General features: G+C 70.5%; 47 protein-coding genes and 1 tRNA gene (1 of these 48 running past the window's edge). 14 read left to right on the top strand and 34 right to left on the bottom strand.

Translation table 11 applies throughout. The annotated features are described in order from the left end of the window. Positions 1-31: 31 nt before the first annotated feature. The 3 genes from JWR33_RS07790 to JWR33_RS07800 all read right to left on the bottom strand — a co-directional run bounded on the left by JWR33_RS07790 (position 32) and on the right by JWR33_RS07800 (position 3,556). A complete protein-coding gene (locus tag JWR33_RS07790) occupies positions 32-973 on the bottom strand; it encodes a 5'-3' exonuclease (RefSeq protein ID WP_297410793.1) in 942 nt (313 codons plus the stop codon). A gap of 85 nt (positions 974-1,058) precedes the next feature. Continuing rightward, positions 1,059-2,351 carry an FUSC family protein gene (locus JWR33_RS07795; RefSeq protein WP_297410794.1) on the bottom strand — a complete coding sequence of 431 codons (1,293 nt, stop codon included), beginning with the start codon at positions 2,349-2,351 and terminating at the stop codon, positions 1,059-1,061. Between the two features lie 353 nt (positions 2,352-2,704). Further along, positions 2,705-3,556 (bottom strand): pentapeptide repeat-containing protein, encoded by an 852-nt coding sequence (locus JWR33_RS07800; protein WP_297410796.1) that lies wholly within the window; start codon positions 3,554-3,556, stop codon positions 2,705-2,707. Between the two features lie 169 nt (positions 3,557-3,725). Here JWR33_RS07800 and JWR33_RS07805 point away from each other — a divergent pair, with 169 nt between their 5' ends. Further along, a complete protein-coding gene (locus tag JWR33_RS07805) occupies positions 3,726-5,051 on the top strand; it encodes an MFS transporter (protein ID WP_297410799.1) in 1,326 nt (441 codons plus the stop codon). 217 nt (positions 5,052-5,268) lie between these two features. Here the strand turns inward: JWR33_RS07805 and JWR33_RS07810 are convergent, their stop codons facing one another. After that, on the bottom strand, positions 5,269-6,186 hold the full coding sequence (locus JWR33_RS07810; protein WP_297410801.1) for a universal stress protein: 918 nt from the start codon (positions 6,184-6,186) through the stop codon (positions 5,269-5,271). Between the two features lie 180 nt (positions 6,187-6,366). On the opposite strand from JWR33_RS07810, the gene JWR33_RS07815 reads away from it, so the two are divergent. The 3 genes from JWR33_RS07815 (at position 6,367) to ligD (ending at position 10,301) form a co-directional block, all read left to right on the top strand. After that, the gene (locus JWR33_RS07815; RefSeq protein WP_297410803.1) at positions 6,367-6,768 is read left to right on the top strand and encodes a DUF1003 domain-containing protein; all 402 of its coding nucleotides are present in this window, start codon (positions 6,367-6,369) and stop codon (positions 6,766-6,768) included. Positions 6,769-6,865: 97 nt separating this feature from the next. Then, entirely contained in the window at positions 6,866-9,304 is a 2,439-nt protein-coding gene (locus JWR33_RS07820) for an HAD-IC family P-type ATPase (RefSeq protein ID WP_297410805.1), read from the top strand. A 31-nt stretch (positions 9,305-9,335) separates the two neighbouring features. After that, on the top strand, positions 9,336-10,301 hold the full coding sequence (ligD, locus tag JWR33_RS07825) for a non-homologous end-joining DNA ligase (RefSeq protein WP_297410807.1): 966 nt from the start codon (positions 9,336-9,338) through the stop codon (positions 10,299-10,301). A 9-nt stretch (positions 10,302-10,310) separates the two neighbouring features. Here ligD and JWR33_RS07830 read toward each other — a convergent pair whose 3' ends face one another. Then, positions 10,311-10,766 carry a hypothetical protein gene (locus JWR33_RS07830; protein WP_297410809.1) on the bottom strand — a complete coding sequence of 152 codons (456 nt, stop codon included), beginning with the start codon at positions 10,764-10,766 and terminating at the stop codon, positions 10,311-10,313. A 122-nt stretch (positions 10,767-10,888) separates the two neighbouring features. On the opposite strand from JWR33_RS07830, the gene JWR33_RS07835 reads away from it, so the two are divergent. Further along, a complete protein-coding gene (locus JWR33_RS07835; RefSeq protein WP_297410811.1) occupies positions 10,889-11,227 on the top strand; it encodes a hypothetical protein in 339 nt (112 codons plus the stop codon). A 48-nt stretch (positions 11,228-11,275) separates the two neighbouring features. On the opposite strand, the gene JWR33_RS07840 is transcribed toward JWR33_RS07835, so the two are convergent. Continuing rightward, positions 11,276-12,085, bottom strand: a complete 810-nt coding sequence (locus tag JWR33_RS07840; protein ID WP_297410812.1) for a thioesterase family protein — start codon at positions 12,083-12,085, stop codon at positions 11,276-11,278. Positions 12,086-12,110: 25 nt separating this feature from the next. Further along, positions 12,111-12,548 carry a Dabb family protein gene (locus JWR33_RS07845; RefSeq protein WP_297410814.1) on the bottom strand — a complete coding sequence of 146 codons (438 nt, stop codon included), beginning with the start codon at positions 12,546-12,548 and terminating at the stop codon, positions 12,111-12,113. A 119-nt stretch (positions 12,549-12,667) separates the two neighbouring features. On the opposite strand from JWR33_RS07845, the gene JWR33_RS07850 reads away from it, so the two are divergent. Beyond that, positions 12,668-13,264, top strand: a complete 597-nt coding sequence (locus JWR33_RS07850) for a DUF1992 domain-containing protein (RefSeq protein ID WP_297410816.1) — start codon at positions 12,668-12,670, stop codon at positions 13,262-13,264. Positions 13,265-13,504: 240 nt separating this feature from the next. Here JWR33_RS07850 and JWR33_RS07855 read toward each other — a convergent pair whose 3' ends face one another. The 3 genes from JWR33_RS07855 to JWR33_RS07865 form a co-directional block, all read right to left on the bottom strand. Continuing rightward, positions 13,505-14,590 carry a PLP-dependent aspartate aminotransferase family protein gene (locus tag JWR33_RS07855; RefSeq protein WP_297410819.1) on the bottom strand — a complete coding sequence of 362 codons (1,086 nt, stop codon included), beginning with the start codon at positions 14,588-14,590 and terminating at the stop codon, positions 13,505-13,507. A gap of 210 nt (positions 14,591-14,800) precedes the next feature. Next, positions 14,801-16,027: a kynureninase gene (kynU, locus tag JWR33_RS07860; protein ID WP_297410821.1), complete on the bottom strand. Its 1,227-nt coding sequence runs from the start codon at positions 16,025-16,027 to the stop codon at positions 14,801-14,803. A gap of 324 nt (positions 16,028-16,351) precedes the next feature. Beyond that, on the bottom strand, positions 16,352-17,263 hold the full coding sequence (locus tag JWR33_RS07865) for an EamA family transporter (protein ID WP_297410823.1): 912 nt from the start codon (positions 17,261-17,263) through the stop codon (positions 16,352-16,354). Positions 17,264-17,489: 226 nt separating this feature from the next. Between JWR33_RS07865 and JWR33_RS07870 the strand changes: the two genes are divergently transcribed. Then, on the top strand, positions 17,490-20,525 hold the full coding sequence (locus JWR33_RS07870; protein ID WP_297410825.1) for a LamG-like jellyroll fold domain-containing protein: 3,036 nt from the start codon (positions 17,490-17,492) through the stop codon (positions 20,523-20,525). 49 nt (positions 20,526-20,574) lie between these two features. On the opposite strand, the gene JWR33_RS07875 is transcribed toward JWR33_RS07870, so the two are convergent. After that, the gene (locus JWR33_RS07875) at positions 20,575-21,228 is read right to left on the bottom strand and encodes a class I SAM-dependent methyltransferase (protein WP_297410827.1); all 654 of its coding nucleotides are present in this window, start codon (positions 21,226-21,228) and stop codon (positions 20,575-20,577) included. Positions 21,229-21,567: 339 nt separating this feature from the next. Here JWR33_RS07875 and JWR33_RS07880 point away from each other — a divergent pair, with 339 nt between their 5' ends. Then, positions 21,568-22,290, top strand: coding sequence for a spermidine synthase (locus JWR33_RS07880; RefSeq protein WP_297410829.1), 723 nt, complete (start codon positions 21,568-21,570; stop codon positions 22,288-22,290). 137 nt (positions 22,291-22,427) lie between these two features. Here JWR33_RS07880 and JWR33_RS07885 read toward each other — a convergent pair whose 3' ends face one another. The 14 genes from JWR33_RS07885 to JWR33_RS07950 form a co-directional block, all read right to left on the bottom strand. Continuing rightward, the gene (locus JWR33_RS07885) at positions 22,428-23,072 is read right to left on the bottom strand and encodes a TetR/AcrR family transcriptional regulator (protein ID WP_297410831.1); all 645 of its coding nucleotides are present in this window, start codon (positions 23,070-23,072) and stop codon (positions 22,428-22,430) included. Then, entirely contained in the window at positions 23,065-24,369 is a 1,305-nt protein-coding gene (locus tag JWR33_RS07890; protein WP_297410833.1) for an ABC transporter permease, read from the bottom strand. Before JWR33_RS07890 ends, JWR33_RS07885 begins: the two co-directional genes overlap by 8 nt. Beyond that, positions 24,366-25,058, bottom strand: a complete 693-nt coding sequence (locus JWR33_RS07895; protein ID WP_297410931.1) for an ABC transporter ATP-binding protein — start codon at positions 25,056-25,058, stop codon at positions 24,366-24,368. The genes JWR33_RS07890 and JWR33_RS07895 overlap by 4 nt, the downstream gene beginning before the upstream one ends. A 227-nt stretch (positions 25,059-25,285) precedes the next feature. After that, a complete protein-coding gene (locus JWR33_RS07900; protein ID WP_297410835.1) occupies positions 25,286-26,611 on the bottom strand; it encodes an FGGY family carbohydrate kinase in 1,326 nt (441 codons plus the stop codon). 2 nt (positions 26,612-26,613) lie between these two features. Continuing rightward, positions 26,614-27,630 (bottom strand): alcohol dehydrogenase catalytic domain-containing protein, encoded by a 1,017-nt coding sequence (locus JWR33_RS07905; protein ID WP_297410837.1) that lies wholly within the window; start codon positions 27,628-27,630, stop codon positions 26,614-26,616. Then, positions 27,627-28,256: a class II aldolase/adducin family protein gene (locus JWR33_RS07910; protein ID WP_297410839.1), complete on the bottom strand. Its 630-nt coding sequence runs from the start codon at positions 28,254-28,256 to the stop codon at positions 27,627-27,629. Before JWR33_RS07910 ends, JWR33_RS07905 begins: the two co-directional genes overlap by 4 nt. A gap of 26 nt (positions 28,257-28,282) precedes the next feature. Next, positions 28,283-29,323 (bottom strand): alcohol dehydrogenase catalytic domain-containing protein, encoded by a 1,041-nt coding sequence (locus tag JWR33_RS07915; RefSeq protein WP_297410840.1) that lies wholly within the window; start codon positions 29,321-29,323, stop codon positions 28,283-28,285. 30 nt (positions 29,324-29,353) lie between these two features. Further along, a complete protein-coding gene (locus JWR33_RS07920) occupies positions 29,354-30,157 on the bottom strand; it encodes an SDR family oxidoreductase (RefSeq protein WP_297410842.1) in 804 nt (267 codons plus the stop codon). Next, complete coding sequence (locus tag JWR33_RS07925) at positions 30,154-31,062, bottom strand: NAD(P)-dependent oxidoreductase (protein ID WP_297410933.1); 909 nt, start codon at positions 31,060-31,062, stop codon at positions 30,154-30,156. Before JWR33_RS07925 ends, JWR33_RS07920 begins: the two co-directional genes overlap by 4 nt. After that, positions 31,062-31,562 carry an RpiB/LacA/LacB family sugar-phosphate isomerase gene (locus JWR33_RS07930; protein ID WP_297410845.1) on the bottom strand — a complete coding sequence of 167 codons (501 nt, stop codon included), beginning with the start codon at positions 31,560-31,562 and terminating at the stop codon, positions 31,062-31,064. The genes JWR33_RS07925 and JWR33_RS07930 overlap by 1 nt, the downstream gene beginning before the upstream one ends. Positions 31,563-31,596: 34 nt before the next feature. Beyond that, a complete protein-coding gene (locus JWR33_RS07935; RefSeq protein WP_297410847.1) occupies positions 31,597-32,373 on the bottom strand; it encodes an ATP-binding cassette domain-containing protein in 777 nt (258 codons plus the stop codon). Between the two features lie 19 nt (positions 32,374-32,392). After that, complete coding sequence (locus JWR33_RS07940; protein WP_297410848.1) at positions 32,393-33,313, bottom strand: cyclase family protein; 921 nt, start codon at positions 33,311-33,313, stop codon at positions 32,393-32,395. Beyond that, positions 33,310-34,497, bottom strand: coding sequence for a hypothetical protein (locus JWR33_RS07945; RefSeq protein ID WP_297410849.1), 1,188 nt, complete (start codon positions 34,495-34,497; stop codon positions 33,310-33,312). The genes JWR33_RS07940 and JWR33_RS07945 overlap by 4 nt, the downstream gene beginning before the upstream one ends. A gap of 56 nt (positions 34,498-34,553) precedes the next feature. Beyond that, complete coding sequence (locus JWR33_RS07950) at positions 34,554-35,648, bottom strand: substrate-binding domain-containing protein (protein ID WP_297410851.1); 1,095 nt, start codon at positions 35,646-35,648, stop codon at positions 34,554-34,556. A 186-nt stretch (positions 35,649-35,834) separates the two neighbouring features. Between JWR33_RS07950 and JWR33_RS07955 the strand changes: the two genes are divergently transcribed. Further along, positions 35,835-36,821 (top strand): LacI family DNA-binding transcriptional regulator, encoded by a 987-nt coding sequence (locus tag JWR33_RS07955; RefSeq protein ID WP_297410852.1) that lies wholly within the window; start codon positions 35,835-35,837, stop codon positions 36,819-36,821. 312 nt (positions 36,822-37,133) lie between these two features. On the opposite strand, the gene JWR33_RS07960 is transcribed toward JWR33_RS07955, so the two are convergent. The 3 genes from JWR33_RS07960 to JWR33_RS07970 form a co-directional block, all read right to left on the bottom strand. Next, a tRNA-Met gene (locus tag JWR33_RS07960) sits at positions 37,134-37,210 on the bottom strand. Positions 37,211-37,347: 137 nt separating this feature from the next. Then, on the bottom strand, positions 37,348-40,236 hold the full coding sequence (locus JWR33_RS07965; protein ID WP_297410854.1) for a UPF0182 family protein: 2,889 nt from the start codon (positions 40,234-40,236) through the stop codon (positions 37,348-37,350). Between the two features lie 10 nt (positions 40,237-40,246). Next, positions 40,247-41,371, bottom strand: a complete 1,125-nt coding sequence (locus JWR33_RS07970; RefSeq protein ID WP_297410856.1) for a S16 family serine protease — start codon at positions 41,369-41,371, stop codon at positions 40,247-40,249. A gap of 173 nt (positions 41,372-41,544) precedes the next feature. On the opposite strand from JWR33_RS07970, the gene JWR33_RS07975 reads away from it, so the two are divergent. Continuing rightward, the gene (locus JWR33_RS07975) at positions 41,545-42,867 is read left to right on the top strand and encodes a zinc-dependent metalloprotease (RefSeq protein ID WP_297410857.1); all 1,323 of its coding nucleotides are present in this window, start codon (positions 41,545-41,547) and stop codon (positions 42,865-42,867) included. Between the two features lie 990 nt (positions 42,868-43,857). Here the strand turns inward: JWR33_RS07975 and JWR33_RS07980 are convergent. After that, the gene (locus JWR33_RS07980) at positions 43,858-45,582 is read right to left on the bottom strand and encodes an ATP-dependent helicase (protein WP_297410858.1); all 1,725 of its coding nucleotides are present in this window, start codon (positions 45,580-45,582) and stop codon (positions 43,858-43,860) included. A gap of 33 nt (positions 45,583-45,615) precedes the next feature. Next, a complete protein-coding gene (gene nudC, locus JWR33_RS07985; protein ID WP_297410859.1) occupies positions 45,616-46,563 on the bottom strand; it encodes an NAD(+) diphosphatase in 948 nt (315 codons plus the stop codon). Positions 46,564-46,626: 63 nt separating this feature from the next. Here nudC and JWR33_RS07990 point away from each other — a divergent pair, with 63 nt between their 5' ends. Then, complete coding sequence (locus JWR33_RS07990) at positions 46,627-47,685, top strand: phosphotransferase (protein ID WP_297410860.1); 1,059 nt, start codon at positions 46,627-46,629, stop codon at positions 47,683-47,685. Here JWR33_RS07990 and JWR33_RS07995 read toward each other — a convergent pair. Together JWR33_RS07995 and JWR33_RS08000 are read right to left on the bottom strand one after the other, a co-directional pair. Next, entirely contained in the window at positions 47,640-50,810 is a 3,171-nt protein-coding gene (locus JWR33_RS07995) for an ATP-dependent DNA helicase (RefSeq protein WP_297410861.1), read from the bottom strand. The genes JWR33_RS07990 and JWR33_RS07995 overlap by 46 nt on opposite strands. Further along, positions 50,807-54,004 (bottom strand): UrvD/REP family ATP-dependent DNA helicase, encoded by a 3,198-nt coding sequence (locus JWR33_RS08000; protein ID WP_297410862.1) that lies wholly within the window; start codon positions 54,002-54,004, stop codon positions 50,807-50,809. Before JWR33_RS08000 ends, JWR33_RS07995 begins: the two co-directional genes overlap by 4 nt. A gap of 113 nt (positions 54,005-54,117) precedes the next feature. Between JWR33_RS08000 and JWR33_RS08005 the strand changes: the two genes are divergently transcribed. Together JWR33_RS08005 and JWR33_RS08010 are read left to right on the top strand one after the other, a co-directional pair. Continuing rightward, positions 54,118-54,342, top strand: a complete 225-nt coding sequence (locus JWR33_RS08005; protein WP_297410863.1) for a DUF3107 domain-containing protein — start codon at positions 54,118-54,120, stop codon at positions 54,340-54,342. 7 nt (positions 54,343-54,349) lie between these two features. Continuing rightward, a complete protein-coding gene (locus JWR33_RS08010; RefSeq protein WP_297410864.1) occupies positions 54,350-54,694 on the top strand; it encodes a hypothetical protein in 345 nt (114 codons plus the stop codon). Between the two features lie 53 nt (positions 54,695-54,747). Here JWR33_RS08010 and JWR33_RS08015 read toward each other — a convergent pair whose 3' ends face one another. After that, positions 54,748-55,458: a ferritin-like fold-containing protein gene (locus tag JWR33_RS08015; protein WP_297410866.1), complete on the bottom strand. Its 711-nt coding sequence runs from the start codon at positions 55,456-55,458 to the stop codon at positions 54,748-54,750. A gap of 177 nt (positions 55,459-55,635) precedes the next feature. Here JWR33_RS08015 and JWR33_RS08020 point away from each other — a divergent pair, with 177 nt between their 5' ends. Further along, entirely contained in the window at positions 55,636-57,135 is a 1,500-nt protein-coding gene (locus JWR33_RS08020; RefSeq protein WP_297410867.1) for a DEAD/DEAH box helicase, read from the top strand. A 132-nt stretch (positions 57,136-57,267) separates the two neighbouring features. Here the strand turns inward: JWR33_RS08020 and JWR33_RS08025 are convergent, their stop codons facing one another. After that, positions 57,268-57,671: the final stretch of a PHP domain-containing protein gene (locus JWR33_RS08025; protein ID WP_297410868.1), read on the bottom strand. It continues 454 nt past the right edge of the window; the window shows 404 of its 858 coding nt (coding positions 455-858); its start codon lies off the right edge, out of view; the stop codon is at positions 57,268-57,270.

The following is a 57,671-nucleotide window of genomic DNA, read 5'->3' on the forward strand; positions in this document are numbered from 1 at the left end:
CTGACGCGTTACCGGCGCCGACGTTGCGGGCTCAGGAAGGGGTGGACGCTCCATCGAGCGCGGTGACGACTCGGGTCACCGATGATCCGAGCCCCCAGTGCACGCCGAGCTCGGCGATCCGTCGCAGCCCGCCGTCGGGGATGCCGATCCGTGAGTCGACGGGGGGAAGCTCGAGGTCGGACGCCACCCGCACCACGGCGGGCGCCTGGGCGAGATAGCCGGCGGAGGCCCGGATCTTGGCCTTGATTCCGGCGGACAGCGGCACGCCGGGGCCGGCCTCGGCTGCCGCGAGGATCCCGTCGAGGTCGCCGAACTCGGCGAGCAGGGACGCGGCCGTCTTCTCGCCGATCCCCGCGACCCCGGGCAGCCCGTCGGACGCGTCGCCGCGGAGGGTCGCGTAGTCCGCGTACTGCGAGGGGCTCACGCCGTACTTGCCGCGGAGGACCTCGCCGGTCACGATCTCCAGCCTGCTCATGCCGCGGGCGGTGTAGATGACGCGCACGTCGCGCTCGTCGTCGATCACCTGGAACAGGTCGCGGTCGCCCGTGATCACGTCCACCGGCATGGTGGCGGTGGCTGCGTAGGTGCCGATGATGTCGTCGGCCTCGTACTCCGGCCGGCCGACCACGGGGATTCCGAGAGCGGTGAGGGTGTCGCGGATCACGGGCACCTGGACGCTGAGCGGATCGGGCACGACCTCGACGTCCGGCCCCGCCTGGACGACCTCGGCCACCCGGTGGGTCTTGTAGGTCGGCAGCAGGTCGACCCGCCACTGGGGACGCCAGTCATCGTCCCAGCAGGCGATCAGGTCGGTGGGGCGGAACTCGGCGACGAGGCGCGCGATCATGTCGAGGAGCCCGCGGACGGCGTTGACCGGAGTGCCGTCGGGACTCCGTACCGTGTCCGGCACGCCGTAGAAGGCCCGGAAGTACAGCGCGGCCGTGTCCAGCAGCATCAGGCGCCTGTCGCTCACGGGGCCATTCTGGCGGAAGGGCATGCCCGGCGGGCGATCGAGCCCACTGGGGGTTCCCGATCAGGTACCGGAGCCCGTCCCGAGGTCAGTCCTGCGGCGTCCCATCGCGGCGGACGGGCCACGCACTGCGGAGGGTCGGGATGCCTCGCCGGCTCAGCCACGGCTCGGTGCTGCGCTCCGCGTGCTCGAGATCCAGCTGCGAGACGAGGTGGTCGATCGCGGCCAGCACGGAGCCGTGCAGCATCCAGAGCTGGGTCTGCTCACGCGGGTCGACGTCGAGGAGCGTGAGCTCGGTGAGCACGGCCCGGGTCTCCCGGACGATCTCCAGCAGCCGGCCGAACGCCTCCTCCGCTCGCTCGCCGCGGTTGCGCCCGTACTCCGCTTCGACGAGGTCGCCGAACGCGCGCAGGCCGTTGGCGACGTCGTTGAGCACGATCGCGAGGGCGCGCCGAAGCTCCGCTCCGGTGGTGTCAGGAGTGTCCTCGCCCTCGTTCGCCGGGGCCTGCTTGCCAATGGCGACGATCAGGGCTCGCTCGGCGCTGAACGCGCGGTCGAGCCGGTCGACCGCAGATCGCAGGCCGGGATGCACCAGAGCGGTCGTGAGCGCGCGAGGATTCAGCCGCCGGCTCTCCCGCGCCGCCTCCACGGCCGCTGCGGCGTCGGCGACCTCGCCGCCGATGTGCTGGGACCAGTCCGACCAGGCGCGCACCTCCTCGGGATGCGGCGGCCGGTTGCCCAGGGTGAGCGCGATCTCGCCCATCAGCGCCGCCTGCGACCTGGTAACCCGGCGCACCGCCTCGCTCGCCTGCAGGTTGGGGATCGCGACGGGGACGACAAGGCTGAACGCGACGCCGACGAGCGTGCCGATCAGGGTGTTCGCCACGCGCACCTCGGCGGCGACGCCCGTGGCGACTCCCGGGGCGGAGACCGCGAGGATCAGCATGGCGCTGATGGGCGCCTCGAGGGTCTGGTCGCCGAGACGCAGGACCATGGCCACCAGGAGCGAGGCGGCGATCACGAGCGCGAGGCTCCACCAGGACAGCCCGAGCGAGGCGGATACCCCGACCGCGACCAGGACGCCGGTGAGCACCGCTCCCACACGGACGATGCCCATGAGCAGTGTCCCGACCGTCGACGCCTGAACGACGAGCAGCGCGGTCAGCGGCGCGGTGAGGTCGAGGATGCCCGGGAACAGGGCGTCCGCGACGACGTACGCGACGACGGCGGCGACGGTGAGCCGGGCGATCTGGGTCGCGGCCGGTCGCACCCGGCTCGGAACCTCCGACCATGAGTTCGGCAGGCCCGGCCAGATCCACCACAGCAGCTGCCGCAGATTCCGCCGAGACCACGGCGGACGCCTCTCGCGCGGTGCAGTCATGTTCGATCCTCAACCCGAGGTGGCACGTGGTGCTGCCACCTCGCCGAGGTGACAGCACCACGTGCCACCTCGACAAGCTCGGTGGGGTGACGGGACCATCCTTCCTCGCGCGGGCCGTATTGCACCGTCAAGCGCGTGAAGGTCTCGGGCACGATCGACATGCACGAGTTCCGCGCCACCCTGCTGCCCTCGGCCAGGGCAACCACATGCTCCCCCTCAAAACGCCAAGCTCAAGAAGCTGGTGGGCAAGGCCGCGGGCGACGAGGTGTCGGTCGGCCTGGAGCGCCGCTTCCCCTGAGCTGGAGCGCCGCTTCCCCTGAGGAGGAGTCGGTCGGCGCGCAGCGACGGCAGGACTAGCGACTCGACCAGTGCGACGGCCGCACGAAGCCGGCGGGAAGCCGGGTGCCGGAACTTCCCCTGGCACTGTTCACCTGCATCTGGGTGAGGAACAGTGTCTCCGACAGGTCCGCGCCGGCGACGTCCGCGTCCCTGAGGTCGGCGCCGATCAGGTCCGCGCCGCGAAGATCCGCGCTGCGGAGGTCGGCGCCCAGCAGGAGCGCGGCGCGCAGGTCGGTGCCGCGGAGGTCTGCGCCCCGCAGGTTCGCGCCGACCAGGTCCGCTCCCGGCCGGATCGGACGGCCGCCGCCCTTCCCGAGCGGCTGGGGATACCGCGAGCGCGCGGCCTCGCTGGCGCGGAGGAGCAGAGGTCGCGCCGCGTCGTACTCGTCATCCGTGTCGATCCGGAGCAGCGCGGCGGCGTCCGAGAGGGTGAGCGCCTCCACCGCGGAGAAGGCGGCGGTCAGCTCTGCGCGCAGCGGGTCGACGCCGGGAAAGGCCAGAGCGGCGTCGAGGTACCAGAGGAGCTGCTGCAGGCGACGGACGATCGGGAACACCGCGAACATGTCGCCCCGGACGCCGTCCTCGCGCCAGCTTCGGCCGTCGAACGTCTGCTGGGTGACCTTCTGACCCGCTCCGAAGCAGTCGAAGACGGTGCAGCCCGTGAAGCCGCGCTCGCGCAGGACCGGATGGATCTTGCAGCGGAAGTCCTGCTCGAGATGCACGCAGGGCTCCCCCGGCTCCTTGTCGTAGGCGAAGGCCGCGCTCCGGTCGAACGCCAGCGCCACGCAGCAGAGGCCGACGCAATTGGCGCAGTCGGCGCTCAGGTCCGCCCGCCGCCCGAGCTCGACGAACGTCTTGCCTGCCATCGCGGATCCCTCCCGTTCCCGCACAACGCTATCCGGCGGCGCGCGTGCCGCCGATTTCGGGCTCTGCCCGAGTGCCGTCCGTGCCGCAGAACGGTCGGACTGCGAGCGTCGGCGGGCAGGTCTAGCATCGGCATCCGGAAGACGGAGGGCTGATGGCCGGGCAACTGCAGTGAGCGCCATCGCCCTTCTCCCCGCCGCCAGGCGGATCCAGCGCATCTATCTCGTGCTTCTGCTCGGCAACACCCTGGCAGCCTCCTTCATCTGGGGCATCAACACGCTCTTCCTCCTCGACGCCGGGCTCTCGAACCTCGAGGCGTTCGCGGCGAACGCCTTCTTCACGGCCGGAATGGTGATCTTCGAGATCCCGACCGGGGTTATCGCCGACAGCGTCGGCCGCCGCGCCTCCTACCTGCTGGGCACGCTCACCCTGGCGGCGAGCACAGCCCTCTACTGGCTGATGTGGCTCTGGTCGGCGCCGTTCTGGGGCTGGGCCGTCGTGTCGGTGCTGCTCGGGCTCGGGTTCACCTTCTTCTCCGGCGCGGTCGAGGCCTGGCTGGTCGACGCCCTCCGCTCGTCCGGCTATGAGGGCGAGCTGGAGCCGGTGTTCGCGAAGGGGATGGTGGTCTCCGGAGTCGCGATGCTCGTCGGCTCCGTCGCCGGCGGCATCATCGCCCAGGCCACGGATCTGGGCGTGCCCTTCCTCCTCCGGGCGGGCGTGCTCGTCACGATGTTCGTCGTCGCATTCCTCGTCATGCGCGACCTCGGGTTCACCCCGGACCGGTCGGAGCGCCCCGGGAAGGCCGTCCGAACCCTCTTCCGGTCGTCGCTCACCCACGGGCTGGGCAATCCGCCGGTGCGCTATCTGATGCTCGCCGCGCCCTTCACGGCCGGGGTCGGCGTCTACGTCTTCTACGCCCTGCAGCCCTATCTGCTCGAGCTCTGGGGGGACGAGAAGGCCTATTCGGTCGCCGGTCTCGCGGCGGCGATCGTCGCGGCTTCCCAGGTCCTGGGCGGCCTCATCGCCCCCGCCGTCCGGCGGCTGTTCCGCAAGCGCACGACGACGGTGATCCTGGCAGCCGCGACCTCTGCGGTGCTGCTGCTCAGCCTCGGCCTCACCCGGACCTTCTGGGTGGCACTGCTCCTGATGGCCGTCTGGGGCGTCGTCTCGGCGGCCGGCGGTCCGGTGCGCCAGGCGTACCTCAACGACCTCATCCCCTCGAAGCAGCGTGCCACGGTGCTCTCCTTCGACTCGCTGATGGGCAGCGCAGGCGGCGTGATCGTGCAGCCCGCGCTGGGGCGAAGCGCGGACCTGGGCGGGTACGGGTTCTCGCTCGCGCTGAGCGGCGCGATCAGCGCTGTGGCCCTCCCCTTCCTCTACCTCAGCCGCCGGCAGAGGGCCGCGGCGGATGTCACTCGGGCCGGCGCCGAGCCGCCGGAGGACTCCGCGGCCCCTCCGCCGGTGAAGGCGACGGAGCCGTCCGACCCGGACCGCTGAGCATTCCGGCCGCGACTGTTCGTTCCCGGAATCCAGGCCGGCGCTGCTGCGGTCCGGGCCGCGAGCTCGCCCGCAAGCCGGCGTCCCCACGACTCCGCCCGGCGAAGCTCGTCGTCGCCGACCGATCAGGTCGCCGGCAGCACGAAGCCGGCGGGCGGGGCGAGCTCGGTCCACCCCTTCCTGTTGAGCTTCTTCGCCGGGAACGCCCTGGTGCGGATCAGATGGCCCGTGCCCGGACGACGGCGACCGGGCATGGCGGCCTGGCGAGGATCTCCCGGCTCGTCGAGCCCAGGAAGAGTCGCTCCTCGGCTGTTCGCCGGTGTGCGCCGACCACGAGGATCTCCTGCCCGGCGGCCTCCCGGGAGAGGGCGTCTGCAGGATGCGCCTCGGCGACCACCCCGCGAATGTCGAGATCCGTGTCCTCCGCGCGCAGCCGTTCGAGAATCCCGGCGAGGGCTCGCGTCTGCCTCGCCGCCGCCTCGGCCAGCGAAGAGGGCGACACCCCCGCCAGGGTGCGGACGAAGGGCACCTGCCAGCAGTGCACCACTCGAAGCCGGCGATGGAGCACCCGCGCCTCGTGCACGGCGAACCGCAGTGCGGGCTGGTCCTCGAGGTCCGCGTCAACGCCGACGACCACCGCCCCATGCCCGGAGGTCCAACTCCTTGGCACGACGATGGTCGGGCACTCGGAGCTTTCGGCCAGCTTCACCGGGAACGAGCCGCCGAGCAGGCCGGCGAGCCGACCGCCGCCGCCGCCGCCGACCACGAGAAGGTCGGCCGCCTGCGAGGCGCGGGCGAAACGCTCCCGCGCGTCCCCCCAGGAGACGGACCCGCGCACCTGCGCGGACGGCGCCACCCGCTCGAGGTACCGCTTCGCCCCGCTCACGACCGAGTCGGCCGCCTCATCGGAGTCGCCGCCCCTGACCTGGGCGGTGAGCCGATCCGCCTCCACGACGATGCTCACGTCGACATCGACGCGATGATTCCTGGCTCGGTGGGCGATCCACTTCATGGCGCTCGTGCCGCCGGGACCTCCGTCCGTGGCGAGCACGACTCGCTCCACGAACGGATCGGCGGGGTGCTCCTCCAAGGCTGGTGCGCGATTCGCTGTCTTGGGTGCGACGAGGTCGAACATGGCTTCTTCTCCTGTCGTCGTTCGCGAGCAGGCTTCCCCCGGCTGATCGCAGTGTCGGGTCCGTCGGGGGGCTGGGGTCAGGGTCGAAGGTCCTCTTCGGAGGCGGTGAGGCGCGAAGGGCCGGACCGGCGGAGGACTTTCGTCCCGCGCAGCCGGCGCGCGCACGCGCACACTGAGTCCATGACCCGCCCGCTGGTGAACTGGCACGACGACCACCTCAAGAACCTGTCTCTCGGGGAGCGCGCGGCCGACCGCCTCCGGAACGGCATGGGCAGCTGGCCGTTCGTCGGCGCCTTTCTCGGGATCATGCTCGTCTGGGCGGCGATCAACCTCCTCCAGAAGGCGTGGGACCCCTACCCGTTCATCCTGCTCAACCTGTTCCTCAGCATGCTGGCGGGCTTGCAGGGCGCCATCCTGCTGATCGCCGCGAAGCGGCAGGACGGGATCTCCGCCGCCCTCGCACGCCACGACTACGAGACGAACGTGGCCGCGAAGCGGGAGATCGAGGAGCTGATGGAGATCAATCGGCGCCAGCTCGAGCTCCTGACCGAGCTGCACCAGCGGGACACGCTCGGGGTCTGACCGGCTCGCCGGTGGCCATCCCGTTCGACGGGACCGGACAGGACGGAAGGACCTATGACCCTGCCGACACGGTGCGGCACCGCCGCATGCTGAGAACATGACGAGCTCTGCCTTGCCGCTCAGCCCGGCGCCCGCCGCGGTCCTCGTCGCGAACGCGCTGACCGGTCTGTCGACCAGCGAGGTGCTCGATCGCCGCGCTCGAGGACTGATCAACACGATGCCGGACGACTCCGGGCGCTCCTTCGCTCGCATCCTCCAGGCCAACCTGTTCACGCTCTTCAACGCGATCGTCGGCGGCAGCTTCCTGCTCCTGCTCGTGCTGGGCGCCTGGCAGGACGCGCTCTTCGGATTCTTCGTCATCGCGAACACCCTCATCGGGGTGATCCAGGAGTTCCGAGCAAAGGTGACTCTGGCGCGTCTCGCCGTGATCAACGCCCCTCGCGCGCTCGTGCGCAGGAACGGCATCGAGAGCGACTGCGAGGTCGGCGCAGTCGTCCTCGACGACCTTCTGGTGCTGCGCCCCGGCGAGCAGCTGTCGGCCGACGCGGAGCTGGTGGAATGCCGGGAGCTGGAGGTCGACGAGTCGCTGCTCACCGGAGAGGCGGATCCGGTCAGCGTGGGGCTCGGCCGGGAACTGCTCAGCGGCTCGACCATCGTGACCGGCAGCGGCCTCGCTCGGGTGATCCGCATCGGATCGGACTCCTACGCCGCGCGCATCACCGCCGAAGCCCGGCAGTTCTCCCTCGTGCGCAGCGAGCTGCGGGCATCGGTCGCTCGCGTCATCCGATGGATATCGATCGCCCTCCTGCCGGTCGGCGCCCTCGTCGTGAACGGCCAGATGCAGGCCGCCGGCGGTTGGGCGGAGGCGCTCGCGAGCGGAGCGTGGCGGGACGCGGCCGTGGCTGCGGTCGCCAGCATCATCGCGATGGTGCCGCAGGGCCTCGTCTTCATGACCTCTCTCGCCCTCGCGCTCGGGGCGGTGAAGCTCGCCCGGAAGCGGGTCCTGGTGCATGAGCTCGCCGCGGTGGAGGGCCTCGCACGGGTGGACATGCTCTGCGTCGACAAGACCGGCACCCTCACGGACGGCTCGCTCGCACTCGACCGGCTGGAGCCGATCGCGGGCGCGGGCCCCGGCTGGCAGTCGGCGCTCGCCTGGTTCGCGGCGGACCCGGCGGCCAATGCGACCGCGAGGGCGATCGGCGCCGGAGTGCCGCACGACCAGACGCGGGTCGGCGCGCCGGACGCGACTGTGCCGTTCTCCAGCCGCCACAAGTGGAGCGCCGCCCACTTTCCCGATTCCGCGATGCCCGGCACCTGGGTGCTCGGCGGCGCCGATGTCGTGCTCGACGGAGCGGTTGCAGAGTCAGCCGACGTGCTCGCCCGGGTCGCCTCCCTGGCCGATGCGGGCCGGCGAACGCTGGTCCTGGCGCACTCCTCGGAGCCGCTTTCGCCGGCGACCCCCTCAGGCGTCCCTGTCCTGCCGACCGAACTCGTCGCTGTCGCGCTGGTCGTGCTGCGCGAACGGGTCCGCGGCGACGCTGCAGAGGCGATCGGCTACTTCGCCCGCCAAGGGGTCGAGATCTGCGTGATCTCCGGGGACGACCCGCGCACGGTCGGCGCCGTGGCGCGGGAGGTCGGGCTGGCACCCGACCTCGTGGCGGTGGACGGCCGTTCCCTCCCGTCGGACCCGACGGCACTGGCGGCGGTCCTTCGGCACGAGCGGGTCTTCGGCCGGGTGACGCCCGCACAGAAGAAGGCCATGGTGCTCGCCCTGCAGTCGCTCGGCTACACCGTCGCGATGACGGGCGACGGCGTCAACGACACGCTCGCCCTGAAGCACGCCGATCTCGGCATCGCGATGGGCTCCGGGTCGGCAGCGGCGCGCGCGGTGGCGCAGATCGTGCTGCTGGACGGCGCGTTCGTCCGACTGCCCGGGATCCTCGCTGAGGGGAGGCAGGTCATCGCGAACGTGGAGCGGCTGGCGAAGCTGTTCCTGTCCAAGACCGTCTATGCCATCCTCCTCGCCGGAGTGTTCGGAGCGCTGCTGTGGCCGTTCCCGTTCCTGCCTCGTCAGCTCTCGATCGTCGACGGCATCAGCATCGGACTTCCCGCCCTCGTCCTCGCCCTGCTGCCGAACAGCCGGATCTACCGTCCGGGCTTCCTGAGCCGGGCCGCGCGATTCTGTGTCCCGTCAGGAGTGGTGGTCGCGGCAGCGGTCGCCGGCGCCGTCGCGTACGCGTATGCGGGAAGCGGCGCCCCCGCGGGGCAGGTGCAGACCGTGGCGGTTCTCACCCTCACCCTCAGCGCGCTCTGGGTGCTGGTGATCCTCGCCCGCCCGTTCACCCGGGCCACCACCGCTGTCGTCCTGGCCGCCTACGCGAGTCTGCCGGTGGTGCTCTCGATCCCCTTCGTGACCGCCTTCCTCGAGCTCGAGCTGCCTCCGCTCGAGCTCATCCTGGTCGCGCTCGGCGCTTCGGCGGCCGCGAGCCTGGTCCTCGAACTGCTGCATCGCAGGCTGCGGAGGACGCAGGGATAGGCTCACGCCCATCCGGACGGAAGGAGCGACGATGCCCGGGAGCCCCGCGGTCGAGATCGAGGTCGGCGGGCACAGCGTTCGGGTGTCGAACCCCGACCGCGTCTACTTCCCGGATCGAGGGGAGACGAAGCTCGACCTCGTCCACTACTACCTGTCGGTCGGCGAGGGCATCGTCAACGCACTCCGTGAGCGGCCCTGCATGCTGCACCGCTACCCCACCGGCGTCGGCGGCGAGAAGGTGCACCAGAAGCGCCTGCCGGCCGGGGCGCCGCCGTGGATGGAGACGGTGCGGGTCTTCTTCCCGCGCTACAGCCGCACCGCTGACGAGCTCTGCGTGACAGAGCTCGCCCACGTGATCTGGGCGGTGCAGATGTCCACCGTCGAGTTCCACCCCTGGAACAGCCGCCGCCAGGACACCGAGCAGCCCGACGAGTGGCGCATCGACCTCGATCCCATGCCCGAAGCCTCCTACCGCCGGGTGCGGACCGTTGCGCACGTCGCCCACGAGGTGCTCGACGAGCTCGGCGCGGTCGGCTGGCCCAAGACCTCAGGCGGCAGCGGGATGCACATCTACGTGCGGATCCGGCCGGAGCACGGCTTCGAGGATGTCCGGCGGGCTGCGGCCGCCTTCGCCAGAGAGGTCGAGCGGCGAGCCCCGCAGGAGGCGACGACCACGTGGTGGCGTCGCGACCGCGATCCGGCCGCGGTCTTCGTCGACTACAACCAGAACACCCGCGACCACACGATCGCCGCGGCCTACTCAGTGCGCGGCAACCCCCAAGGCACGGTCTCCACTCCCCTGGCATGGAACGAGGTGGACGACGCGAACCCCGAGGACTTCACGATCGCCACCGTGCCCGCGCGCTACGCGGTGAAGGGAGACCTGCACGCCGGCATCGACGAGGCCGTGTTCGACCTGGCCCCGCTGCTCGAGTGGGCGGACCGCGACGAGCGCGAAGGCCTCCCCGTGCCGCCGCACGAGGAGGAGCAGGGCTAGACCGGCCGATCAGGAGAAGGTGGCCACCGACCGGTCGAGGGCGCCCGCGAGCTCGAGGATCTCGTCGACGTTCTCGGCGGGCACCACCACGAGGGCGTGAGCCTCGGCGTCGCCGTCATCGAGCTCGAGGAGCCGGCACTCGCCGGCCGCGAGGACTGCGTCCGCGGCTGCCAGCGCCTCGGCGAGGTCGTCCGTGTCGTTCACCGCCCCCAGGTCGGGCTGCAGGCGGAACACCCGGGGCAGCTGGGCGAGGGCGTCGGCAAGCTCCATGCCGGTGTCCTCCGCGTCGAGGTAGGCGAGAGCGCCCGCGTCGTCCAGGCCGCCGATGAGCGCCTCCCAGGCATCCCCGTCGTTGTCGCCCTCGTCCTCATCGAGCGCCTCGCGGACGCGCGGCCAGAGCAGCTCGTCGTCGTCCAGGAGTCCGGTGAGCCGCTTCCATGCCGCCATGTCGTTCACGTCCGCCATTATCGGCCGCCTGGCTGCATGGCCGCATGGGGCCATGCGACCGGCGTCGGTTTCGCCTGTTCTCCCGCGCCGCCCAGGCGCAAGGGCTTCCGGCGCGCCCCCGTTTGGCCCAGGGTGGAGGGATGAGAGTCGTGTCCTACGCTGACGAGCACTTCAACACCACCGACGCCGTTGCGGTGAAGCTGCTCGAATACTCGGTGGTCCTCGCCAGAACGGGCAACAGCGACGTGGTCCGCATCCCCGTCGTGGCGAGCGGCAGCTCCACCTGGGCGAACCTCGTCCTCGGCCCGGGAAGCCAGATCACGACCCTCGACGTGAACCAGAACGAGACCGAGCTCGACGACACCGACGTCCTGCAGGAGCTCGACGCCAAGATGACGCGCCTGGCGCACACGGGGAGTCCGATCGTGCCCGAATCCGACCCGCTGTCACGGGACGACGACCAGTACTCGGATCTCTAGCAGCACCGCTGCGGCGAGCGCGGCGCGGAGGCTGCCTCAACCTCGTCCTCAGTGGCCTGCGACGGGACGGAGTGTGAGCATCTGCTGCGCCGTGCCGACCTGGCCGGCCAGGTCGTGCAGCACGGTGCTCGTGATCCCCTGACCGGTCGGCCCGAACACCACCGTCGTGTCGAGGCCCACCCAGCGCCCCTCCGGCTGACGCGACAGGTGGACGGTCAGATCGACGTTGGGAAACACCCACGCGGTGGGCGGCTGCCGTGAGGCGATCCCGTTGGCGGTGTCGACCAGAGTCAGGTACGACGCGAGCGGGCTGACCGCCTCTCCCGCGAGAAGCTCGGTGCCGGTCGAGAGCCACACAGTCCCGCGCCCCGGCTCAGGCGGCCGCACGGGCCGCACATCGAGGGAGGCCACATAGCGGCCGGGCCAGAGCGAGGCCATCGGCCAGGACGCGAGCGACTCGGGGTCCGGAAGGCGCTCGGCACCGCCGCCCTCGATCGAGCCGGTCTGCACCGCGGTCAGGAACCAGGCTCGGGCGCGGATCACGGCTCGGCCTGCGATCCGCACGGTCGCCTCGACGAGCTCGATGGTCCTGCCTGGCCGCAGGGTCTCCACCTCGACGTCGCAGTCGTCGGTCGCCAGACGCCCCAGGATGTCGAAGCTCAACCGGCTCAGCAGCAGTCCCCCGCCGGCACCGCCGGCACCGCCGGCACGGTGCCCTTCGATGGCGTGCACGACCAGGCCGGCAAGCGGACTGAAGTGCAGCTCCGCCGGATCCCACCCGCCGCTCATCTGCTCGGTGGGCCGGTATCGCTGCTCGCCGACCCGCTCGAAGTAGCTGCCCGGAGTCCCGGCGTTCACGGAGCCCACCCCTTCTGGACGCGCATCAGAGCGCGCCGGGAACCAGATCGAAGACGAGGGCGCCCTCGTCGGCGAGAAGCGGCCCCACGAACTCCTTGAAGGCGGCGTGCCCGCCGTCGAACCAGCGTGGGTCCGGCTGGATTGGCTCCCCCACGTAGTAGTTGCGGTCTCCCTCGGAAGCGAAGGTCACCACGAAAGCATGCTCGAAGCCGTGCCCTGCCTCCTCGCCGCTCCGCTGCGTCCCCGCGTCGATCGACTGGATGTACGGCTGGCCGTCCTCGCGCGGCGAGTCCGTGAGCGCGAGGAACCGGGACGCCGTCTCGGCGACGAGGTCCGCGGACACGTCGGACCGGAAGCGGAAGAGCACCAGATGGAGCACTCGGTGCGGTCGGTACTGCCGGGAGGTGAACGCCTCGGGGCCGACCGCCGCGAGTTCTTCGAGCAGCACAGCACGCTGACTCATGTCTTCCTCCTTTGTGACCGCCTCATGCAGCGGCGGCGTCCGCTCTGATTCTTCCCCACCTCCCAGCACGGGGCGTCCCGGCTCATCTAGCGTTGATCGCACCGATCCTGGACCTCCCTATGCCTGCCAAGCGCCCACGCCCCGACTCCCGTCTCGCCGCCGCCCGGTACCACGTCGACCGGCTCGGCCAGGAGGGCGAGGACCAGCCCGATCAGGCCTCGGAGGCCGGTCGGCTGACGCCCGAGGCGCACGGGGCGATCGTCGAGGTCGCGATCCAGCAGGCTCTGCGCCGCGGTGACTTCGACAATCTGCCGGGCGAGGGACGTCCGCTGCCCGGCCTCGGCTTGGCGCACGACCCGGACTGGTGGATCCGCCGCAAGATCGAGCGCGAGGGGCTGACCGGACTGGGGCCGCCTGCGCTGACGCTCCGCCGGGAGGACGCAGAGCTCGACGCACGGCTCGATGCGCTCGCGAACGAGACGGCGGTCCGCGACCTGCTCACCGGCTTCAACGCGCGCGTCGTGGAGGCGCGCCGCCAGCTGCTCGGCGGCCCGCCGGTGGTCACCGCACCGCGGGATGTCGAGCGGGAGGTCACCGCCTGGCGCGAGCGCAGGCATTCACGTGCGGAGGAGCTGGAGCGCCGGCAGGAGCAGGATGCCGCGGCACTCGCCGCGATGTCCTGGCGCGAGCGGCGGCGAGCTCGGCGCGGAAAATGACCGCTCACTCCGGGTGCAGTCCGAGGAGCTGTCGACTCGCCGTGGCCGACCCGCCGCAATCCCGTCGGAGGAGCAGCACGACGATCCCGGCCAGGATGGCGGCGAGCCCGGCCCAGGTCCGGTGATCGACCCCCTGTGCAGCTCCCTCCGGTGGCCCACGAGCTGCCGCGGGTCCTCCGGTGATTGAGGAACTGCCCCAGGCGGCGTCTCGAAACCACCCCTCAGACGCCTACGGCGCCCTCAGACCCGGTGGTCGCCCTCCGCCGCATCGAGCGCCTGCGTCAGGTCGCGGGCGAGGTCCTCGATGTGCTCGACGCCGACCGACACCCGCACGAGTCCTTCGGCGATGGTCGGCGCTTCCCCCGCCCAGCGCCGTCGGCGCTCGAGGGTCGTCTCCACGCCGCCGAGGCTCGTGGCGTGCCGGCAGAGGCGGACCGACGCGACGAACACGTCCGCGACCGCCGCGTCCTGCAGGACGATGGAGAGGATCGTGCCGAAGCCGGGGTAGCGGAGATCGCGGACCGCGGCGTGGTCGCCGAGTCGCCGGACCAGCTCCTGCGCGTTCTCCTGCGCGCGCTCAAGCCGGAGCGGCAGAGTGCGCAGGCCGCGGAGGGCGAGGTACGCATCGAGCGGCGACGGGATCGCGCCGTAGAGCGACCGGTGCTTGAGCAGCCGGCCGAACAGCGACTCGTCGCGGGTGAGGACCGCTCCCATCAGCACATCGCTGTGGCCGGAGATGCCCTTGGTCGCCGAGTGCACCACGATGTCAGCGCCCTCGTCGAGCGGCTGACGGAGGATCGGGGTGGCGAAGGTGTTGTCGGCGGCGACCAGCACGCCGCGCCCGTGCGCCGCGGAAGCGATCGCGGTGACCTCCGCGAGCTCGAGTGCCGGGTTGGTCGGGTTCTCGATCCAGACCAGCGCGGCTCCGTCGAGGGCGTCGATGACGGCGGCGGTGTCGGCGACATCCACCCGCGCGACGACCACCCGGCCCTGCTCCTCGGCGTGCCGGAGCTGCGCCAGCGTGCCCTGGTAGGAGTGGCGCGGGACGACGACACGTCCGCCCTGCGGGACCAGGTCGAGGACCGCGGCGGTCGCGGCGACCCCGGAGGCGAACGCCAGGCAGCGGCCGCCCTCGAGCGCCCCGAGGGCCTCCTCGAACGCGGACCAGGTCGGGTTGCCGTAGCGGCCGTACTCCATCTCGCCGCCGGCGACGTAGGTGGAGGCGAGCACGATCGGCGGATTCAGCGGCTGGTCCGGCTCATTCGCCGGCCTGCCGGCCGTGACGGCGATGGTGTCGGGATGGAGGTCGGGCAGGGATTCGGTCATCCTCCCATCCTGCCCGTCCCGCTCAGCGGGCAGATGCTCGTCCGGCTGCGCCTGCGGACTCGCTGTCGACCCGCGGGCCGGTCGTGGCGGGCGGAGTTCTTCAGGCATGTGCCGGCGGACACCATCGCGTGAAGCACGGCTCGGGTCTTCGCCGGAGCCCCTCGCTGCCCGTTCTGACTCGTGCGCCTGATGCCGGGGTCGACAGCGGTGTCAGCCCTGCAGGCACTCCTCGAGCACGGCGAGCCCCTCCGCCACCTCGGCGAACGAGGTGCTGAGCGGGGACGGGCCGATCCGGATGCCGTACGGGCCGCGGAAGTCGGGGATCACCCCACGCTCCCAGGCGCGGGCGGTGGCGGCACGCGCCTCCGGATGCTCGAGCGTCACGTGCCCGCCGCGCCGAGCCGGGTCTCGCGTCGTCGCGAGCGTCACCCCTGCGGAGGCGAGTGCCGAGTCCGCGATCTCCACGACGAATTGCGTGAGCCGCATCGACTTCTTCCGGATCTCCACCATGCCCGCCTGCTCGATCACGTCGAGCATGTCCTGCATCGGGTGCATCGCGACGATCGATGGTGTGCCGCTGAGGAAGCGCCGAATGCCCGCCGCCGGCTCGTAGCGCGGGCCCATGTCGAAGGGCGCGGCCGATCCCATCCAGCCGGCGATGGGCTGCTCCAGCACGTCCTGCAGGTCGTCCCGCACGTACGCGAAGGCCGGCGATCCCGGGCCGCCGCCCAGGTACTTGTAGGTGCACCCGACCGCCAGGTCCACGCCCCATGCATCGAGGTCGAGAGGGACGGAGCCGACCGAGTGGCAGACGTCCCACAGCACGAGGGCGCCTGCGTCGTGCGCCACCGCCGTGATCGCTTCCGCGTCCGCGAGGTGACTCGAGCGGTAGGAGATGTGGCTCAGCAGGACGACAGCGGTCCGGTCGCCCACCGCCTCCTCCACCTGGTCGACCTCGACTCCGGCATGCCGGTCCACCCGAAGCCAGCGAACGGTGAGCCCGAGCTCGGCCGCGACCGCCTGCACGACGAACCTGTCGGTGGGGAAGTTGTCGTCGTCGATGACGATCTCGTTGCGGCCCGGACGGGCGGCGAGCGCCGCCCGCAGCAGCTTGTAGAGCACGACCGTGGTGGAGTCGGCGACGACGACCTGACCGGGAGCCGCTCCGAGGGTCAGCGCGCCGATTCGGTCGCCGACCGTTTCGGGCAGCGCCATCCAGCTCTCGTCCCAGCCGCGGATGAGGCGCGAGGACCAGGTGTCGACCAACCCGGCCAGCCGGTCCCTCGTGGCCCGCAGCGGCCGGCCCAGCGAGTTGCCGTCGAAGTAGGCGAGCACGCCGGGCGCCGGGAGGAAGTGCTCGCGGAAGGACCCCAGCGGATCCTCCGCGTCCAGTTCGTGTGCCCGATCCCCGTGCGGTGTTCTCGCTGCGACGCCCATGCGACTCCTCCTCGCGCTCGGTCCAGTATTCGGGTTCGCGCAGACTTCCTCGGAACGGGAATGTCCGCACCGGCCGTCACCTGCACTCATTGCAACCTGGGGCGTTGCGGCCGGCCAGCAGCACGCCCGGTCCTGCACGCCCTCGGCGCGGGGCCTCGCTGTGGTTCCCCTTTCTCGCGATGTTCCTGATCGGCCTCGGCCGGCTGATGCAGAGCCTCACGCTCGCCTCGCAGGCGTCGGTGGCGGCTCGCGACATGGGTGTGGCGACCACTGGGGCGACTTTCTTCCGCCTGGGTGCGGCCGGGACTTCAGCGGCGACCTGTCCTAACCGGCGGCGACGTCGATCGCACCGGGCGGCTCCGGCGATATCAGGGGCGCCCTCCGGCGCCGCGTCACGAGGAACGAGCCGGCGAGCACGAGCACGAAGCCGACGACCGTCCAGATCGTGACGCGCTCGCCGAGCACGAGGGCTCCCGCGACGATGGCGATCGCGGGATTCACATAGGTGATGGTCGTCGTCCGCACGGGACCGATCTCCGTGATCAGGGCGAACATGATCAGGAACGCCGCCGCGCTGCACACGACCGCGAGGGTGATCACGGACGCCAGGGCGGGCGCGGAGGGCCACTGTGTCGGCCAGGCACCGGTGAGCGGCACGACCGGCAGGTAGACGAGGGCCGCGAGCACGAGCGACACCGCGACGACGCCCGTGCCGGGCAGATCCGACATCCGGCGCGACAGGATCACCGGCCCGATCGCGTAGCCGACCACCACGATGCCGACCTCCGCCACCGCGGACAGGTCTGAGCCGGCCACATCGAGCCCGACGAGGGCCGCCACGCCCAGCATGCCGAGCAGGATTCCGATCCAGTTGCCTCCCGAGAACCGCTCGGGCCGACCGGTCAGGAATGCGAGGGCGACCCCGACGAGGGGGACGGCCGCGAGCAGGAGGCCGGCGGTCGAGCTGGGCAGCCGCTGCTCAGCCGAGGTGAGGAAGTACCAGGGCAGGACGATCTCGGCCACCGTGTAGGCGAGCAGCGGCCGCCACCGGCGCAGAACGGGAAGCACCTGTCCGCGAGCCAGCGCGAGCGGAAGCAGGATCAGTCCGCCGAGCGCACTCCGGCCGAAGACGACCAGGGCCGGATCGAGTTCGGTGACCGCGACCTTGATGAGCAGGTAGGGGATCCCCCACGCGATGCCCAGAGCGGCGAACAGGACCATGGCGCGAGGACTCACCGGGAGATCCTTCCATCAGACCGGGGGCTCGGGCTGCGGGAGGAGCAAGGCTGGCACGTTCCCGAGGAAGCGCGTCCCGTCGTCGTGCCATCCGTGCTCGCGCTCGACGGTGTGGCGGCCCCTCCAACTGGGGCCAGCACGGGCCTCACCTCCCACCGAAGCCTGACCGATAGTTCCCCTAGAGACCGAGAAGGCTGCGCGACGGTCAGCCTTCCGCTGGGGAGAAATGGTTCGATCAGGCAGCACGACGGGCGCCATGCGTGCCCGCGTCGCTTGGCTGCGCGCGCGGCTCGGCCGGAAGCCGAGCCTTCGGCGGGCAACTGCCGTCACGGCTGCGACCCTCGGCGCCGCGATGCTCGGCGGCGTGGTCTTCGCCTCCGCCGGCTCGGGCGGCACCACCGCACTCTGGACCGGCTCGGTCGAGGTGGCGCCGCAGACCGTCACGGCCGGCTCGATCGTTCCCACGATCACCGGCTCCTCCAGCCTGAGCGAGGCCTTCACACGTGACGCCCTGGTGAAGACCGGCTACGTCACCATCGGCAACTCCGGAACGGTCAATGCCTCCGCCGCCGTGTCCGTCAGCATCGCAGGAAGCAGGTCGACGACCCTCGCGGACTCCATCGTCCTGACCCTGTGGCCATCGACGAACGGTGGAGCGGACTGCACGGACGTGGCCACACCGTCTGCCGGGTACGCGGTCACCGCAACCTGGGCGTCGATCCCGGCCAACTCGCAGACCGTACCCGCCGGGAGCAGCTTCACGTACTGCATCCGCACCCGTCTGGCGGCCTCAGCACTCTCCACGACGGCATCCCTGACCCCGGTCGCCACGGTGACCATGACGATCCCGGGGACTTCGTGGAGCGCCTCCGCCACCGCGGAAGTGACCCAGCGCGTGGTCGCCGACCCATCCGTCGCCAGCGACTACACCAACGCGGTCCGCAACGACGGTGCAACCCACTTCTGGCGCCTGGGCGAGGCGAGGGGCAGCATCCTGTACGACTGGATCGGCATGGACGACGCGTATGCCGGCTCGGGCGTCATCCGGGGCGCCCCGGGCGCCGTCGGCGGAGACAGCAACACCGCGACGACCTTCTCCGGGGACGCCAACGGGACCGCCGGCACGCGCACCCTCACCAACTCCACCGACAGCTTGGCGGTGGAGGCCTGGTTCAAGACGACCAGTACCACCGGCGGACGGATCGTGGGCTTCAGCAGCAGCAGCACCGGACTGTCCAGCAACTACGACCGGCACATCTACCTCGACCCCGATGGCCACGTGTCGTTCGGCGCGTGGCCGAGCTACGCCAGCGTCGTGGCGACCGGCGGCGCATACAACGACGGCCAGTGGCACCAGGTCGTCGGCAACCTGGGACCCAGCGGCCAGTACCTGTACATCGACGGGCTCCTCGTGGGCAGCCTCGCCAACACCGCGGGCTATTCCTACCCGGGCTACTGGCGGATCGGCGGTGACTCCACGTGGAGCGGGGACCCCTGGTTCGACGGCGTCATCGACGACGTTGCGGTCTATTCGGCGCCCCTGACTGCGTCCGCCATCGCCCAGCACTTCACGATCTCCGGCAGGGACGCCTCCCCAGCAGCGGTGAGCGACCCCTACGGCACGGCCGTCTCAGCGGACACCCCGACGCTGTACTGGCGCCTCGGCGAGAACAGCGCCACGACGGCTCTGGACTCGAGCCCGAACGCCCACCCGGGCTTCTACTCCGGCAGCGTGACCACCGGTGCGACCGGGGCCGTCCAGGGCACCCGAAACTCCGCGGCGTCGTTCGGCGGAACCAGCGGCCTCGTCACCAGCAGTGAGCGCTTCACGAACCCCCAAACGTACTCGGCAGAACTCTGGTTCAACACGACCTCGACGACGGGCGGCAAGCTGATCGGCTTCGGCGGCTCCCAGACCGGCACATCCCAGGACTACGACCGGCACGTCTACCTTCAGAACGACGGCAAGATCGTGTTCGGCGCCAACCCGGGCCCTGTCACAACGATCACCTCGGGCGAGTCCTACAACAACGGTCAGTGGCACCACGTGGTCGCCACCGAGTCCGCCGCGACGGGCCTGCGGCTCTTCGTCGATGGGCAGATCATCGGCACGATCGCCGCAGCGGCCGCCCAGGTCTATGACGGCTACTGGCGCGTCGGCGGCGACAACCTCGCAGGGTGGCCGAACGTCCCGACCACCGCCTACGTGACCGCCAACATCGATGAGGTCGCCGTGTACGGCTCCGTCCTGACGGCGGCCCAGGTGAAGAAGCACTACTCGGTCGGCACGGGCACTCCCACCGCTGCGTTCACCTCGACCATGTCCGGCCAAGTCGCCTCGGTCGACGGCTCCACCTCGATCGACTACGACGGCACCATCGCGAGCTACTCGTGGAACTGGGGCGACGGCTCGGCGGCCGGCAGCGGCGCGACCGCCGCGCACACCTACTCCGCACCCGGCACCTACGCGGTCACCCTCTCGGTCAGCGACAACGCAGGCAAGACCGACAGCGTCACCGGTTCAGTCGTCGCGAACGACATCACGGCGCCGAGCGCACCCACGAACGTCGTCGTCACCGACAACTCGGACGCGGGGGTGACGCTCAGCTGGACCGCCTCGAGCGACAACGTGGGGGTGGTGCGCTACCAGGCCTACCGGAACGAGATCGCGACCAAGGACGTGTCCACCGGCACAACGGCCGACGACGCAGCGAAGTTCCTCACTCCGGGCGCCACCTACACCTACACGGTCAAGGCGTTCGACGCGGCCGGCAACGTGTCCGCCGCGTCGGCTTCGGTCTCAGTGACCAGACCGTGGACGGTCAGCAGCACCGCGTGGTACCAGGTGAAGCCGCAGAGCGCGGGCACGCTGTGCGTCAACTCGCCGGCGCTGTCCGATTTCACGATCATCACGCAGGACGCCTGCGCGACCTCCACGATGCAGAACTGGCAGTTCGTGGCGGCAACGACGAGCGGCTATGTCAAGGCGACGCTGCGCGCTCAGCCGGTGTCGCTCTGGAACGTCAACGGCACCAGCATGGAACCGGGCGCGAACATCATCCTCTACCACTCCGTCGGAGCGGCCAACGAGGAATGGCTGATCACGGTTGTGAACCCGAACGTCGTCACCTTCACGGCCCGGCACAGCAACCTCTGCCTCACGGTGCCCGGATCGTCGGGGACTGCCGGAACTGCGCTCAGCCAGGACGTCTGCACCGCGGGGGCGCTGAATCAGCAGTTCACCCTGGTGGTGGCGCCGTAGGCTCCGCGGCACGCCGGTGAACCGACCGCGGAGGCGAGCAGACGACGCGTCACGCCAGGGGAGCGCGAGCGGCGCCGAGGATGTGCCGAAGGGGCGGCCAGCCGCCTGGGGCGAAGCCGAAGCTGCGGACGTCCGTGACCTCGAAGCCCGCCGCGCCGATGGCGGCGAGCGTGTCCCGGTTGGGATGGCAGTTCCCGGCCATCCGCCGCCAGAGCGGAGTCACGGCATCCTCCACGAGGCCCAGCAGGGGGCGGGTAGACCGGACGTGCTCGTAGAAGAGCAGCGTTGCCCCCGGCCGGAGCACGCGCCGGCTCTCTCGAAGCGCGAGCCGCACATCCGTGACGCTGCACAGCACCAGGCTGGCGACGACCGTGTCCGCCGACGAGTCCGGCACCGGAAGCGCCTCGGCGACGCCGCCTCCGACCTCCACCGCAACGGGAGCGGAAGCGGCCGCCTCGGCGGAGAGGGAACGGAGGTACGGGTCGGGCTCGAACGCGAGCACTCGCGTGACGCCGGCGGGATAGTGCGTGAAGTTCGTTCCCGCCCCGGAGCCGACCTCCACCACCACGCCGGTCGCCCGCTCGAGAAGCGCCCGCCGGTGTTCCTGCCCGCCCCGCCGGTCCATCCGGGGAACGGCTCGCGCGAATGCACGAGCGAACCGCGGGTGCCCCGGGGCGCCGAGAGATGAGGAGGTGCTGGGCATGCGGCTCATTCTCCGGCTTCGCAGCCCCCTCGCTCCCCTGCTTCCGCCCGAGCTCGCCGAACGCGCAGGAGAATCTGCGCGCGCGCAAGCGGGTGCCCGGAACGCCGCCCCGCTCTAGCGTGGAAGCATGCGCAGAGCACTCGCCGCCGGCACGGTCGGCCTCCTCACGGTCCTCAGCCTGAGCGGCTGCGTCTTCGTCTGGTGGGGCTGACCGAAGGACGGCCGACCCCCGCGCGTCCGCGCGACGCCTTCGTGACAGGCTTGACCCGACCATGACCGCAGAGGCGGCGAGAACAGCCGACCAGGCCGGGCGGGGACAGTAGTGGAGAGGGCGGCGGGATGAGAGCGGGCTTTGCGGAACTCGGCTGGGAGGAGACCCCGCTGGGAACGCTCACTCTGCGACGAAGGACGGACCCCCAGCTGCATGTGGACGTCTTCGAGGTGAAGCTCGGCGACGAGTTCCTCATGTCGAGTCTGTTCACCGTGGCCGAGATCGAGCTGGCGCGCCTCGGGCTCGCGGAGCTCGACGGCGACCACCTGGATGTCGCGGTCGGCGGTCTGGGCCTCGGCTACACCGCACGCGCGGCCCTCACGGACCCTCGCGTCAGCCGGGTCACCGTTCTGGAGCTGCTCGCTCCGGTGATCCGATGGCACGAGGAGGGCCTGCTGCCGGTCTCCCGCGAACTCACCTCGGACCCGCGCACGAGGCTCCGTCAGGCCGACTTCTTCGCCGTCATGCGCGGGGAGCCGGACGAGCGCTGGCACGCCATCCTGCTCGACATCGATCACTCCCCTCGCCACCTCCTCGACCGTGAGAGCTCCCGGTTCTACACCCCGGAGGGGCTCGCCGAGGCGGCCCGCCACCTGCACGACGGCGGCGTCCTGGCGGTGTGGTCAGACGACCCACCCGACGAGAGCTTCCTGCTCGCGCTGCGATCGGTGTTCGCCGCTGCGAGCGCCACCGTCGTGAGCTTCGACAATCCGCTCACCGGCGGCCAGTCCGCCAACACGGTGTACGTGGCGACGCACCGCCGGAGCATCTCCCGCCCGGCCCGGGGCTGACTACCGGCCAGCGCCGCCTCAGGTCTGGGCGACGGGCCCGGACCGACCCCCGGCGGGAGCTCCGGATCTCCATCGAGGCAGAGGACGCTCCCCGCCGAGGAGAGGCGCCGGCAAGCTGTCTGCCGTCCTGCGCGAGGTCAGCTGGAAGACGGATCGGTGCTGGTGACGCGGCGGATCAGTTCGATCGAGCTGCGGAGGATGGGATGGGGATTCCCGGTGAAGCCGCTGGTCGACCACCGGCGCATGACGTAGTGCATCACGCCGGTGGTGAGTGACACGACCATGCGTGCTTCCTCCTCAAGGGAAGCCTCATCACGACCACGCCGCGCCTCGGCGTGGAGTCGCCGCGACACGATGCGCACAAACTGGTCCTCGAGCTCGGCCATGCGCCCTGACTCCTTGTTGAAGAGTTCAGGCGTTCTCTGGATCAGCGCCCTCCGTGAGCGGAACATCTCCGGGTCGGGCTGGTGTTCGGTGAATGACGTGGTGATCAGTCCGACGAAGTCGCCGAGCACGCTCGATCCGGCCATGTCGACGAAGCCGTCGATCTCGTCTTCGCTCGGCATCGGCGGTGTCAGGCCGAGGACCGCGCCTTCTTTGGAGCCGAAGTAGTTGAAGAAGGTGCGCTGCGACACCATGCTCGCGTCGCAGATCATGTCGACCGTCACACCGTCGTAGCCGTGTTCCGTTGCCAGGTCGAGTGCGGTGCGCTCGATCGCTGCGATGAGCGCAGCCCGCTTGCGCTCGCGCAGTCCCTCGGGAGTTTGCGTCACGTCACTCATAGCGCAGCGCATCGATCGGGTTCTGGCGGGCGGCCCGACGTGCGGGGAGCGTTCCTGCAAGGAAGGCGATGAGCATGACCACGCCGATGATGAGCGCGACAGGTCCCGGCGCGAACTGCATGATCTGCAGACCTTCGAGGTCTGCGAGGAGTGTGCTCGCGAGAGCGCCGCTGATGAGAGAGCCGACGCCGATCGCGACCAGTGCGCCGATCGCGCTGCCGAGGAAGCCGATGAAGACGGCCTCGGCGCTGAACAGCGCGTAGATCTTGCCGCCGCTCATCCCCATCGCCTTCATCAGGCCGATCTCACGGGTGCGCTCCTGCACACTCATGAGGAGGGTGTTGATGATGCCGAAGCCGGCCGCGATGAGGGCGATCACGGCGAAGGCATTCAGCACTCCCACGATTCCACTGATCACCGTCTCGATCGTCCCGATCTGGTCCGACACCGTCTGGCCCCGATACCCGTCCGCGGCGAGATCCGCCTTGATTGCGTCGATCTGCTCCTGGCTGGCGTTCGAGTCGATGTGGGCGGTCGCGGCGAAGTACGTACGGCCGGGGCCGGCGGGCTTGCCGGTGTCCTGGACCGCCACGAGCGCGTCCGTCAGACGCTGGCCCAGACCCGCGCCGCTGCCGAACAGCGACTCGTTCTGCACTCCGACGACGGTCGCCTCGACCTCGTGCATCTTGGCCTGGTAGTCGGGAATGCCTATCGTCACGGTCTCCCCGACCGCGGACTCGGCATCGCCGAAGCCCAGGTTCTCCAGGTAGGAGGTCGGCAGCAGAATCTGGTTCGTGTCGGCATCGCTGCTCAGTTGTACGCCCGCTGCGAGGTCGGGCTTGGTGACCGCCGATGTCGCGTTCACGCTCAACTCGTACTTGCCGTTGCCGCCGTATTCGATGTAGCTGGGCGAGACGGAGACGACAGGATTCACGTCGAGGATGCCCGCGGTCCCCGCGATCGTGTCCACGTCCTTGTCGGTGAGCATGGCGAACGAGAGGCCCGCTCCACCGCCGGGGAACCCGCCGCCCGACGTGGCAGCGTTGGGGTCATATTCGGCTGGACCGTTGTCCGCCGCTGCCCCCTGATCCTCGGGCGCCTTGCTGATCTGAAGCACGTCGCTCGCGCCGATGGAGGCGATCTGCGTGTCGATGTAGCTGGAGATCCCGGTGCCGATGGCGCTCGTGATCGTCAGGGTGAAGGCGCCGATGAAGATGGCGACCACGGTGAGCGTGGTGCGCAGCTTGCTGCGGAAGCTGTTGGCGACGGCCGTGCGGAGAACATCGACGAAATTCATGATGCGGAGCCCGTCGTGATCGTCGGACGGTGCTCCTCGAGTCCGTCGCGGAGGAATATCTGACGGTCGCAGCGCGCCGCCAGTTCGACATCGTGGGTGACGATGACGAGCGTGATCCCTCGCTTGTTCAGGTCGAAGAGGATGTCCTCGACCAGGCCCCCGGTCACGGTGTCGAGGTTTCCGGTCGGCTCGTCGGCGAAGATCACCTTGGGGCTGCCCACGAGCGCGCGGGCGATGACCACGCGCTGCTTCTGTCCTCCCGAGAGGTTGACAGCCTTGCTCTTGGCCTTGTCGGCGAGTTCCAGCTGAGCCAGTGCGGCCATTCCGCGCTCTCTGCGCTCCCTCGGGGGAACCCCTGCGATCTTCAGCGGCAGCACGACGTTGTCGAGCACCGATGCGTTGGGGGTGAGGAAGAACTGTTGGAAGACGAAACCGAAATCCTCGTTCCGCAGGCGGTTGATCTCCTTGGGCTTCAGGTCAGCGGCGTTCGAGCCCTCGACAAGAAGCACTCCCTCATCCGGACTGTCCAGCAGCGCGAGCAGGTGCATGAGCGTGGACTTGCCGGATCCGCTCTTGCCGACGATGGCAACCGACTCGCCCGCGTGGACCGTCAGCGACACGCCCTTCAGGGCGTCGAAGCGAGCAGCGCCCCTCCCGTAGGACTTTCGGATGTCCTGTGCCTGCAGCATCGGTGTGCTCACTCTGGTCCTCGCCGTCTCGGGCATCCGGGTTCCCGAAGCGATCCCGGATTGCAGCTACAGCATAGTTGCAGTCACTATAGAAATTCAGTTTCTGCACCACGGTCGCTCCGCGTCCGTGACCGTGATGGGCTTGAGGTGGGCGGGCACGCCGAACGCGTCGACGATCCGCTGACGGCCCGCCGGCCCATGGTCCATCAACGAGTTCTCGATGGCCACTAAGCGCCGAGCGCGACCGGACTGCCGCCGGGATTCCCGGACATCGCGCCGACCGCGTCCGGGACGTTCGCGAACCACCCCGTGGCGACACCGGCCAACATGGCGGCCCCTCGCGTTTCGGCGTCGGCCTCATGCCGTACCCGCGCAGGGATGCCGAAACGGTCCTCGATCCCCGCGACGATCCCCTTCACTCGTGCTGCGCCGCCCGTCACCGTCAGAGCTGACCACGGCGCAGGCGAGACGTGCTGCAGGAGCTCCGCTTTCTCAACCAGGTCCGTCATTGCGGTATCCACTATTGCGAGCGCCTGCACATCGCGCTCGCTACCGGCCGGGAGCCCTGCCGCGCGACTTCTGAGCCTGTCGTCGAGGTGGGAGAAATCCGGCGTCGCAGTCCAGACGCTCGCCGCGTCCCTGACCCGGGTTCCGAAGCCCCACGCGACTGCCATGACGAGGTTGTCCGAGGCTCCCGGGAGCGCACATGACAGCGTCCCCACCGGCGTCTGCCATTCGGGAGACGCCGTCAGTGCTCTCGCGGTCGTCCCCAGAATGAGAACCAGTTCGCCTTGCACCGGGCCTCCGACACCGAACGCCGCGGCGACCGAATCCATCGCCCCCACGGTGACCGGGATGCCACCGGGCAACCCGAGCTCGCCGGCGGGGCCCGCCCGAAGCGTCCCCGTGATCTCGGAGCCGTCGACGAGTCTCGGCAACCAGCTCGTCGGAATGTGGAATCGGTCAGCGACCTGGTCGTCCCAGTCGCGGTGCTCTCTGTCGAAGAGAAGGGTGGTCGAGGCGCGGGAGCTGTCCACGGCTGCCACCCCGGTCATCCGCAGACACACCCAGCCACTCGGAAAGAGGAGACCGTGAAGTCGGCGCCAGCGGTCGGGTTCGTGTCTGGACAGCCACAGGAGTGTGGGCAGCCAGTGCGGTCCGGCCTGCGGGCGCGCGTACAGGCGGCCCGGCTCGGGGTCACCGGCCATGCTGCGCTCGACGTCCTCCGCCTCCTGCACAGCCCGGCGGTCCAGCTGCATGATGGCCGGACCGAGCGCTGCGCCGTCTCGGTCGACGAGAACCAGGGCGTTCGCTGAGCTGAGCCCCACCGCCGCGACACGGTCGGGCTGCACCCCTCGCATCGCCTCCCTGGTCGCCGCCACCGTAGCCGACCACCAGCGTTCCGGGTCCTGCTCGACGAAGGATTCCTGGGGTCGAATCAGCTCATAGCCGCCATAACCGGCGCCGACCGCTTGGCCTCCCTGGGTGAAGAGGGTGGCTTTGCACCCGCTGGTGCCGATATCGATTCCCAGCAGAAGCCGTTCCCCGGGCACCACTAGTCCCCGGTCGAGATGAGCACCTTGAGACCAGCCGCGTCGGCCTTCATATCGAAACCCCTCTTCCATTCGTCCATCGGCAGCACGTCGGAGACGACTGCTTCCAGGTCCAAACGGCCCTCGTCGACGTAGCGGAGCACCTCAGCCTGGAGCTGCGGGGTGGATCCAGAGGAGCCGACGAGGTCGATCTCGCCGTAGTGGATCCTGTTCGGGTCCACGAGAACCGGCGAGTTCTCCGGCATCCCGGCGAAGACGACGCACTTGCCGCCCTTCCTCAACACGGCGATGGCGTCGCTCACCAGGGAGGGGATACCGGCATCGATGAAGACGACGTCGACCTGCCCGGTGACGGTGTCCGCGAGCTCGGAGGGATGGATGGCCACGTCGGCTCCGAACCTGAGGCCTTGATCACGACGACCCTCGTCCGGCTCGGACAGGATCACCTGATTGGCACCGAACAGCTGGCTGTGCTGGATGTGGGCGACGCCGAGCGGGCCTCCTCCCATCACGAGGACATTCCGGCCGCTCAACTCGCCTGCGCGACGCACGCCCTGCAGCGCGGCCGCTGCCGGCTCCGACGCTGCGGCCGCGATGTCGGACACTCCCGAAGGGACCGGGACGACGTTGCCGCCTTGTACGGCAGCTGCAGGAACCGTGACGTACTCGGCGAACCCGCCATCGATCTCGTAGCCCAGGGTTCGGCGATTCACGCAGATGTTCTCGCGCCCCGCCTGACAGGCGTAACAGTGTCCACACGCGATGATCGGGTAGACGACGACTCGCTCCCCCAGGTCGTACCCCGTCACGCCCGGCCCGATCTCGGAGATGGTTCCGAAGAACTCGTGTCCGATGATCCGAGGGCCGTCGACTCTCTTGATCCCGCGGAAGATCCTGAGATCCGTCCCGCAGATGCCGGCCAGCGAGATGTGGATGCGGATCTCCCCGGGAAGCAGCGGGTGCGTCGCCACTTGGGTCAGCTCCATGTTGCCGGGGCCGTGGAATACCAGTGCTCTCATGCCGATACCTCTATCTCTTTCTGCTTGGGCCATGCGTCCGCTTCATAGAGCGGCTTGGCACGTCCTTCTGTGATCACATAGACGGTGAGCGCGTCGAGCAGCTCGTCTGCGGTGTTGAAAGCCGACTCGATGGTGTCCCCGACCGTGATGAAGCCGTGATTCTGAAGGAGGATCGCCTTCGTGTCCCCAGTGGCGACCTCCGATACCGCTGCCGCCAGTTCTGCCGACCCCGACGAGAAGTAGGGGATGAGCGGCAGCCGGCCGACACGCGCCAGGTAGCCGGCCGTGTACACGGGAAAAGCGTTGACCGGGTGCGGCGAGAGGAGCGTGGACGCGGCCACCGCGTACGGGGAATGTCCGTGGATGACGCAGTTCACCTCTGGGCGGGCGCGGTAGATGCCCAGGTGGAACGGCACCTCCTTGCTCGGCCGCCCGCTGCCCGTCGCGTCCCCACGGGAATCGACCTCGACCAGCTCTTCCGGAGAGAGGTCGGCCAGGGACCGGCCCGTGGGCGTGATGAGGACGGTGCTCGAGCGGCGCACACTCGCGTTCCCGCCCGTGGAGCTCACCAGACCGCGCTGATAGAGCTGTGCGCCGAGCCGCGCAAGGTCCTCCGCGTCACTCACGACGTTCCCCTTTCCTGTCAGCGGGCTCATGACCGGTCCTCCGGAATCACGAGGACCTTGCCCGAGTCGCCGATCCCGGCGATCGCGGAGGGCAGCGCATCGAGGGGGATCCGGTCGTCGATGAAGCCGGCGAGCTCCAGGCGGCCAGTGCTCACCAGCTCGCCGAGGGTCTCCCAGGTCTCCCAGAGCCGTCTTCCGAACACGCCGCGCAGCGTGAGGTAGCGAACGTTGATGAGCTTCGAGATATCGACCGAGACGGCTCCGGGGTGCCCCACCGTCACGACATCCCCCGCGACCCTCACGGACTCCAGCACCGGACCGAGCGCCCGGGGAGAACCGGAAGCCTCGAACGCGACGTCGACACCTTGGCGACGCGGGGTGAGTCGTGCCACTTCGGTCGGAACGTCCACCGCGGCCGGGTCGAGCGTGATCGCGCCCCGCCTCTCCGCCAGGAGTCGACGACCAGGACTGAGCTCGGTGGCGATGACGCGGGAAGCGCCGGCGATCCGCGCCAGTTCGATGAGGAACAGTCCGATGGGCCCGCATCCGCTCACAAGCACGGACTGCCCCAGGAGAGACGGGGCGCGCTGAAGCGCGTGCACGGCGACCCCCGCCGGCTCGAAGAGCGCCGCCTCCTCCAGGGACACCCCGTCCGGGATGGGGTAGCAGGCGGAAGCGGGGACGGCGACCCTCTGCGCGAAGGCCCCGTCACGACTGAGCCCGAGGATGGTCTGCCGGGAGCAGAGGTGGGCGTTCCCGGTCCTGCATTCCATGCAGCTTCCGCAGACCAGGTGCGACTCCAGTGCGACGCGATCTCCGACCGAGATCGACTGGACCGCTGCCCCCACCTCGATCACCACTCCGGCCGTCTCGTGGCCCGGAATCCGGGGCAACGTCGGAACGAACGCCTGGCCGGCCTGATCCCAGTCGTAGACATGCCGATCCACGCCGCAGAGTGAGGTGGCCGCGACCTTGACCAGAACATCGGCGGGACCGACCTGAGGGTCGGGGGCATCGAGCAAGAAGTCGAAGCCGGGCCCCGGGCGGGACTTGACGATGGCGTGCATGGGTACCTTTCGTCGCTCGGACGAGCCGAGTCAGTATTCGGGATTGGGCAGGGTCAGCTTGGCTGTGAGCCCGGCGTCGACGGGAAGCGTCACCGCGGTGATCCATCTCGCGCTGTCGCTGGCGAGGAACAGCACGGCATCCGCGACGTCCCAGGCCGTTCCCTCGGTGGCGAGCATCCCCGCGTCGCGGCGAGCAGCACGCATCTCGGCGGAGGACCGCTCGACCATGGGGCTGTACACCATGCCCGGCGCCACGCAGTTGACGCGGATGCCCTGCTTTCCGTGGTGCAGGGCCATGGACTTCGTCATCATGATCACGGCGGCCTTCGACGCCGGGTAGAGGAGGCTGGGCAGTCCCGCGAACATGCCGGCCACCGAGGCGATGTTCACGATCGCGCCTCCCCCGCCACGCTCCATGTGCGGGACGGCGAACCTCGCCATCAGCATCATCGAGGTCGTGTTGGCCCGCAGCCCGTCCTCCCAGCCGTTCACATCCACGTGCACGGCGTCGCCCAGAGCTCCTTCGGTCCCCACGACATTGACGAGCACGTCGAGGCCACCGAACCGCTCCACCGTCGTCTCGACGGCCCGACGGCAGTCGGACTCCGACGAGACGTCCCCGACCACCGACACCGCCGCCGCCCCGAGTGCCTCTACTTCCTGGTGGGTCTGTTCGAGCGGCGCCGTGCTGCGGTTCATCAGACCCAATTTGGCGCCGGCAGCCGCGAATCGGAGCGCAGTGGCCTTCCCGATACCGGTTCCCTCACCGCGGGAGCCTGCGCCCGTCACGAGAACCACCTTGTCGCGCATGCCGGCGAGTGCTGGAACGCTCATGGGCGAGCGATGTCCCGGTTGGCGAGGCGCTCGTACACCCGCGAAAGGGCCTGATTGCCGTTGCCCCCCTCGCCGTGCGCGACCGCCTCCAGGTACATGTTCAGCACGCCGGACGCTGCAGGAAGTGGCGCACCCGCGTCGGCTGCTGCATCGAGGGCGAGGCGGAGGTCCTTCACCTGCAGCACTATCCGGAATCCCGCGGAATCGTCTCCGGCGAGCATCTGGGGTCCGAGGTTGTCGAGCACCCAGCTGGCGGTCGCGCCGCCCATCATCGCCTCGCGCAATCGCCCCAGATCGACGCCCAGCGCCCGTCCCAGGGTGAATGCTTCGCAGACGGCTTGAATGTTGATGGCCACCGCAACCTGATTGCAGACCTTCGTGGCCTGCCCGGTGCCGACCGGTCCCATGTGCGTGATCCGGGAGGACATCGGCTGCAGGATGGCGCGAGCACGCTCGACACTGTCGGCGTCGCCGCCCGCCATGACCGAGAGGGTGCCGGCGACGGCGCCTTTCACTCCGCCGCTGACGGGCGCGTCGACGAAGCGGATTTGACGCTCCTGGAGAGCCGAGTGGATGGCGAGGGTGCCCTGAGGCGAGATGCTGCTCATATCGACCATCAAGGTGCCCGGGGCCGATCTGGCGAGCACCCCGTCAGCACCGTGGACGACCGATTCCACGTGCGGCGTGTTCGGCAGCATCGTGACCACGACGTCGGACTGCTCCAAGAGCGCACCGAGGTCGTCGGCGACCGGTATGCCGCGTTCTCCGGCTGCGTTTCGGGCCGCCGGGCTGAGGTCGTACCCCGTCACCGCTGTGCCCGAGCGGTGCAGGTTGGTGACCATGGGCAGGCCCATGACCCCGAGGCCGATGAACGCGACGACCGGCGTCGTCGCCCCAGCCTCCATCACCGCAGTCCCCCCGCCTCGATCGGCTGCTGGGCACGCCCGAGCAGCTCGAGGGCGCCCGACAACTCCAGTTGATGAAGCTTCTCCACCCGCCGCTGGGTGTCCTCGTCCGCGTCGAAGGTCGCCGCCAGGAAGGCGGTGATGGTCTCCGTGGCGATGGCCGGGCCGATGAGCCACGCGCCGAGCACGATGCAATTGGCGTCGTCATGCTCCACGCTCTGATGAGCGGAGTACACGTCGTGCCCCAGGGCCGCTCGGATGCCGGGGATCTTGTTGGCGGCCATCACCGCCCCCACGCCGGTTCCGCAGATGAGGACCGCCCGCTCTGCGATCCCTCGCCTGACCACTTCGCACGTTGCGGCGGTGATGTCCGGGAAGTCGACCGGACTGTCGTCCCGCGTGCCGTGATCGAGCACCTCGTGCCCGAGCGAATGCAGAACGTTGACCACGTGCTCTTTGAGCGCGAACCCGGCGTGATCGTTTCCCAGCGAAATCCTCATCGGGTACCTCTTCCCATTGTCCTCATCGCGCCCGTCACGCTCCCCGTCCTCGTGGGACGGCAGCGCCGGTGATCCAGGCGATGATCTCCTCGATGCTCACGTCGCCCGGAGCCAGGTCCGCCACGGTGGTGCCGCGGTAGAGGACGATGACGCGGTCGCAGAGCTCATGCACTTGAGGCAGGTTGTGGCTGACGAGCAAGACCGACGTCCCCTGCGAGCGGATCCGGGTGATCAACTCGCCGACCTGGTGCTGCTGCTCGACTCCGAGCGCGGCGGTCGGCTCGTCCATCAGCACCAGCTTGCTGCCGAAAGCGGCGGCTCGTGCGACCGCGACCGCCTGACGCTGGCCCCCGGACAGCTCGCCACACTGAGATGCGACCGACGGGATCCTGATCTTGATCTTGTCGAGCTCGGCGCGAGCCTGGTCCTCGGCCGCTCGGTGGTCGAGCACCCCGAGTCTTCCGAGCAGTCCCGGTCGAAGCCGCTCACGACCGAAGTAGAGATTCTCTGCGACCGACAGGTTGCTGGCCAGCGCCAGATCCTGGTAGACGGTCTCTATCCCGGCCCGCTGGGCATCCCGTGGTCGGTGGAATTCGACGGGCTCGCCTTCGATGAGCAGGCGTCCTGTGGTGGGCTGGAGCGCACCGGCCAGCGTCTTCAACAGCGTCGACTTGCCGGCCCCGTTGTCCCCCACGAGGCCGACGACCTCGCCGTGACCGACGGAGAAGGTGGCATCGCGGAGCGCGTGGATGCTGCCGTAGTGCTTGGCGAGGCCCTCGGCGTGAAGCAGTGGCCGGATGTTGTCCGTCATGAATGAATCCCTCGTTGAATCAGACGATGGCGATGGGGTCGACCATGGCCGCACTCGCGCCGCGGATCTTGACCGGAGCGACGATGAGCAGGAATTCGTAGCGGCGGTCCTCTGCCAGCTGCTCGAGGGCCAGCATCTCGATCATCGGCATTCCTCGTTCTCTCAGAAGCGCCGTGTGCACCGGATGGGGGTTGCCCGGCACGGCGCTCGGAAGCTGCTCGATCCCCTCTGTGTCGGCGCCGATCCCGGCTATGCCCTGGGCGATCAGCCACTCCGCGGCTTCGAGGGTGATCCCTGAGCCGCTGTGCTGTTCGATGAGGTCCCTGTGAGGCCACACCCTCCCATAACCCGTGCGAAGCAGCACCACGTCGCCGGCGCTCAGCGAGACCCCCTCCGAACGCAGGGTCTGCTCGAGATCTTCCCGGGTGATGCCGTAGCCCTTCGGCAGGACATCCTCGTTCCGGTACGCCGCAACGTCGATCAGCACTCCCCTGGACACCATGGGGGTCAGCTGGCTGCCGTCGCTCGCGAGCAGTCCGAAGTCCCCGAGGCCGGTGAGCTCATCCCCTCCGTACCAGCTGGCAGGGGTACCCACTGCGACGTGCCCTGCCGCGTCGATGTGCGCACCGGTGTGCATCGACGCCGTGACGACGTCCGAGGTGAACGTGACATCGACCGTGTTCGCCTCGCCACTGGGCCAGACGGAACTCGGCTCCGACCGAAGCCCGTGCGGTGTCCGGTAGGGCAGGACCACGAGCTGCGGGTGCATGACGGGAAGCGGCATTCCCGGGAAGCGAACTCGGGCCAGGTCGTAGACGACCCCTTCCCGCACGAGGCGGAGTGCGGCGAGGATCCCTGCTGAGGACAGGGTCGGGACCACGGGGACCGCTCCCGGTTGAAGCGGATCGATCCTGCGAAGCGACGGACTGGACGACGTCATCCCCGGACCCTTCGCTTCTTCAGAACCGTGTCGAGTGCGACTGCACCGACGAGGACCAGCCCCTGCACCACGAACTGCAGGTAGGTCGAGACTCCCGCCAGCTGCATGCCGTTCGCCAGGCTGCCGAGGAGGATCGCCCCCAGGAGTGTCCCGCGCACCGTTCCGATGCCGCCGAAGAGGCTGGTGCCTCCGATGATCACAGCGGTGATCGCGTTCAGTTCGAGGAACAGGGCAGGGTCCGGCGGTGCCCCGTTGAGGCGGGCGGCGAGCATGATCCCATCCAGGGAGTAGATGACTCCCATGCCGAGAAAGAGGAAGAACACATAGGCCTTCACGTTCACGCCCACGCGCCGCGCGGACTCCGGGTTGTCCCCGATCGCGTAGAGGCGACGCCCGTAGAAGGTGTGGCGTGCGATCAGGCCGAGGACGACGGCCAGCACGGCGACCACGACTGCCGGCATCGGTATGCCCTGGTAGGCGATCGCGGCCCACGCCAGCAGTGCGAGCAGCAGCAGGACCGGCACCGAGTCCGACACGAAGCGGCCGCCGTCATCCATCCCCGCTCGCCTTCGCGCGTTCCTGCTCTGCACGAGGACGCTCCAGATGATTCCTGCCGCCACCAGCACGCACAGGATCACCGAGGGAACGCGGCCAATGGTCATCAGCGTGAAAGCGTGCAGCGCGTCGTCCACCGGGCCCAGCGTCTGACCCTCGGTGATCACATAGGTGATTCCGCGGAAGGTGAGCATGCCTCCAAGGGTGACGATGAACGCCGGCACGCCCACTACCGCTACCCAGAACCCCTGCCAGGCGCCGAGGACCAGTCCCACCATGACGACCACCGCGATCATGGCGGGGATGCCGAGGTCCAGCTGCGACTGCAGCCCCGCGGCGACCGTCGCGGTGAGGCCGACCGCTGATCCCACCGACAGGTCGATGTGACCGGCGACCATGACGAGCATCATGCCGAGCGCCGCGATGGCGAGGATGACGCTCTGCACCAGCAGCAGCGAGATGTTCCTTCCGGTCAGGAACAGTCCACCGGTCAGTATCGCGAAAGCGAGCCATACCGCGGCGACGCCGAAGATGAGGCCGTAGACATTCCAGTTGAACGGAGTTCTCGCGCCGTCATCATGCTTCTGCGTGGCCGACGGCTTCGCAGCTGCAACAGAGGGGCGACTCATGGCTGGTCCTTTCCGGGATTATCGCGAGGGGTGAGTGCTGAAGGGCGTCTCGGAACTCAGGACGCCGGGCACTCGGTCGCGGCCTGGTCGCCGTAGACCTCCTCGGCCGTGTAGTAGCCGTACTGGTTGATCCAGTCGCACACCGTGTCCTGGGTGACGTTGATGGTCTCCATCACCACAGTGGGCTTCTCGCCGTTCGTGTACTTGACGCTCTGGACGTTCGGCACGTCGAGGTCCGTACCGGTTGCGGCGGCGTACGCGGCGTCTGCGGCGTAGGTGCCCATGAGGCTGTAATCAGTCCAGATGCTGAGGGTCTGGGTGCCCTGCACGATCGCCTGCACATTGAGCAGGTCGGCGTCGACTCCCGAGACGAACACGCCCTTGAGCTTCTGCGCCTGCAGCGCCGTGATCGCGCCGGTGGCCATACCGTCGTTGTTGGAGAGGATCGCGCTCACGTCGTCCTTGGCAGCCACGAGGGCTTCCTCGACCTGCTGTTGCGCCGTCTGAGGGCTCCACCCGGCGTTGTACTGCTGAGAGACGATCGTGATGTCACCGGCGTCGACGGCTGGCTGGAGCGCGTCAAGGTATCCGGCTGTGGTGTCCTGAGCGACGCTGCTCGCGGGGTCACCCCCGATGATGATGTAGTTCCCGGTCGGGTGCGCCTCGAGCGCCGACTCCGCCGTCTGCTTGCCGTAGTCGCGAGCGCTGCGGGTGATCGCGTAGTCGAACTCCGCATCCGGCGCGATGAAGTTGTAGTCGATCACCGGGATTCCGGCGTCGCTGGCGATGGCGAACGAGGACGCCGCGGTGTCCGCGTTGACGGGGGCGATGATCAGCGCATCGACTCCCTGCGTGACCATGTTCTCGATCGCGCTCCTCTGCTTCTGATCGTCGCTCTCCGCGGAGACGACGATGGACTTCGCCCCGAGCTTCTTCAGCTGGTCCTCGATGCCCTGCTGGTCGAACTTCCATCGGGAGACGAGGGTCTGCGACAGCACCACGCCGACGGTGACGTCGTCGGGGGCGGCCGATCCCCCACCCGAGGCTCCCCCTTCATTGAGGGAGGAGCACCCGCTCAGGAGTGCTGTCGCGCCCACCAGCAGCACGCTGGCGCCGGCGAGGAAACTGCGGTGGTGAAGGTGGTCTGCCATGGTGACTCCGTTGTCTGCTGTCGCACTGTGATCGAGGCGCATCTCGGCCTCTCAGCCGCATTTGGAATCGTTTCCACGGGCCGTCGGGATGAGCATGTGGCACGCGCTAGGAGGTTGTCAAGTCGGGCTCCAGTGCGGTGCCGCTAGCATCGGATCGACAGTCGGCTCACAGGCGGAGGTTCAACCATGGTGACCCTCCATGACGTCGCGAAGTTCTCCGGGACGTCCGTCGGAACCGTCTCGCGCGTCCTCAATGGCAGCCCACACGTGAGCGAGGTCGCCCGTCTGCGCGTCCTCCGCGCGATCGACGAACTGAACTTCACGCCGAACCGGGCTGCCCAGTCGCTCCGCACCTCTCGCACCACCCTGGCGGGCCTCATCGTGCCCGACATCACCAATTCGTTCTTCGGCGCTCTCGCGCGAGCGCTCGCGCGAGAGCTCTGGGCACACGACTACGGCCTGATCCTCGCTGACACGGCCGAATCGCTCGAGAAGCAGACGGAGGCACTGGACGCCCTCGGCAAGCGCGGAGTGGATGGGCTTTTCCTCGTCCCCACGACCTCGACTCGCGACATCGCGAATCCACTCAACATCCCCCTGGTCACTCTCGACCGCACCTTGGCCGATCTTCCCGGCGTCACCAGTGACAACCGGCAGGGCACCTCGCTCGCCGTGTCCTACCTGCATGGCTGGGGACACCGCAGGATCGCCACGATCGTCGGGCCGACGACGTGCTCCACCGCCGCCGAGCGCCTGGAAGGATATGCCACCACCACGCGCGCGTTGGGCATCTATTCCCGCAGCTTGATCAGGGAAGGCCCGTTCAGCTACGCCTTCGGCAAACAGGCCATGGAGGAGCTCCTCGATGAGCCGACCCGCCCTACCGCAGTGATCGCGAGCAACGACTCTCAAGCGATCGGCGCCCTGCACGCCTGCGCCGGCCGGGGATTACGCGTTCCGCAGGACATCTCGATCTGCGGATTCGACGGGAGCGAACTGGCCTCGCATCTCTCGCCTTCGCTGACCTCGGTGAAACAGCCGATCAGCACCATGGCCACCCACGGGGCTCGTCTGATGCTCGAACTGATCGAGACCGGCACAGCCGGCTCCGGGGCGGTTCTCCTCACCGACCTCACGATCGGTGAGTCGTGCTCGGTCCCTCCGAGTCACTGAGGCGCCACCCCAGATCAGCGGCCAGCCGCCGCGCATGCGCCCCAGAGAGCCGCGCGCTCAGGGCGGTCAACGGGGCAGTGACGATGGCCGTGCTGCCACCGGCCAGCCTGGTCGAGGAAGTCGGACAACTTCGTGCGCGAGCCAGAGGAACCGGACGAGGCGGAGCGCCGGACGCGCCTGATGGTAGGGCGCTTGGAGTGTGCCAGGCGCAACGCGTGATGCGAGCGGCGGGTATACCAACGCCATCGCGGCGGGAGACCAGCTAAGCGCAAGCAGGAAGGCCCGGAACCATGCGGTTCCGGGCCTTCTCTTTGGTTGCGGGGACAGGATTTGAACCTGCGACCTCTGGGTTATGAGCCCAGCGAGCTACCGAACTGCTCCACCCCGCGATGCATCTGCAACTCTATCAGAGTCCTCGGGGGTGTCGGTCCGGTGTGGGCCACGCAGGCAGAGCACACCGGCCCGAGACGCACCCGGGACGGGGGCGCTTCTCGGGCCGGAGGTCTGTCGGCAGCGTCAGGCTGGGCTAGGAACCGGACGCGGCGAGGGCTCGCTGCACCGCGTCCTGCAGGCGGGCGTCCGCCTCCGCAGCGGCGACCAGGTCGTTCTTCGCGTACGCAGCGGCGCGGTCCTGGAGCGCCTGGTTGGCGTCGGCGAGAGCCTTCTGCAGGTCCGGGTTGTCGGTCGGCGTGGTCGGTGTGGTCGGCGTGGTCGGCGTGGTCGTGCCCCCATCGGGCGGAGTCACGGGCGGGACGTCGCCGTCACCGGCAGCCGCGCCAGAGTCGCCCCCGAACAGCTCGTCGAGCGCGCCGTCCAGCGTGTCCTGGAACGCGATCTTGTCGCCGAACGACACGAGCACCTTGCGCAGCAGCGGGTACTGCGTCTCACCGCTGGAGCGGACGTACACCGGCTGCACGTAGAGCAGGCCGCCGCCGACGGGAAGGGTCAGCAGGTTGCCCTGGAGCACAGAGGTGTCCCCTCGGCGCAGCAGGGCCAGCTGGTTGGCCACCTCCGTGTCGGTGTTGAACGTGCTCTGCACCTGCCCGGGCCCCGGCACGTTGTCCGGCAGCGACAGCAGGCTCAGCTTCCCGTAGCCCGCGGCCACCTTGCCGTCCTGGGACCCCGCGTCCGAGTCGACCGCGAGGTAGCCGGTGAGGATGCTGCGGCTCTCCGATCCGGTGCGGTTCGGGATGAACGTGGAGTACAGCGAATAGGCGGGCGCGTCCGTGCCCGGGATCTGCATCGTCAGGTAATACGGCGGCTGCAGCGTGGTGCTCGAGGCGGGCGAGGTGGGGTCGTTCGGAGCCCGCCAGGCGTCGTCACGCTGGTACCACGACCCCGGATCGGTCACGTGGTACTGCCCGAGCACCGACCGCTGAACCTTGAAGAGGTCGGCGGGGTACCGCACGTGGCTGATCAGGTCGCCGGACATCTCCGACAGCGGCTTGAGCTCGTTGGGGAACACCTTCTGCCAGGACTGGATGATCGGGTCGGACTGGTCCCAGGCGTAGAGGATGACCTTGCCGGTGTATGCGTCGACCGTTGCCTTGACCGAGTTGCGGATGTAGTTGATGTCGTCAACGGCATACGCGGGCGTCGGCGTGTAGGTGTCCGCGATCGAGTCGCTCAGGCTGCGGGTGCTCGAGTACGGGTAGGAGGACGACGTGGTGTAGCCGTCGATGATCCACTGGATCCGGCCGTCGACCACGGCAGGGTACGGGTCGGAGTCCAGGGTCAGATACGGAGCCACCTTCTCCACCCGGGTCTTCGGGTCGCGGTCGTACAGGATCTGTGAGTCGGCATTGACCGCGTTGGAGAGGAAGACCTGCTCCGACTGGAACTTGAGCGCGTAGATGAGCCGCTTGAACCAGTTGTCGAGCTTGGGTCCGCCGTTCCCCTCGAAGGTCGTCGACACCTGTGAGGCGTCCTCGCCGGAGCCGGACGGGTAGTCGAGCTCGATCGGGTCGGTCGACTTGGGTGCCCCGACGATCGAGTAGGCGGGCGAGTTCTCGCCGAAGTAGACCCGTGGCTCGAAGTCGCCCAGCTTGCCGCTCGACGGAATGCCCGACTCCATGAAGACGGGCTGGCCGTCGGCGGAGCGCTGATTCCCGTACGCGGCGACGAGCCCGTAGCCGTGGGTGTAGACGACCGTGCGGTTGTACCAGGTCTGGCCCTCGCCGAGACCGTCCTGGTTCAGCTCACGGATCGCCACCACGGTGTCGGTGGTCTCGCCGTCGATCGTGTAGCGGTCGACGTCGAGGTCGCGGTGGAACGCGTAGTACTGCTTGAACTGCTGGAACTGGCCGAAGGCCGGCGACACGATCGCGGGATCCAGGATGCGGATGTTCGCGGTGGTCACGGCGTCCGAGCGCAGCGCCCCCGGCTCGGTCTGGGTCGTCGCCTGATACGGCGTCTCCTTGACGTCCGCGACACCGTACGCGTCGCGGGTCATGTCGATGTTCTTCTGGATGTACGGCCGCTCGAGGCTCAGCTCGCTCGGGTCCACCTGGAACCGCTGCTGCACCCACGGGTACACGGAGCCGATGATGAGGCTCGCCACGATGAGCAGCGCGGTGCCGATCGCGGGCAGGCGCCAGCGGCCGATGAACGCGGTGATGAGGAAGAGCACGGCCACGATGCCCGCGGCGAGCGCGAGGATCGCCCGGCCGGGAATCACCGCGTTCACGTCGGTGTAGCTGGCACCGGTGATCAGCCCGCCGCTGGAGGAGAGCGTGAGGTACTGGTCGAGGAAGATGCTGATCGCCTGCAGGGCGAGGTAGACCGCGGCCGTGATCGCGATCTGCACCCGTGCGCCGCGCGAGATGCGCACCTCACGGCCGGCCACCCGCACGGCTCCGTACAGGTAGCTCGTCGCGATCGCGGCGAGCCCGGACAGCAGGACCACCGCGGAGGCGAAGCCGACGAGGCCGTGCAGGAACGGCAGCTCGAACAGGTAGAAGGAGACGTCGAGCTTGAACTGCGGGTCCACGCGCCCGGACGGGGTGCGGTTGAAGTAGAGCAGCACGGTCTGCCAGCGGGTCGACGCGGAGACCCCCGCGAAGAGGCCGACGAGCGCCGGGATGCCGAACATGGCCAGCCGGCGCAGCGGCTCGATGACCTGCTGGTAGCGGTCCAGCTGCGAGTTGAGCCGGGCATAGATCGGACGGAACCGGTAGGCGAGCAGGATGCTCGCGAAGACCGGGAGGGCCATCCCGAGGAAGCCCGCGAAGAAGAGGCCGATTCCGGAGCCCCATTCGGTGAGCAGCACCGGCAGGAAGCCCAGCTGGTCATACCAGAGCACGTCGGCGAAGAGCCCGGCGAAGATGAAGAAGAGGATGAGGAGTGCCGCGACGATGCCCGCGGTGATCGCGAGAGTTGCGCGATTTCGGCGGGGCGCGGCGGCTGTGGACGTCACGGTGTCGAGACTACCCGGCGCGGCATGGGGGAAGCCCCGAGGGGTCTACGCCGTCAGCGATAGCCTTCAGCGCCGCGAGAGCGTCGTCGAGGGTGGCGACCGCGATCACATTCACGCCGTCGGGAACATGCCCCACGACCTCGTCGCAGTTGGACCGGGGCGCGAGGAACCATCGGGCGCCCGCGCGCTGGGCGCCGTGCAGCTTCTGCCGGATGCCGCCGATGGCACCGACCGCGCCCTGGGCGTCGATCGTGCCGGTTCCCGCCACCCGGGCGCCGCCGGTGAGTGCTCCCGGCGTGAGCTTGTCGTAGAGCCCGAGCGCGAACATCATGCCGGCGCTCGGACCGCCCACGTTCTCCAGCTGGATGTCGACCTGGAAGGGGAGGTCGTAGCTGACGGCGATCCCGACGCCGACCACGACCGCCCCGTTGTGCTCGTACGGGGTGACGCGGATGGTTCCCGCGGTGCCGTCGCGCACGAAGCCGATCGTCGCCTCATGGCCGGTGCCGTTGGCCGCGACGAGCTCACGGAGGCGCGGCAGATCGGTGGCCTCCTGACCGTTGATGCTCGTGATCCGGTCCCCCTGCTTGAGTTCGCCGGCGGCAGGCGAGCCGTCGAGGAGGGACTGCACGGAGAGGGTGCGCGGGATGTCGTAGCCCAGCTCGGTCAGGGCGGCCGCGATGGCCTCCTGCTGCGAGTTCTCCATCTGCAGCCGGCTCTCGTCGTCGCGCTGCTCGGAGGTGGTGCCCGAGGGATAGATCGCCGAGAGCGGCTGCACCGACTTGCTCGGATCGAACCAGGCGAGCGCGACCTGGAGCAGGTCGGGAGGCGCCGCCGGCGTTCCCACCACCGACACGGTGAGCAGGTCGAGCGTGCCCTTCGTCGGGTAGGTCTTCTGGCCCGGCACGTCGATGAGCGGCACGTTCTCCCCGGCGTGCTCGGTCTCGCCGAGGGTGTCGTAGACGGGACCCGGCTGCTCGATCACATACGCGGAGGGGCTGAGCGCCATCAGCACCACGAGGACCAGCGCGAGCGTGAGGAGCAGCCAGCCGATCCAGGAGCGGTCGGTCCGGCCGGTCGGTCGGGCGCTGAACGGCAGCTCTCGCTCCTCGCGCGGATCGATGGGGGTGCTCACGGCGTCTTTCATGTGGATGCCGGTGTTCGCGGCGGGCAGAAGCGGAAGAGGCTCACTGTAGGGCAAATGCCGGACAGGGCTGATCGCCCGGCGCTACCGTGGATTCTGCCCGATTGCCCCTGGGAAACCCGCTTGAGCGGGCCTCCCAGAGGGGCACGGCGAGAGGAGCGCTCATGGCCGCCGATGAACGGGATCCGGACCCCGAGAACGAGCTGCGCGAGATCCTGCGCGAGCTGCTCTCCGGTGGTGCCGGCGTCGATCCCGCCAAGCTGGCCGGGGCGGCCGGCCTGCCGTCCGACCCGGAGAGCATGGCTCGGCTGCTCGCCCAGCTGCAGGGTGCGATCGCCAACTCGGACAAGGGCATCGACTGGAAGCTCTCCGTCGACCAGGCCAAGGCCTTCGCCTCACGCACGAGCTTCACCCCCACCGACCAGCAGCGCCGCGACCTCGACCAGGCCCTCCACGTGGCCTCGCTCTGGCTCGATGAGGCCACCACCGTGTCCGCCCTGCCCGACCCGCCGCGGCTCATGAGCCGGGTGGAGTGGATCGAGCAGACGATGCCGTTCTGGAGCCAGCTCGCCGAGCCGGTCGCCACCAGCATCGCGGGCGCGCTCACGGCCGTCCTGCGCGAGCAGGCGCCCGAGGAGATGGCTTCGATCGCCGGGCAGCTCGTGCGCGGCGTCGGCGGAACCCTCTTCGCCGTGCAGCTCGGTCAGGTGGTCGGGCAGCTGAGCGCCGAGGTCGTCTCCGGCGGCGATGTGGGCATCCCGCTGCTCGACGAGCGGGCAGGGGTGATCCCGCAGAACCTCGAAGCGTTCGGCGAGGGCCTCGACATCGCTCCCGACCAGATCTCCCTCTACCTCGCGGTGCGGGAACTCGCCCACGCCCGCCTGTTCCGGCACGCACGCTGGCTGCGGCTGCAGTTCGTGTCCGCGATCACCGACTTCGCGCACGGCATCAGCATCGACACGAGCCGCGTCGAGGAGCTCGCCGCCAACTTCGACCCGAACGACCCCGAGAGCCTGCGCCAGGCGCTGGCCACCGGTGCGCTCATCCCCCCGAAGACCCCCGCGCAGCTGGCCGCACTCGCGCGCCTCGAGACGATGCTCGCGCTCGTCGAGGGCTGGGTCGACGTCGTCACCGCCGAGGCGACCGCGAGGCTGCCGAAGTCGGATGCGATCGCCGAGTCGGTCCGCCGACGCCGTGCCACCGGCGGTCCCGCCGAATCCGCGTTCGCGACCCTGGTCGGGCTGGAGCTGCGGCCCCGGCGCCTGCGCGACGCGGCCCGGATGTGGCAGATCGTCGGGGACTCGCTCGGCAACGAGAAGCGGGACGAGCTGTGGTCGCACCCGGACCTGCTGCCCGGTTCCGCCGACATCGACGACCCGGAGGCTCTCGTGCGCCGGCTCAGCGCGCCCGCCAGCGACGACGACGTGGACCAGGCCATCGAGGAGCTGCTGCGCGGCGACGGCCCGGACCGCCCCGTCGAGGACTGACCGGCTCCGCACGGTTGCCGAAGTGCCCTGCCCTGTCGCTCAGCAGGCGGAAAGCACTCCAGCAGGCGGAACATGGCCGACACGCCGGGGTGTCGGATTTTCTGCCTGCTGAGCGAGAGGCGGGGCGGCAAGGTCACGCCTGCTCGGGACGGACGGCGCCGGGAGCGGGCCTGGGGAGAACGCGCGCGCGAAGGCGCGAGGTCCGGCACCATTCGCGGATGGTTCTCCGCATCGACCCCGACCTCAGCGTCGTCTGGCGCTCCCCGCACTGCGTGCAGCTCGGCGCCGAGCGGCCGGTCGCGGTGCTCGCGCTGACCGGCCCGGGCGAGGAGCGGCTGCTCGCGGCGCTCCGGATCGGCACGACGAGGAGCGCGCTGGAGGTCCTCGCCGCCGAGCTGCCGGGACCGCCACCCGATGTCGGCAGCCTCCTCGCTCGGCTCGGCCCCGCGCTCACCAGTGCCGCGGTCCAGTCCTCCCCCCAGGCCGTCGTGGTGGAGCTCTTCGGCAAGGAGGGCGCCGTCGCTGACGCGGCAGCATTCCTCGCGACGGCGCTGCGCGATGCCGGCTTCCCCGCCGGTCAGCCGGCCGATGCGACAGGACCCGCCTGCGGCGCGGACCGGCCTTCCGCCCTCGGGGTGCTGACCGCCGCGCACGTCGTGCCCCCGGCGGCGGCGGCCCGCTGGCTGTCGCTCGACCGCCCGCACCTGCCCGTCGTGTTCGGCGACGTCTCGGTCGAGATCGGTCCCCTCGTCCTCGCCGGCGCAACCGCCTGCCTGCACTGCGTGGAGCGGCACCGCATGGCACGAGCGCCGTTCCGCCACGCGATCGCGGCTCAGCTTCTCGCGGGCACGCATCCGGCAGCCGCGGCCTCGCGGCCCGCGCTGGTGCTGCAGGCCGCGTCGCTCGTGGTGCGGGCCGCGGAGGCGGTCCGCGATGGGGACCCCACCGCCTTCGCGGGGAGGTCCCTGCGGGTGCAGCCGGACGGATCGGTCAGGCGAGCACTCTGGCGGCCGCATCCGGGATGCTCGTGCCGAGCTCTGTCAGGAACCGCGACCGCTCCCGGGGGGCGGCACGGTGCGGTCCCACCGCGGCCCAGGACAGCCGCAGCGTCGACCGCGCCCGCGTGATGCCCACGTAGAGCAGCCGCCGCTCCTCCTCCACCGCCTCGGGAGTGCGCGCATAGCCGATCGGCAGGTACCCCTCGGAGACACCGGCGAGGTAGACCGTGTCCCACTCGAGGCCCTTGGCGGAGTGGAAGGTGGCGAGGGTCACGGCATCCACCGTCGGCTCATGCTGAGCCGCCTGGCGCTCGGCGAGGTCCTCGACGAACTGGGGCAGCGTCGTTCCCGCCTCGGCCTCCTCGGCCAGGCTCATCAGGGTGTCGAGGGAGTCCCACCGCTCGCGCACCGCGCCCCGAGTCTCCGGCGGCTGCTGCGACCAGCCGAGGGAGCGGAGCACATCGCTCACGGTCTTGAACAGGGGATCCTGGCTCTGCGTCAGGGCGGCGGCGCGGAGCATCATCAGGGCCTCCTTCACCTCCCGCCGCTCGAAGAAGCGCGCCGATCCGCGCACCGTGTAGGCCACGTCGCGCTCGGCGAGCGCCGTCTCGAACCCGGCCGACTGCGAGTTGATGCGGTAGAGCACCGCGATGTCGCGCGGGCGCTCCCCCGCGGCGATCCTCTCGGCAATCGCGTCAGCGATCGATCTGGCCTCAGCCGGCTCGGTCGGATAGCCGGCCAGCTCCACCGAGCTCGCGTCGGACATGGGCGGCCCTTCGGCCCCGGCAGGCAGCAGGGTGAGGGCTCCGGGCCGGTCCCGCATCAGGCGGTTGGCCACCGCGATGACGGCCGGCACCGATCGGTAGTTGCGCTCGAGCCGAATGACCTCGGCGTCGGGATGCCGAGCGCCGAAGTCGAGCAGGTAGTCCGCCTTGGCGCCCGCGAAGGAGTAGATGGTCTGGCTCGCGTCGCCGACGACGCAGAGGTCCCGGTGATCGCCCATCCAGGCGGCGAGCAGCTGGTTCTGCAGCGGCGACACGTCCTGGTACTCATCGACGACGAAGAACCGGTACTGCTCCCGCACGTGCTGGGCCACGCGCGGCTCCTCCTCGATCATGCCGATCGTCGCGAGCAGCACGTCCTCGAAATCGAGCTGGCGGCGCGCGTCCTTCAGCTCCTCGTACGCCCGCTGGATGGCGACCGCCCGGGGCGCGTCCACCCCGTTGGGCAGCGGCCGGGTCTCAGCGCGGCGCTCGTACTCGTCCAGCGAGACGCCGCTGACCTTGCGCCACTCGATCTCGGCCGCGATGTCCCGCAGCGCCGCGGTGTCCACGTTCACGTGCACGCTCTCGGCCGCCTGCGCCAGCAGCCGCGCCTTGCTGTCCAGCACGCGGGGCAGCGTGCCTCCGACCACCTGCGGCCAGAAGTAGCTGAGCTGCGACAGTGCCGCCGAGTGGAAGGTGCGCGCCTGCACGCCCGCGGCGCCGAGCGCCCGGAGCCGGCTGCGCAGCTCCCCCGCGGCCCGCGTGGTGAAGGTGAGCGCCATCACCCGGCCGGGCGGGTACACGCCGGACGCGACTCCGTACGCGATCCGGTGCGTGATCGCCCGCGTCTTGCCGGTGCCGGCCCCGGCCAGCAGGCACACCGGCCCGAGCAGCGTCTCGGCCGCCTTGCGCTGCTCCGGATCGAGCCCGGCCAGCAGATCCTCTGCGGTCATCGTCCCCTCCCCCGAGTGGTCGGGGAGCCTCGATCAGGGAGCGTCGAGCGGCCCGCCGAACCACTGCTCGATGATCGCACGGGCGATCGACGCCCGGCTCGGGATGCCGATCGTGCGCCTCCCATCGGCCAGCTCCTCGCGGCTGAACCAGCGCAGGTCCAGAATCTCGGCACCGTCGGGCACCGGTTCGGTGCCGTGCGCCGGATCCACCCGGGCCCGGAAGCCGATCATGATCGACGCCGGGAACGGCCAGGGCTGGGAGCCGACGTACATCGGGTCGACGACGGTGAGGCCCGACTCCTCGCGGATCTCCCGAAGCACGGCGGCCTCGAGGGACTCGCCGGGCTCCACGAAGCCCGCGAGGATCGAGTACCGCTCGCCGCCCCACAGGGCATTCGCGCCGAGGAGCAGCCGGTCCTGCGGATCGGTCACGCCGACGATGACCGCGGGGTCCGTGCGCGGGAAGACGTGCTGCCCGCTCGCCTCCTCGGTGTGCCCGTCGGGATGCCGCACCCAGCCGCCCTGTGCCGGCAGCGTCGGCTCGCCGGTGCGAGGCGAGAAGCCGTGCGAGGCGTGCCAGTTGGTGATGGCGAGCGCCTGCGTGAAGAGCCCGGCATCGAGGGCGTCGAGCTCGGCGCCGATGTGGCGCAGGTCGCCCCACAGCACGCGATCCGGCTGCAGCTGCTCGGCGCCGGCGTCGTCGAGCACCACGGCAACGACCGGCGCTCCCGGGTCGGGCTCACCCAGCGCGCGGCCGAGATAGACCAGCAGCACCCCGCCCGGCACCTCCGCGAGGCGTCGCAGCGCGAGCCGCGGCGGCGTGGCGGACTCGAGCAGGGCGTGACCGCGCGAGAGCAGGACGGCTCGAGTGGTGGGGTCGCCCCGGAGCTCGTCGAGCAATCCGGGCCGTGACCTGGCCAGGTAGTCGCGGTCGATGGCAGACCGGGACAGCGGCAGCCGCGAAGTGAGGGATCCGGGCATCGACCTGCGCAATCTGCGTGGCGAACGTCTGAGGAGCCGGGATGCCGACCTACCCTGTGCGGTATGGCCCGATCCCACCTCACTCTAGCCGCGCTGGCGACATCCGCCGTCCCGGGGCTCGACGTCGCGGCGGCCCAGCCGTTCACGTCGAATCGGCACGGGGATTTCGACACCGCACTGCTCACGGCTCGGGACGGCAGCCACTACCTCGTCCGCGTCCCCAACTCTCCCGCGGCCGAGGCCGCGCAGAACGCGGAGCTCACCGCGCTGGCCTCGCTGAGCTCCGGCGTGCGATCCCGCCTGCCCTTCACTCTGTCCACGTTCATCGGCCAGTCGGTCGTGCGCTCCCCCGCCGGTGCGCCTGCCCGCCGCGCCACCGTCTACGAGTTCGTGTACGGCCGCCGGGTGCGGCTGGAGCGGCTGTATCCGGGCCCTCTCGCCGAGTCGATCGGCTCCGCGATCGCCGCGGTGCACGGCCTCCCCACCAGCTTCGTGATCGACGCGGGGCTCCCGGTCGTGACCGCCATCGACAGCCTCCGCTCGGTGGTCGGGATCATGGACCGCGCGGCGGCCACCTCCCGGGTGCCCGCCGCCCTGCTGTCCCGCTGGGAGAGCGCAACGGACGACACTTCCCTCTGGCAGTACCAGCCCACCGTCATCCACGGCGCCATGAACGCCGACGCGCTCCTGCATTCGGCTGACTCGGAGGACCGGATCGTCGGCGTCATCGGCTGGTCCGACCTCCGCGTCGGCGACCCCGCGCGCGACCTGTCCTGGATCCTCTCGGCCCCGAGCGCCGACACGGTCGACCTCGTGCTCGACACCTACGGCGAGGCCCGGAAGGGCGCCGGCGTGCAGGAGCTGCGCCGCCGCGCCATGCTCTACGCCGAGCTGGAGCTCGCCAAGTGGCTGCTCCACGGGATCGACACCCAGGACTCCCGGATCGTCGACGACGCCGTCGACATGCTCGATGTGCTCGTGCAGAGCGTGCGGGGCGACACCGCCGGCGAGCTCGCGCACGAGACGGGGCCGATCCTCGACGTCGACGAGGTGCAGCGGATGCTCGACGAGCGTCCTCAGGTCGCGTTCGACCAGCGCTCGAGGAGCTCCTTCTCCGAGTAGAGCCGCTCGGGCCGGATCACCCGGTCCTCCGCCACGAAGTAGAACGCGGCGTCGATCGAGTCGGGATCGACGCCCTGCCAGGCGGCGAACGCCAGCCGGTAGAGGGCCAGCTGGAACTGCTTCTGAGCCAGGTCGTCGTCGTCCTTCGGGGACTTGCCCGTCTTCCAGTCGACGATCTCGTATCGCCCGTTCCGCTCGAACACGCCGTCGATCTTGCAGATCACGATGCGGTCCGCGAACGGCAGGTGGATCTCGAGCTCCACGGCGAGCGGCCGCAGCTCTGCCCACTCCGACCGCTCGAAGAAGCCCTGCAGCCGCTCGAGCTCGTCGCTCTCCACCAGGTCCTCGAGGTCGAGGTCGCGGTCGCCGGGCAGAGCGTCGACCAGGTCGTCGAGCCCGCCCAGGCCGTACCGCCGCTCGACCCACGAGTGGAACAGCGTGCCGAGCCGCGTCTGCCGATACGGCCGCTGCGGCATCGGACGGCGGAGCGAGGCGGCGACCTGCGTCGGAGCCGTCACGTAGTCCTTGAACGCGGAGGCGGAGATGCGCACCGGCAGCTCGACGAGCTCGGCGTCGCGCTGCCGGCGGTCGCGCTCCTGGATGAGCAGGTCCAGATGGTCGTCCCAGGGTGTGGAGGCGCTCGCGTCGGCGTCCCGCACCGCTTCGGCGGCCGCTGCCACCCGGTCGCGGCGGGTGCCGAGCGGATCGCTCGGCCAGGGCACATGGGTCACGAGCTCGTCGAGCGGGTTCTCCTCGTCCTCCGGGGCGTCGGGCAGCGCCTCGGGCGGGATCAGGCCGGCGTCCCGCAGCTCCTGCAGGAAGCGGCCGGGCGAACGGGGCTTGCGCTGGGTCCACCAGAACGAGCCGGTGAGCAGCAGGGCACGCTTGGCGCGGGTCACGGCCACGTAGGCGAGCCGGCGCTGCTCGGCGGCGTGCGCGTCGACCACTCCGTCGCAGTAGGCGGAGTATGCGTCGTCGAACTCCTTGCCGCTGTCGGCCGACCGCCAGCCGAGGGTGGGCAGGTCGAACCAGTCGCCGCGGAACTCGTAGGGCAGCTCCCCGAAGGCCAGCCAGCCCTGCTTGCTGCGGGGCGGGGCGGGCAGCTCGCCCTCGACCATGCGCGGCACCGCGACGGCGTCCCATTCGAGGCCCTTGGCGCCGTGGATGGTGAGGATCTGCACGGTGCCCGGCTCGGGCTCCTCGGTGCGCGGGCTGAGGTTCTCCCGCTCCTCGGCCAGCTCCAGCCAGGAGAGGAAGGAGCCGAGCCCCGCGGAGGCGTCGCCGGCCACGAAGTCGGCGACGAGCTCGGTGAAGCCGTCCAGCCCGCCCCGGCCGAGCGGCGCCGACTCGTTCGCGGCGACCTCCACATCGAGGAGCAGCTGCTGCTGCACGAGCGCGACGAGGTCGAGCAGGTCGAGACCCACCCGGGAGCGCAGGGAGGCGAGCTCGGCGCCGAGCAGGCGGAGGCGCCGAAGGCCCTCCGCGCTGAACTCGCGGAGCGCGCCGTGCCCCTCCGCCGCGGTGCTGAGGAAGTCGAGCGCGTCGACGAGGGAGGCTCCCTCGTCGAGGGCGATGGATGCCCGAAGCAGGTCGCGCACGTTCTGCGGCAGCTGCTGCTGGCCGGCATCGCGGGCCGCGAGCCAGGAGGCGAGATCGCGGAGCGCCTTGACGTCGCGCACGCCGATGCGCCACCGGGCGCCGGTGAGCAGCCGCAGCAGGTACGGCCCCGCGCTCGGGTCGTGCAGCACCCGGAGGGTGGCCACCAGGTCGACCACCGCCGGGTCCTCGAGGAGTCCGCCGACGCCGAGCACATGGAAGCGGATGCCGCGGTCGGCCAGTGCCCGGGTGAACACGGCCACCTTCTTGAGAGACCGGCAGAGCATCGCCGCGGTCGGCACCGGGGCGCCGTCGGGCACGGTCAGGCGTTCGCCGAACCAGTCGGCGACGGCCGCAGCCTCGTCGAGCACCGTCTGCCCGAACTTCACGGTCAGCTCGCCGTCCCCGGACCCCGGTCGGCGCTCCAGGCGCTCCACCGGGACGCTCGAGGCGGCCGAGAGGGGGGCGACCAGGGCGTTGGCGGCGTCGAGCACGCGGCCGGGGTTCCGCCAGCTGGTCGAGAGGGCGAAGGCGGCCGAGCCGTCCGTCGCGCCGCCGAAGTCGCGGGAGAAGCGGGCGAGGTTGCTCGCGCTCGCTCCGCGCCAGCCGTAGATGGACTGGTGCGGGTCGCCGACCGCCATGACGCCGCTGCCCGCGAAGAGGTCGGCGAGCAGCCGGGTCTGCACCACGCTCGTGTCCTGGTACTCGTCGAGGAGGACGACTCGGAACCGCGACCGGTACTCCTCGGCCACTCGGGGCACCCGGCGGCAGATCTCGAGGGCCAGGGCGATCTGGTCGGAGAACTCGATGAGCCCGCGGCGCACCTTCTGCCGGGAGTACTCCTCGGCGAGCGCGAGCAGCGGGGGCAGCGTGCCGACGATCGACACGGCGTCCCGCAGCGACCGGTACTGCTGCTTCACGCGGGAGTTGCCGTACGGCAGCTCGCCGAGGCGGCCGAAGTCCTCGACCATCCGCCGCACGTCGGCGGGTTCCGTGATGTTGTCCGCCAGCGCGCGACTGAGCGCCAGCACGCCCTCCGTGACCCGGTCCACGGACTTCTCGAGCCCCACGAGCCGGTCGTCATCGCTCTCCAGCACCACCCGGCGGGCCAGCTGCCAGGCGGACGCCTCGCCGAGCACCAGCGCGTCCGGCTCGCGGCCGATCGCGAGGGCGTGCTCCCGGAAGATGGTGCTCGCGAAGGAGTTGTAGGTCGCGATGGTCGGCGCGTCGAACGGATCCACCTCGCCCACGCCGAGCTCGCTCCGGGTGAGCGCGTCCACTCGCCGGGTGACCCGCTCGCCGAGCTCCCCCGCCGCCTTGCGGGTGAAGGTGAGGCCGAGGATCTCGCTCGGCTCGACGGCGCCGTTGGCGAGCAGGTAGACCACGCGGTTCGCCATCGTCTCGGTCTTGCCGCTGCCCGCGCCCGCGACCACGAGGCTCGGCGTGAGACCGGCCTCGATCACGGCGCGCTGCTGCGGCGTGGGTTCCGGCAGCCCGAGGACCCGGGCGATCTCGAAGGCGCTCGTCATGCCGACACCGCCGGCACAAGGTGGATGCGGTACGCGTAGCGGGCGTAAGGGTCGCGCTCCTCGAGCCCGTCCGTGCCGGGGAAGAGGGTGCCCGCCATCGTCTCGGCGGCGGCCTTGACGCGATCCCGGAACGCCTCGAGGGCCTCCGGCTCGAGCACCTGCTGCGTCGCCTCGCGGTAGAGCCGACCGGCCACTCCGTCCGCGACGAAGAGCAGCTTGGCGCCGCCCGAGGGCGCGTCGCGCGGCAGGGTCTCAAGCGCTCCGTCGACGCTCGCCAGCTGGTAGAGACCCAGCTGGGCGTGCCCCGGCAGCTCGTCCTTGGTGGGCCAGCGGCGGCCGGTCTTGAGGTCCACGATCACGACGGCGCCGTCCGCGGTCCGCTCGACCCGGTCGATCGTGCCCCGCACCAGCGCGGCGCCCACCTCGAACTCGAACTCCGTCTCGGCGCCCAGCAGCCGGTGCCCCTCGCTCTCGAAGCCCGAGAGGTAGTCGGAGAGTCCCTCCGCGAGCCGGGTGGTGCGCCGCCGCTCGTACTCCTCCACCCAGGGCGACTCGAAGGAGAACTCGCTCCAGCGCTCGTCCACCGCCGCCATCACGGCCTGCGGCGACAGGTCGGCCCCCGGGGTGGTCGACAGCTTCTCCATCGCGGCGTGCAGCACGGTGCCGATGCTGGCGGCCATCCCGGACGGGCTCGCGGCCATCACGTCCACGAACCAGCCGAGCGGGGACTTCTCCACGGTGGCGAGGCGGGACGGGGACACCGCCACGCGGGCTTCCGGATCGGTGAGGTCGACCAGCGGCCGGTCGCTGCTCGGGGCGAGCAGCCCGTACCAGGAGGCCGGATCTGCGCCCGGGACCTGTTCCCGCGCCAGCCGGGCGAGGGCCGATGCCGCCGGCGACAGCGGGTTGCCGGCGAGGTCGCGCCGGAGGGAGCCAACCATGCCGCGCAGCGTGAGCGGCGTCCGATCCGCCGAGACGTCGACGGGGGTGTCGGGGGGCAGCAGCCGCAGGAGTGACGAGGGCTGCTCGTCGACGTTCGACACGGCGGTGAAGAGCAGCCGGGAGCGCGCCCGCGAGACCGCCAGGGCGAACATCCGCAGCTCGTCGTCGAGCACGGCCCGGCGCGAGTCGAGCTCGGCGACCGGCAGACCCTCGAGCGCCTGGCTGAGGCGGCCCGCGTGCAGCAGCGTTCCGCGCAGCCGGAGGTTGGGCCAGGTGCCCTCCTGGAGCCCCGAGACCGCGACCACGTCGAACTCGGTGCCGAGCAGGGCGGTGGGCGCACACACGAGCACCGCGTCCGCTCCGGAGCGGGGGGCGAGGGTGTCCTCGGGCAGGTCCGCGCCGAGCACCTCGGTGAGGAAGTCGGTGGCGGGCGACCCCGGCGAGCGCTCCACGAAGCGCTGCGCAGCGGTGAACAGGGCGACGACCGAGTCGAGGTGGCGGTTCGCCTCGTCGGCGAGCACGCCGGTGCCCTGCGCCTGGGCGCCCCAGCTGCGGGCGAGCCCGCTGCGCTCCCACAGCTGCCAGAGCAGCTCCTCGATCGAGCCACCGGCGGCATGCGCCGTGCGGACCAGGGCGAGGCTCTCCGCGAGCCGCCCTGCTCGACGGGCCGGCATCGCGTCGATCGTCTGCAGTCGACCGGCGGCGGCCATCGCCTCGATCAGCAGCTCGTCCGCGGGCCGCGCGCCGTCGCCCGCGAGCTCCTCCTGGCGGAGCGCGAGGCGGAGCCGGCGCAGAGCGACGGCGTCCAGTCCCCCGAGGGGTCCGAGCAGCAGTCCCGCGAGCGCCGGGGCATCGGCCGGCACCGTGCCCACCGCGACGGCCACCGCGTCGACGAGGTGCCTCGCCGCCCACTCCTCCCGCAGGGGACGGGCCGCGAGGCTCGTCCGGGTCGGCACCTCGCCGATGGCGAGCCCGCGAGCGAAGGACGGCACGAGCCGGCCGGACCGGACGACGACCGCCATCCGGTGCCAGGGGATCTCCTGCCGGATGTGCAGCTCGCGCAGCTTGTGGGCGAGCCGGGCGATCTCCTCCGGGCGGCCGGGCGCCTCGATGCGCAGGACGGGCGGCGAGGCCGGCGCATCGCGGTCCCCGCCCGGCGTCGGTTCGATGCCCGCCGCGGCGTCCGTGCCCGTATCCGAGGGTGGTGCAGGTGCGGGGCGGTACCGGTGGCGGCCGAACCCCGCGGCACCGATCCTGCTCGTGACCGCAGAGGTCACCTCGCGCAGTTCCGGGTCGGCCCGGTGCCCGGTGGCGAGCAGCAGGGTGCGCAGGCGCGGCAGGCGCAGCTCGATCCCCAGCCGCGCGAGGAGGTCCGCCCGGCCGCCGCGGAAGCCGGTGCTCGCGATGTCGGGGTCGCCGAATGCGATCACCGCACTCCCGCGGGCGACCCAGGCCGCGAGCAGCTCGACCGTTCCCGCGCCGAGCTCTTGAGCGTCGTCGACGAGTACCAGGCGGGGCGGGTCCGCCGACCCGCCGGAGCGGACGAGCGCCGACGCCTCCGCGAGGAGGTCTGCCGCGTCGTAGGACGAGGAGCGATAGCTGTCGAGCACCTCGTGGTACTCCTCGGCGAACGCGCCCGCCGCCTCCCACTCGGGAATCCCGTCCCGGCGGCCCAGCGCGGCGAGTTCGGCCGGCGCGAGGTTCGCCTCCGTGGCGCGGGACAGCAGTTCCCGCAGTTCGGTGCGGAACGCCGGAAGGCGGCGGACGTCGGCGTCGAGCTGCTCCGGCCACGCCGGGCCGGAGCCGCCGGCCGCACTGCCGTCCCGGTCGCTCTCGCCGTGGCCCTCGAGGAGTGCCGCGAGGATGCCGTCCTGCTCCGCGCCGGTGAGCAGCCGTGGCTGGTCGTCGCCGTTGCGGGCCGCCTCGGCGCGCACGATCTCGAAGGCGACCGAGACGGCGGTGCGCGCCAGCGGTCCGCCCGTCGGAACCCCGAGGCGCAGGGCGATCCGGTCGCGGAGCCGGGTGGCCGCCTGGCGCGAGGGCGCGAGCACGAGGAAGTCGGCGGGAGCCTGACCCGCCGCAACGCGCGCGGCGACCAGTTCGACCAGCGTGGTCGTCTTGCCGGACCCGGGAGGTCCCACGACCACCGCGCTCTCCCCCGCCGGAAGCTGCAGCACGGCGGTCTGCGCGGGGTCGAGGGCGACGCCCCCACCTCCTCCGGGCGACGAGTCCCGGAACCCCTCGATTCCCACCCGAACACGCTAGCGCCGTGCGCCGACAGAGAACGGGAGCGGGCCGGTTCCGGCCCCTGCCGTAGGCTTTCCCGGACGAACGGGACCCTCCGGGTCCGGACAGGAAGGCCATCGTGGAGATTCGCATCGGCATCATCAACAGCGGCCGGGAGCTCAGCTTCGAGTCGGCTCAGTCGAGCTCGGAGATCGAGAAGACGGTCGCCGAGGGGCTCGAGTCGGGCGCCAAGTTCCTGCGTCTCGCGGACGAGTCCGGCAAGCTCTACCTGGTTCCCGCCGCCTCGCTCGCCTACGTCGAGGTGGGGTCGGAGAAGACCCGCCGCGTCGGCTTCGTGGCCTGACACTCCCGTGGAGCTGCTCTTCGTCACCCTCGGCGGCGTGCTCCTCGGGCTCCTCGCCCGCTACTCGCTGCCCCGCCGCACCACGAGCGGTGTGCTGCTCGTGCCGGCGATCGGTGCCGCCGTCGCCGCAGTGGTCTGGGTCGCACTGACCTGGGCCGGCCTGCCGTGGGACGACCCGCTGATCTGGCTCATCACGTTCCTGGTCACCGCAGCCGCGGTCGTCCTGGTGGCGCTCCGCTTGGGCGCGAACCGCAGCCGTCACGACGAGGAGCGTCTCCGCACGCTCGCCAAGGCAGGCGCGGTGCCCTCACGGGCGCGCTCCGGCTCGGTCGCCACGACCGCTCGGCGCTAGGCGATCTCCCCCACTCAGCGCGGGCTTCGGCCGTCCGAGCTGGGCGGGAAGCGCTAGGCGGTGAGCCCGAGGCGGTCCATCCGCCGGGTGTGCTCCGCCATCAGCTCCGTGAGGATGGGCTCGATCCGGCGCTCCTTGGGCGCGGGGCCGGCAGGCAGCGCGGAGCGCGCGAGCAGCAGGGTGTCCCCCACCAGACGCCGGCCCCAGACCGCCAGCCGCGAGGCGAGCGTCGGAGTGGCGGCGATGCCCTCGCTCAGCAGGTCGACGATCGCCGCCATGCCGTTGTCGCCGGAGATGATCGCGGCCACACGCTCCCCGGTGTCGGGGATGCCGGAGGCGAGGCGGGCGAAGAAGTCGTCGAGCAGGCCGGTGGTCAGGTAGATGCTCGTGAGCGCCTCGTACCAGTCGGCACCGGCGACCTTCTCGATGAAGGCGTCGGTGGCCAGGCGGTGGGGAGCCATCGCCGTGGCCGGATCCGCACCGCGACGCCGCAGCTCGTCGGAGAGGGCCCGGTGCTTGGCGAGCACCAGGCCAGCGGAGGCGGAGAGCGCGGCCTTGGCGGGCAGCGCGGACGAGGCGGAGGCGGCACGCCCGAGCGCCTCGAACAGCGCCAGCTGCAGATAGGCGGCCTGCCCGAGCACGGCGATCGGCTCCGGCCGGAGCGCCTCGATGCTCACCCGATCGATCGGCAGAGCAGCGGACGCGCGTCCCCTTGCCCGCGGGAACTCGGCGCCGTCGCCGTGTCGTCCGAACCAGGAGATCACCGCCCCAGCTTAGGGCGCGGAGGGGGCGCGGGCGGCGGGGAGGCGCGGCCCCTCGGAGAGGACGCCCGGCGCGCTCCGGGCACGCCAGGTAGACTGAGGGGACTTCCGCGCCATCTTGCCGGAAGAGACGAGCGCCTAGGTCCAACGGGCGCGAACCAGAACAGGCGCATCTCCTTCGTGACTTTCATTGAACTCGGCGTCGATTCCGACATCGCCGACGCACTCACCAGCACGGGCATCAACGAGCCCTTCCCCATCCAGACCCAGACGATCCCCCTCGGTCTCGCCGGCCAGGACATCATCGGCCAGGCCAAGACCGGAACGGGCAAGACGCTCGGCTTCGGCATCCCCATCGTGCAGCGGCTCGGCTTCGAACCGGCGCCGGGCGTGCAGGTCCTCGTCGTCGTCCCCACCCGCGAGCTGTGCGTGCAGGTGACCGAAGACCTCGAGGTCATCACCAAGAACCGGCCCACCACCGTCGTCTCCATCTACGGCGGCAAGGCGTACGAGGGCCAGATCGAGCAGCTCAAGGCGGGCGCACAGATCGTGGTCGGCACGCCGGGCCGGCTCCTCGACCTCGCCGGCCAGCGTCTCCTCTCGCTCGCGAACGTGCGCGAGATGGTGCTCGACGAGGCCGACAAGATGCTCGACCTCGGCTTCCTCTCGGACATCGAGAAGCTGTTCGCGCAGACCCCCGCCACGCGACACACCATGCTCTTCTCGGCCACCATGCCGGGCCCGATCGTGGCGCTCGCCCGCCGGTTCATGAACCGCCCGGTGCACATCCGGGCGACCGACCCCGACGAAGGTCTCACCCAGGCCAACATCAAGCACCTCGTCTACCGCGCCCACTCCCTGGACAAGGACGAGATCATCGCCCGGATGCTCCAGTCCGAGGGCCGCGGCAAGACCGTCATCTTCACGCGCACCAAGCGCGCGGCCGCGAAGCTCGTCGAGGAGCTCAGCGACCGCGGCTTCAACGCGGCCGCCGTGCATGGCGACCTCACCCAGGAGCAGCGCGAGCGCGCCATGGCCGCGTTCAAGGCCGGCAAGCGCGACGTGCTCATCGCGACCGACGTGGCCGCCCGCGGCATCGACGTCGACGACGTGACCCACGTGATCAACCACACGATCCCGGACGACGACAAGGCGTACCTGCACCGCGTCGGCCGGACCGGGCGCGCGGGCAAGACCGGCATCGCCGTGACGTTCGTGGACTGGGAGGACCTGCACAAGTGGTCCCTCATCAACCGGGCCCTCGAATTCGGGCAGCCGGAGCCGACGGAGACGTACTCGTCATCGCCGCACCTCTATGCGGACCTCGGCATCCCCGCCGGCACGCGCGGCCGCCTCGCCTCTGCCCGCGCCGCCGCCCAGCCGCCGCGCGCGGCCGCCGCGACCGGGGGCACCGGTGCGGGTTCTGCGTCTGGCTCCGGCTCGCGATCCGGCTCTGCTGCCGGTTCTGGTTCGGGTTCCGGCTCCGGCTCAGAGGGCGACTCGGAGGAGCGCCGCGCCCGCTCGCGCCGCCGCACCCACTCCTCGCCGACCGGCGGAGCAGCCGCCCCGCAGGGGGCGCACGCCGAGCACGCGTCCGGCTCCGGAGCCCACGACGGCGCAGGATCGGCTCCGCGCCGCCGTCGCCGCGGGGGCGGCCAGCGCCCGGCCCAGTCCGCGTAACCCTCCGCGACTCGAGCTCGCGCAACTCCCCCAATCCGGCGAATGCGCCCCGAGACGCCGACCGCGCCCCGTCTACGAGTCGCGCTCGGTGTTTCGAGGCGCGCTCGGTGATGCCGACGCCGCGCGACGCGCCTAGGAGCCGATGACCGGCGCCCACCCCGTCGCGCGGGCGATGAGGCGCTCCAGCACCTCCGGGGAGGTGGTGTGCTCGCCCAGACGGTTGAGCTTTCCGGTGCCGTGGTAGTCGCTCGAGCCGGTGACCGCCAGGTCGTACTTCGCCGCGAGCTCGAGGAGGCGCGTGGCGCCGGCCTCGCTGTTGTCCCGGTGGTGCACCTCGAGCCCGAACAGGCCCTCGTCGACGAGTCGGCGCAGGTAGTCCTCGGGGAGCATCCGCTCGCGACTCACGGCTGGGTGCGCGATGACGGGGACGCCACCGGCTGCCACCACCAGCCGCACGCCTTCGAGCGGCTCGGGGGCGTAGTGCGGCTCGTAGTATCCGGCCCGCCAGTGCAGGATCGTCGCGAAGGCCTCCCCTC

The organism is Naasia sp., assembly GCF_025465545.1.
GTDB lineage: Bacteria > Actinomycetota > Actinomycetes > Actinomycetales > Microbacteriaceae > Naasia.

Coding starts and splice junctions, on each gene's coding strand:
- JWR33_RS07830 (WP_297410809.1), bottom strand. CDS start 10,766: ATGGCGGACGTGAACGACATGGCGGCATGGAAGCGGCTCACCGGACTC.
- kynU (WP_297410821.1), bottom strand. CDS start 16,027: ATGGGCGTCGCAGCGAGAACACCGCACGGGGATCGGGCACACGAACTG.
- JWR33_RS07795 (WP_297410794.1), bottom strand. CDS start 2,351: ATGACTGCACCGCGCGAGAGGCGTCCGCCGTGGTCTCGGCGGAATCTG.
- JWR33_RS07845 (WP_297410814.1), bottom strand. CDS start 12,548: ATGAGTCAGCGTGCTGTGCTGCTCGAAGAACTCGCGGCGGTCGGCCCC.
- JWR33_RS07885 (WP_297410831.1), bottom strand. CDS start 23,072: ATGAGTGACGTGACGCAAACTCCCGAGGGACTGCGCGAGCGCAAGCGG.
- JWR33_RS07950 (WP_297410851.1), bottom strand. CDS start 35,648: ATGGCAGACCACCTTCACCACCGCAGTTTCCTCGCCGGCGCCAGCGTG.
- JWR33_RS07810 (WP_297410801.1), bottom strand. CDS start 6,186: ATGTTCGACCTCGTCGCACCCAAGACAGCGAATCGCGCACCAGCCTTG.
- JWR33_RS07905 (WP_297410837.1), bottom strand. CDS start 27,630: ATGAGAGCACTGGTATTCCACGGCCCCGGCAACATGGAGCTGACCCAA.
- JWR33_RS07955 (WP_297410852.1), top strand. CDS start 35,835: ATGGTGACCCTCCATGACGTCGCGAAGTTCTCCGGGACGTCCGTCGGA.
- JWR33_RS07915 (WP_297410840.1), bottom strand. CDS start 29,323: ATGCACGCCATCGTCAAGTCCCGCCCGGGGCCCGGCTTCGACTTCTTG.
- JWR33_RS07880 (WP_297410829.1), top strand. CDS start 21,568: ATGAGAGCGGGCTTTGCGGAACTCGGCTGGGAGGAGACCCCGCTGGGA.
- JWR33_RS07855 (WP_297410819.1), bottom strand. CDS start 14,590: ATGACCGAATCCCTGCCCGACCTCCATCCCGACACCATCGCCGTCACG.
- JWR33_RS07930 (WP_297410845.1), bottom strand. CDS start 31,562: ATGAGGATTTCGCTGGGAAACGATCACGCCGGGTTCGCGCTCAAAGAG.
- JWR33_RS07940 (WP_297410848.1), bottom strand. CDS start 33,313: ATGACGTCGTCCAGTCCGTCGCTTCGCAGGATCGATCCGCTTCAACCG.
- JWR33_RS07980 (WP_297410858.1), bottom strand. CDS start 45,582: ATGACCGCAGAGGATCTGCTGGCCGGGCTCGATCCGGAGCAGCGCAAG.
- JWR33_RS07815 (WP_297410803.1), top strand. CDS start 6,367: ATGACCCGCCCGCTGGTGAACTGGCACGACGACCACCTCAAGAACCTG.
- JWR33_RS07945 (WP_297410849.1), bottom strand. CDS start 34,497: ATGAGTCGCCCCTCTGTTGCAGCTGCGAAGCCGTCGGCCACGCAGAAG.
- ligD (WP_297410807.1), top strand. CDS start 9,336: ATGCCCGGGAGCCCCGCGGTCGAGATCGAGGTCGGCGGGCACAGCGTT.
- JWR33_RS07875 (WP_297410827.1), bottom strand. CDS start 21,228: ATGCCCAGCACCTCCTCATCTCTCGGCGCCCCGGGGCACCCGCGGTTC.
- JWR33_RS07995 (WP_297410861.1), bottom strand. CDS start 50,810: ATGACGAGCGCCTTCGAGATCGCCCGGGTCCTCGGGCTGCCGGAACCC.
- JWR33_RS07890 (WP_297410833.1), bottom strand. CDS start 24,369: ATGAATTTCGTCGATGTTCTCCGCACGGCCGTCGCCAACAGCTTCCGC.
- JWR33_RS07835 (WP_297410811.1), top strand. CDS start 10,889: ATGAGAGTCGTGTCCTACGCTGACGAGCACTTCAACACCACCGACGCC.
- JWR33_RS07800 (WP_297410796.1), bottom strand. CDS start 3,556: ATGGCAGGCAAGACGTTCGTCGAGCTCGGGCGGCGGGCGGACCTGAGC.
- JWR33_RS07925 (WP_297410933.1), bottom strand. CDS start 31,062: ATGGAGGCTGGGGCGACGACGCCGGTCGTCGCGTTCATCGGCCTCGGG.
- JWR33_RS07990 (WP_297410860.1), top strand. CDS start 46,627: ATGGCCCGATCCCACCTCACTCTAGCCGCGCTGGCGACATCCGCCGTC.
- JWR33_RS07820 (WP_297410805.1), top strand. CDS start 6,866: ATGACGAGCTCTGCCTTGCCGCTCAGCCCGGCGCCCGCCGCGGTCCTC.
- JWR33_RS07850 (WP_297410816.1), top strand. CDS start 12,668: ATGCCTGCCAAGCGCCCACGCCCCGACTCCCGTCTCGCCGCCGCCCGG.
- JWR33_RS07935 (WP_297410847.1), bottom strand. CDS start 32,373: ATGACGGACAACATCCGGCCACTGCTTCACGCCGAGGGCCTCGCCAAG.
- JWR33_RS07895 (WP_297410931.1), bottom strand. CDS start 25,058: ATGCTGCAGGCACAGGACATCCGAAAGTCCTACGGGAGGGGCGCTGCT.
- nudC (WP_297410859.1), bottom strand. CDS start 46,563: ATGCCCGGATCCCTCACTTCGCGGCTGCCGCTGTCCCGGTCTGCCATC.
- JWR33_RS07920 (WP_297410842.1), bottom strand. CDS start 30,157: ATGAGCGTTCCAGCACTCGCCGGCATGCGCGACAAGGTGGTTCTCGTG.
- JWR33_RS07975 (WP_297410857.1), top strand. CDS start 41,545: ATGGCCGCCGATGAACGGGATCCGGACCCCGAGAACGAGCTGCGCGAG.
- JWR33_RS07870 (WP_297410825.1), top strand. CDS start 17,490: ATGGTTCGATCAGGCAGCACGACGGGCGCCATGCGTGCCCGCGTCGCT.